Origin of the sequence: Flavobacterium sp. NG2 (assembly GCF_034119845.1) — a bacterium.
In the GTDB taxonomy this organism is placed as follows: domain Bacteria; phylum Bacteroidota; class Bacteroidia; order Flavobacteriales; family Flavobacteriaceae; genus Flavobacterium.
Genome location: NZ_CP139420.1, coordinates 3191372 through 3249042, shown reverse-complemented (window position 1 = coordinate 3249042; position 57671 = coordinate 3191372). Strand labels below are relative to the sequence as shown.

Annotated in this window: 55 protein-coding genes and 1 pseudogene (2 of these 56 running past the window's edge); 30 read left to right on the top strand and 26 right to left on the bottom strand. The window is 34.4% G+C overall.

Going from position 1 to position 57671, the window contains the following annotated elements:
- The 3 genes from SLW70_RS13210 to fsa form a co-directional block, all read left to right on the top strand.
- Window positions 1-159, top strand: the 3' end of a protein-coding gene (locus tag SLW70_RS13210; protein ID WP_320888993.1) for an SDR family oxidoreductase. Its footprint begins 645 nt before the window's first position; the window shows 159 of its 804 coding nt (coding positions 646-804); its start codon lies off the left edge, out of view; its stop codon occupies window positions 157-159.
- 17 nt (window positions 160-176) lie between these two features.
- A complete protein-coding gene (locus tag SLW70_RS13205) occupies window positions 177-1286 on the top strand; it encodes a hypothetical protein (protein ID WP_320888991.1) in 1110 nt (369 codons plus the stop codon).
- Between the two features lie 191 nt (window positions 1287-1477).
- Window positions 1478-2134, top strand: coding sequence for a fructose-6-phosphate aldolase (gene fsa / locus SLW70_RS13200; protein WP_320888989.1), 657 nt, complete (start codon window positions 1478-1480; stop codon window positions 2132-2134).
- Window positions 2135-2202: 68 nt separating this feature from the next.
- On the opposite strand, the gene SLW70_RS13195 is transcribed toward fsa, so the two are convergent.
- The 6 genes from SLW70_RS13195 to SLW70_RS13170 all read right to left on the bottom strand — a co-directional run bounded on the left by SLW70_RS13195 (window position 2203) and on the right by SLW70_RS13170 (window position 8147).
- Entirely contained in the window at window positions 2203-3135 is a 933-nt protein-coding gene (locus tag SLW70_RS13195) for a transglutaminase (RefSeq protein ID WP_320888988.1), read from the bottom strand.
- A gap of 21 nt (window positions 3136-3156) precedes the next feature.
- On the bottom strand, window positions 3157-4008 hold the full coding sequence (locus tag SLW70_RS13190) for a substrate-binding domain-containing protein (RefSeq protein ID WP_320888987.1): 852 nt from the start codon (window positions 4006-4008) through the stop codon (window positions 3157-3159).
- Window positions 4009-4164: 156 nt separating this feature from the next.
- Window positions 4165-5034, bottom strand: coding sequence for a nucleoside phosphorylase (locus SLW70_RS13185; RefSeq protein WP_320888985.1), 870 nt, complete (start codon window positions 5032-5034; stop codon window positions 4165-4167).
- A 14-nt stretch (window positions 5035-5048) separates the two neighbouring features.
- Window positions 5049-5381 (bottom strand): translation initiation factor, encoded by a 333-nt coding sequence (locus SLW70_RS13180; RefSeq protein ID WP_320888983.1) that lies wholly within the window; start codon window positions 5379-5381, stop codon window positions 5049-5051.
- A 123-nt stretch (window positions 5382-5504) separates the two neighbouring features.
- Window positions 5505-6455, bottom strand: coding sequence for an isopenicillin N synthase family dioxygenase (locus tag SLW70_RS13175; RefSeq protein ID WP_320888981.1), 951 nt, complete (start codon window positions 6453-6455; stop codon window positions 5505-5507).
- Window positions 6456-6602: 147 nt separating this feature from the next.
- On the bottom strand, window positions 6603-8147 hold the full coding sequence (locus tag SLW70_RS13170) for a hypothetical protein (RefSeq protein WP_320888979.1): 1545 nt from the start codon (window positions 8145-8147) through the stop codon (window positions 6603-6605).
- A 154-nt stretch (window positions 8148-8301) separates the two neighbouring features.
- Between SLW70_RS13170 and SLW70_RS13165 the strand changes: the two genes are divergently transcribed.
- The 6 genes from SLW70_RS13165 to ilvC all read left to right on the top strand — a co-directional run bounded on the left by SLW70_RS13165 (window position 8302) and on the right by ilvC (window position 16175).
- Window positions 8302-9477 carry a 2-isopropylmalate synthase gene (locus SLW70_RS13165; RefSeq protein ID WP_320888977.1) on the top strand — a complete coding sequence of 392 codons (1176 nt, stop codon included), beginning with the start codon at window positions 8302-8304 and terminating at the stop codon, window positions 9475-9477.
- Between the two features lie 8 nt (window positions 9478-9485).
- Window positions 9486-10604 carry a 3-isopropylmalate dehydrogenase gene (gene leuB, locus SLW70_RS13160; protein ID WP_320888975.1) on the top strand — a complete coding sequence of 373 codons (1119 nt, stop codon included), beginning with the start codon at window positions 9486-9488 and terminating at the stop codon, window positions 10602-10604.
- A 34-nt stretch (window positions 10605-10638) separates the two neighbouring features.
- Window positions 10639-12315: a dihydroxy-acid dehydratase gene (gene ilvD / locus SLW70_RS13155; protein WP_320888973.1), complete on the top strand. Its 1677-nt coding sequence runs from the start codon at window positions 10639-10641 to the stop codon at window positions 12313-12315.
- Window positions 12316-12398: 83 nt separating this feature from the next.
- Window positions 12399-14087, top strand: a complete 1689-nt coding sequence (gene ilvB / locus SLW70_RS13150) for a biosynthetic-type acetolactate synthase large subunit (RefSeq protein ID WP_320888971.1) — start codon at window positions 12399-12401, stop codon at window positions 14085-14087.
- 78 nt (window positions 14088-14165) lie between these two features.
- Window positions 14166-14699, top strand: a complete 534-nt coding sequence (gene ilvN / locus SLW70_RS13145) for an acetolactate synthase small subunit (protein ID WP_320888969.1) — start codon at window positions 14166-14168, stop codon at window positions 14697-14699.
- Between the two features lie 3 nt (window positions 14700-14702).
- Entirely contained in the window at window positions 14703-16175 is a 1473-nt protein-coding gene (ilvC, locus tag SLW70_RS13140) for a ketol-acid reductoisomerase (RefSeq protein WP_320888967.1), read from the top strand.
- 174 nt (window positions 16176-16349) lie between these two features.
- Here ilvC and SLW70_RS13135 read toward each other — a convergent pair whose 3' ends face one another.
- Window positions 16350-16535, bottom strand: a complete 186-nt coding sequence (locus SLW70_RS13135) for a hypothetical protein (RefSeq protein ID WP_320888965.1) — start codon at window positions 16533-16535, stop codon at window positions 16350-16352.
- Between the two features lie 179 nt (window positions 16536-16714).
- Here SLW70_RS13135 and SLW70_RS13130 point away from each other — a divergent pair, with 179 nt between their 5' ends.
- The 10 genes and pseudogenes from SLW70_RS13130 to SLW70_RS13080 all read left to right on the top strand — a co-directional run bounded on the left by SLW70_RS13130 (window position 16715) and on the right by SLW70_RS13080 (window position 25386).
- The gene (locus tag SLW70_RS13130; protein ID WP_320888963.1) at window positions 16715-17119 is read left to right on the top strand and encodes a hypothetical protein; all 405 of its coding nucleotides are present in this window, start codon (window positions 16715-16717) and stop codon (window positions 17117-17119) included.
- 123 nt (window positions 17120-17242) lie between these two features.
- The gene (locus tag SLW70_RS13125) at window positions 17243-17698 is read left to right on the top strand and encodes a DinB family protein (protein WP_320888961.1); all 456 of its coding nucleotides are present in this window, start codon (window positions 17243-17245) and stop codon (window positions 17696-17698) included.
- Window positions 17699-18148: 450 nt separating this feature from the next.
- Window positions 18149-18595 carry a VOC family protein gene (locus tag SLW70_RS13120; RefSeq protein WP_320888960.1) on the top strand — a complete coding sequence of 149 codons (447 nt, stop codon included), beginning with the start codon at window positions 18149-18151 and terminating at the stop codon, window positions 18593-18595.
- 247 nt (window positions 18596-18842) lie between these two features.
- The gene (locus SLW70_RS13115) at window positions 18843-19184 is read left to right on the top strand and encodes a DUF5763 domain-containing protein (RefSeq protein ID WP_320888958.1); all 342 of its coding nucleotides are present in this window, start codon (window positions 18843-18845) and stop codon (window positions 19182-19184) included.
- Window positions 19185-19215: 31 nt separating this feature from the next.
- Window positions 19216-19575 (top strand): DUF2200 domain-containing protein, encoded by a 360-nt coding sequence (locus tag SLW70_RS13110; RefSeq protein WP_320888956.1) that lies wholly within the window; start codon window positions 19216-19218, stop codon window positions 19573-19575.
- 333 nt (window positions 19576-19908) lie between these two features.
- The gene (gene acs / locus SLW70_RS13105) at window positions 19909-21819 is read left to right on the top strand and encodes an acetate--CoA ligase (RefSeq protein WP_320888954.1); all 1911 of its coding nucleotides are present in this window, start codon (window positions 19909-19911) and stop codon (window positions 21817-21819) included.
- A gap of 86 nt (window positions 21820-21905) precedes the next feature.
- A pseudogene (locus SLW70_RS13095) lies at window positions 21906-23254 on the top strand (IS3 family transposase).
- Window positions 23255-23343: 89 nt separating this feature from the next.
- Window positions 23344-24525: an aldose epimerase family protein gene (locus SLW70_RS13090; protein WP_320888952.1), complete on the top strand. Its 1182-nt coding sequence runs from the start codon at window positions 23344-23346 to the stop codon at window positions 24523-24525.
- Between the two features lie 198 nt (window positions 24526-24723).
- Window positions 24724-25161 (top strand): CBS domain-containing protein, encoded by a 438-nt coding sequence (locus SLW70_RS13085; protein ID WP_320888950.1) that lies wholly within the window; start codon window positions 24724-24726, stop codon window positions 25159-25161.
- 39 nt (window positions 25162-25200) lie between these two features.
- Window positions 25201-25386 carry a membrane or secreted protein gene (locus SLW70_RS13080; protein WP_320888948.1) on the top strand — a complete coding sequence of 62 codons (186 nt, stop codon included), beginning with the start codon at window positions 25201-25203 and terminating at the stop codon, window positions 25384-25386.
- Here SLW70_RS13080 and SLW70_RS13075 read toward each other — a convergent pair.
- From SLW70_RS13075 to SLW70_RS13045, 7 genes are all read right to left on the bottom strand, one after another.
- The gene (locus SLW70_RS13075) at window positions 25383-26390 is read right to left on the bottom strand and encodes an FAD:protein FMN transferase (RefSeq protein ID WP_320888946.1); all 1008 of its coding nucleotides are present in this window, start codon (window positions 26388-26390) and stop codon (window positions 25383-25385) included. The two genes, SLW70_RS13080 and SLW70_RS13075, sit on opposite strands and share 4 nt — an antisense overlap.
- A 145-nt stretch (window positions 26391-26535) precedes the next feature.
- Window positions 26536-27801, bottom strand: coding sequence for an NADH:ubiquinone reductase (Na(+)-transporting) subunit F (gene nqrF, locus SLW70_RS13070; protein ID WP_320888944.1), 1266 nt, complete (start codon window positions 27799-27801; stop codon window positions 26536-26538).
- A 19-nt stretch (window positions 27802-27820) separates the two neighbouring features.
- Window positions 27821-28435 carry an NADH:ubiquinone reductase (Na(+)-transporting) subunit E gene (nqrE, locus tag SLW70_RS13065; RefSeq protein WP_320888942.1) on the bottom strand — a complete coding sequence of 205 codons (615 nt, stop codon included), beginning with the start codon at window positions 28433-28435 and terminating at the stop codon, window positions 27821-27823.
- Window positions 28436-28652: 217 nt separating this feature from the next.
- Window positions 28653-29333 (bottom strand): NADH:ubiquinone reductase (Na(+)-transporting) subunit D, encoded by a 681-nt coding sequence (locus SLW70_RS13060; RefSeq protein WP_320888940.1) that lies wholly within the window; start codon window positions 29331-29333, stop codon window positions 28653-28655.
- A gap of 11 nt (window positions 29334-29344) precedes the next feature.
- Window positions 29345-30076: an NADH:ubiquinone reductase (Na(+)-transporting) subunit C gene (gene nqrC / locus SLW70_RS13055; protein ID WP_320888938.1), complete on the bottom strand. Its 732-nt coding sequence runs from the start codon at window positions 30074-30076 to the stop codon at window positions 29345-29347.
- On the bottom strand, window positions 30069-31250 hold the full coding sequence (locus SLW70_RS13050; protein WP_320888937.1) for an NADH:ubiquinone reductase (Na(+)-transporting) subunit B: 1182 nt from the start codon (window positions 31248-31250) through the stop codon (window positions 30069-30071). Before SLW70_RS13050 ends, nqrC begins: the two co-directional genes overlap by 8 nt.
- 267 nt (window positions 31251-31517) lie before the next feature.
- Window positions 31518-32873 carry a Na(+)-translocating NADH-quinone reductase subunit A gene (locus tag SLW70_RS13045; RefSeq protein WP_320888935.1) on the bottom strand — a complete coding sequence of 452 codons (1356 nt, stop codon included), beginning with the start codon at window positions 32871-32873 and terminating at the stop codon, window positions 31518-31520.
- Window positions 32874-33259: 386 nt separating this feature from the next.
- Between SLW70_RS13045 and nagB the strand changes: the two genes are divergently transcribed.
- Window positions 33260-35194, top strand: coding sequence for a glucosamine-6-phosphate deaminase (gene nagB, locus SLW70_RS13040; protein ID WP_320888934.1), 1935 nt, complete (start codon window positions 33260-33262; stop codon window positions 35192-35194).
- A gap of 41 nt (window positions 35195-35235) precedes the next feature.
- Here nagB and SLW70_RS13035 read toward each other — a convergent pair whose 3' ends face one another.
- Window positions 35236-35622: a VOC family protein gene (locus tag SLW70_RS13035; RefSeq protein ID WP_320888932.1), complete on the bottom strand. Its 387-nt coding sequence runs from the start codon at window positions 35620-35622 to the stop codon at window positions 35236-35238.
- 307 nt (window positions 35623-35929) lie between these two features.
- Here SLW70_RS13035 and SLW70_RS13030 point away from each other — a divergent pair, with 307 nt between their 5' ends.
- Window positions 35930-36571 (top strand): protein-L-isoaspartate(D-aspartate) O-methyltransferase, encoded by a 642-nt coding sequence (locus tag SLW70_RS13030; RefSeq protein WP_320888930.1) that lies wholly within the window; start codon window positions 35930-35932, stop codon window positions 36569-36571.
- A gap of 132 nt (window positions 36572-36703) precedes the next feature.
- Here the strand turns inward: SLW70_RS13030 and SLW70_RS13025 are convergent, their stop codons facing one another.
- Together SLW70_RS13025 and smpB are read right to left on the bottom strand one after the other, a co-directional pair.
- Window positions 36704-37756, bottom strand: a complete 1053-nt coding sequence (locus SLW70_RS13025) for a Fic family protein (protein ID WP_320888928.1) — start codon at window positions 37754-37756, stop codon at window positions 36704-36706.
- A 209-nt stretch (window positions 37757-37965) separates the two neighbouring features.
- On the bottom strand, window positions 37966-38418 hold the full coding sequence (gene smpB / locus SLW70_RS13020) for an SsrA-binding protein SmpB (RefSeq protein ID WP_320888926.1): 453 nt from the start codon (window positions 38416-38418) through the stop codon (window positions 37966-37968).
- Between the two features lie 70 nt (window positions 38419-38488).
- On the opposite strand from smpB, the gene SLW70_RS13015 reads away from it, so the two are divergent.
- On the top strand, window positions 38489-38713 hold the full coding sequence (locus SLW70_RS13015) for a VF530 family protein (RefSeq protein ID WP_320888924.1): 225 nt from the start codon (window positions 38489-38491) through the stop codon (window positions 38711-38713).
- Here the strand turns inward: SLW70_RS13015 and SLW70_RS13010 are convergent, their stop codons facing one another.
- A complete protein-coding gene (locus SLW70_RS13010) occupies window positions 38714-39565 on the bottom strand; it encodes an aldose 1-epimerase family protein (protein WP_320888922.1) in 852 nt (283 codons plus the stop codon). It lies immediately after the preceding gene.
- Window positions 39566-39685: 120 nt separating this feature from the next.
- Between SLW70_RS13010 and SLW70_RS13005 the strand changes: the two genes are divergently transcribed.
- Entirely contained in the window at window positions 39686-41944 is a 2259-nt protein-coding gene (locus tag SLW70_RS13005; RefSeq protein ID WP_320888920.1) for a M1 family metallopeptidase, read from the top strand.
- 464 nt (window positions 41945-42408) lie between these two features.
- On the opposite strand, the gene SLW70_RS13000 is transcribed toward SLW70_RS13005, so the two are convergent.
- A complete protein-coding gene (locus SLW70_RS13000; protein ID WP_320888919.1) occupies window positions 42409-43449 on the bottom strand; it encodes an agmatine deiminase family protein in 1041 nt (346 codons plus the stop codon).
- Window positions 43450-43866: 417 nt separating this feature from the next.
- On the opposite strand from SLW70_RS13000, the gene SLW70_RS12995 reads away from it, so the two are divergent.
- A complete protein-coding gene (locus SLW70_RS12995; RefSeq protein WP_320888917.1) occupies window positions 43867-44328 on the top strand; it encodes an energy transducer TonB in 462 nt (153 codons plus the stop codon).
- 370 nt (window positions 44329-44698) lie between these two features.
- Here the strand turns inward: SLW70_RS12995 and SLW70_RS12990 are convergent, their stop codons facing one another.
- Window positions 44699-45550 (bottom strand): DUF5602 domain-containing protein, encoded by an 852-nt coding sequence (locus SLW70_RS12990; RefSeq protein ID WP_320888915.1) that lies wholly within the window; start codon window positions 45548-45550, stop codon window positions 44699-44701.
- A 570-nt stretch (window positions 45551-46120) separates the two neighbouring features.
- Here SLW70_RS12990 and SLW70_RS12985 point away from each other — a divergent pair.
- Window positions 46121-47644 carry a choice-of-anchor I family protein gene (locus SLW70_RS12985; protein WP_320888913.1) on the top strand — a complete coding sequence of 508 codons (1524 nt, stop codon included), beginning with the start codon at window positions 46121-46123 and terminating at the stop codon, window positions 47642-47644.
- Between the two features lie 475 nt (window positions 47645-48119).
- Here SLW70_RS12985 and SLW70_RS12980 read toward each other — a convergent pair whose 3' ends face one another.
- Window positions 48120-49007 (bottom strand): carbon-nitrogen hydrolase, encoded by an 888-nt coding sequence (locus SLW70_RS12980; RefSeq protein WP_320891798.1) that lies wholly within the window; start codon window positions 49005-49007, stop codon window positions 48120-48122.
- Between the two features lie 166 nt (window positions 49008-49173).
- On the opposite strand from SLW70_RS12980, the gene SLW70_RS12975 reads away from it, so the two are divergent.
- On the top strand, window positions 49174-49899 hold the full coding sequence (locus tag SLW70_RS12975) for a hypothetical protein (RefSeq protein ID WP_320888911.1): 726 nt from the start codon (window positions 49174-49176) through the stop codon (window positions 49897-49899).
- Between the two features lie 146 nt (window positions 49900-50045).
- On the top strand, window positions 50046-51212 hold the full coding sequence (locus SLW70_RS12970) for an alginate lyase family protein (protein WP_320888909.1): 1167 nt from the start codon (window positions 50046-50048) through the stop codon (window positions 51210-51212).
- 236 nt (window positions 51213-51448) lie between these two features.
- Here the strand turns inward: SLW70_RS12970 and SLW70_RS12965 are convergent, their stop codons facing one another.
- Window positions 51449-53617, bottom strand: a complete 2169-nt coding sequence (locus SLW70_RS12965) for an endonuclease MutS2 (RefSeq protein ID WP_320888907.1) — start codon at window positions 53615-53617, stop codon at window positions 51449-51451.
- 84 nt (window positions 53618-53701) lie between these two features.
- Between SLW70_RS12965 and SLW70_RS12960 the strand changes: the two genes are divergently transcribed.
- The 3 genes from SLW70_RS12960 to ung are packed head-to-tail and all read left to right on the top strand — an operon-like array spanning window position 53702 to window position 55026.
- Window positions 53702-53992 (top strand): nucleotidyltransferase family protein, encoded by a 291-nt coding sequence (locus tag SLW70_RS12960; RefSeq protein ID WP_320888905.1) that lies wholly within the window; start codon window positions 53702-53704, stop codon window positions 53990-53992.
- Entirely contained in the window at window positions 53985-54350 is a 366-nt protein-coding gene (locus tag SLW70_RS12955; protein WP_320888903.1) for a DUF86 domain-containing protein, read from the top strand. Before SLW70_RS12960 ends, SLW70_RS12955 begins: the two co-directional genes overlap by 8 nt.
- A 1-nt stretch (window position 54351) precedes the next feature.
- The gene (gene ung, locus SLW70_RS12950; RefSeq protein WP_320888901.1) at window positions 54352-55026 is read left to right on the top strand and encodes a uracil-DNA glycosylase; all 675 of its coding nucleotides are present in this window, start codon (window positions 54352-54354) and stop codon (window positions 55024-55026) included.
- A 250-nt stretch (window positions 55027-55276) separates the two neighbouring features.
- On the opposite strand, the gene SLW70_RS12945 is transcribed toward ung, so the two are convergent.
- The 4 genes from SLW70_RS12945 to SLW70_RS12930 all read right to left on the bottom strand — a co-directional run.
- Window positions 55277-55654 (bottom strand): DUF4258 domain-containing protein, encoded by a 378-nt coding sequence (locus SLW70_RS12945; RefSeq protein WP_320888899.1) that lies wholly within the window; start codon window positions 55652-55654, stop codon window positions 55277-55279.
- Between the two features lie 38 nt (window positions 55655-55692).
- Window positions 55693-56892, bottom strand: coding sequence for an alanine dehydrogenase (locus tag SLW70_RS12940; protein ID WP_320891797.1), 1200 nt, complete (start codon window positions 56890-56892; stop codon window positions 55693-55695).
- Window positions 56893-57027: 135 nt separating this feature from the next.
- The gene (gene tsaE, locus SLW70_RS12935) at window positions 57028-57435 is read right to left on the bottom strand and encodes a tRNA (adenosine(37)-N6)-threonylcarbamoyltransferase complex ATPase subunit type 1 TsaE (RefSeq protein WP_320888897.1); all 408 of its coding nucleotides are present in this window, start codon (window positions 57433-57435) and stop codon (window positions 57028-57030) included.
- A 216-nt stretch (window positions 57436-57651) separates the two neighbouring features.
- A protein-coding gene (locus SLW70_RS12930) for a response regulator (RefSeq protein ID WP_320888895.1) crosses the window boundary here: on the bottom strand, window positions 57652-57671 show its final stretch. 1534 nt of this gene lie beyond the right edge of the window; only the last 20 of its 1554 coding nucleotides appear in the window; the start codon falls outside the window, past its right edge; the stop codon is at window positions 57652-57654.

The following is a 57671-nucleotide window of genomic DNA, read 5'->3' as shown; positions in this document are numbered from 1 at the left end:
CTAGACATGGCAGTTGCTGTTTATAAAATTATTCAAGCGCCTAAAGCTAGAGTTCATTATAAGGTTGGGGCGTTTATGCAAAAGTTTTCGATTGTGTTGAAACGCATTTTACCAGACACTTTGTATGAAAAAATGCTAATGAACCATTATAAGTTGTAACCTCTTATTTTAATTTTATGAATAAGTTTTATTTCATTTTTATTTCTTGCTTTCTACTTTCTTGTTCTCCAAAAATAAAAACCTCTATTGTTGAAAAACAAGAAAAAGCAAGCTTTATCAAAGAAGTTGTTGTTATTCCTGAAAATACGACTATAAATACAAAATATAAAAAGATAGGGGAGACTCAAGCGGGTGACTCTGGTTTTACTGTAAATTGTGGGTACAACCTAATGATCAATTTACTTAAAAATGAAGCTTTAAAAAATGGTGCCAATGCTTTACGTATAACAAAGCATATTTATCCAAGTCTTTATGGAAGCTCTTGTCATAGATTTAAAGCTGATTTGTTGTTTGTAGAGGATATTGATAGTTTGAAGAACAGTTTAAATATTTCAAGACCAATACAAACAGAAACAAACGATTTTGTAGCAAATAAGCGTATTGAAAATGGTGAACCTAGTACTGTAACAGAAACAACAACAAACGGAACTCTTAAAAAAGATAAAGCTTCAAAATTTGTTGTGATTGCTAATGTGGGGCCTAGTTTTAGGGTAGCAAAAACGCCAGATAATACCTCTGCCGAACAAAAAGCATATATCAAAAAATTGAAATCAGGTTTAGGTTACGAATTGACGGCTTATTATATGAAAGACGAAAATACTGGATTTGGATTCAAGTATAATGTTCATAAATCTAGTGGCTCTTTATCAAATCAAACGATGGAATTTGGTGATGGCTCTGTTTGGACGGGGACTATTTCTGATGCTATTGCAATTCAATTTATAGGGGCTTCATTTCTTTTTACTGAAGGTCAAAATGCTCGAGTAGGTGAAGGAACTATGGAATTGGCTTTGGGGTATATGAGCTATAAAGATATAGCCTCTTTCTCAGGAAATAGAATGACTATAAAAGGAGGTAATTTGGGAATTGTTGGTGGTTTTGGCTATCATTTTAGAATAAGTCCGAGTTTTTTGGTTGGTCCTCAAGTTAATTTTGTGGGAGCTGTTTTGAATAAAGTTACTGTGAATTATGCTGATGGTAGTTCTGAAAAAATAACATTTAAAGAGGATGAAAAGGAGAATTTATGGAGAATTGATTTGGCTCTTGGTGCTAAATTTAGATTTTAAACTGTAAATTTGCATTGTTTTTTGGAAACAAAAACTGGATTAAGAGAATGAGTGAGGGATAGTAGTGGAAAGCCCACAGTATTATGTAGCGATAGCGGAATAATACGAGGACTTGTAACGAATAGCCCGACCCGTAGTTTTTACGAAGGGGCACGCCCAAAGTAGGAGACAATTAATATAAATAGATAAGTATGAAATTTTTTATTGACACGGCTAATTTAGCTCAGATTAAAGAAGCGCAAGAATTAGGTGTTTTGGATGGTGTAACTACAAATCCATCATTGATGGCCAAAGAAGGTATCACAGGGAAAAACAATATTTTAAAGCATTATGTGGATATCTGTAATCTTGTGGAAGGTGATGTAAGTGCTGAAGTGAATGCTTTGGACTTTGAAGGAATGGTGAAAGAAGGAGAAGAATTGGCTGAATTACATGATCAAATCGTTGTGAAATTACCAATGACTAAAGAAGGTGTAAAAGCTGCAAAATATTTCTCTGATAGAGGTATTAAAACGAATGTAACTTTAGTATTCTCTGCAGGTCAAGCGTTATTGGCTGCTAAGGCTGGAGCGACTTATGTATCTCCATTTATTGGTCGTTTGGATGATGTTTCGACTGATGGATTGAACTTGATTCAAGAAATTAGAGAGATTTACGATAACTACGGTTACGAAACTGAGATTTTGGCAGCTTCTGTACGCCACACGATGCACATTGTAAACTGTGCAAAAATTGGTGCTGATGTGATGACTGGACCATTATCTGCAATTTACGGATTGTTGAAACACCCTTTAACGGATATTGGATTAGCGCAGTTTGTTGCTGATTTCGAAAAAGGAAATAAATAATTCTAGATACTAGAAATTATATTTTTATAGATTTATTAAAGTCTCACATCTTTTGATGTGGGACTTTTTTAGTTTAAGGTCAAAGCACCAAGTACTTCTTCAGATAAAAATGGACCACCGGGATAATCAGCGGTATAGTCTAAGTTTAGCCAAATTTGGTTGCGCTCGTCGATATGGTAATGCAGTTGTTTTTGGTAACTTTCTTTTGAGAATAATATATTTTTAATCAAGAAATTTACCGTTTCTAAATCATTCATTTTGCCAATGAGGATTTCGGGATATATATGGCCTTTGGTATGAATCAATCGTGGCGTACCTCCTATAGCTCTTACACAAGCCGCCATAAGAATCGAGTGATCATCACAATCTCCAGAAAAATAATTGAGGGATTCGCTTGCTGTCGCAATGTAATCTCCGTCTTTAGGGTCACTAACGTAGTTCCAGCGTTTGTTGATTTCTTTAAAAACGGCGAAACATTGGATGATAGTTCTGTAATCCGAGTAGCCACGAATATTTTTGAAATTTTTGGTAGTGGCCATAATAGCAAAATTTCGGACTTTTGGGTTTTTGTATTCTATTGCGTTTAATATCAGTGTTTTGTTAGGGAAGGGTAAGAGCTTAGATACAATGATATCTTGCGGAAAAGGATTGTCAGACATGGTGTATATCATCGAATTGTAATCTTCGTATATGCTATTGAAGCCGTAATTACCAATGAGGGTACCATAGAATAAAAACAAGATATAGACAAAAACACAAATAATGATAATAGTGCGTAATAATCGTAAAACCAACTGAATGACGAGTATTATCCCAATGAAAATCAATATTCTATCTAGATTTAAAACCCAGTTGAGCTCAATTAAATTTTCGTGAGCAATAAGAAATAAAGGAATAGTTATAAAAACATTTAAAACAAAAATAATCACATCGTCCCAAGGTTTTTTTACCTGAAGACGCTGTCTTATTTGAGTAATCGAAATGTTTTTAAAATTTATCATAGTAACCTAAAAAGGTAATTTCTAGAGCGTTTTTACAATTTGCTCAAAAGTACCTATTTTATCAATGATTTTAAGTTGAAATAGCTGTTTTTGAATATTGTTTAACAAATTTTCTTCAATATTTTTTTGAGACCATTCGGTTAGGTCTAACCATTCTTGAATGTCTTCCAATTTTTGGTGGTAGTTTTTAGCCAGTAGTTCATCAATTCCAGGGATGTCTTTAAAGTTAGCCGTTGTTAGGTTAATGGTATTTAATATTGCTTGAATGATTTCGGGTTGGCTGTTTAAAACTTCCTCACGAACCGCAATCACAAAACACGGCCAAGGAGTAGGGCAGTCTGCTACTTTTCTAAAAACACCTTTGTCAACTAAAGGTTTAGTCATAAAACGTTCCCACATGAAATAATCTGCTGTTCCGCTAGTTAATGCTTCAACAGCACCATCTATGGTATTTACAATTTTAAATTGGAGATTATCGGTTTCCCAACCTTGATTATTCGCGTTAACATAGGCCATCAATTGAGAGCCAGAACCTAACCTTGAAATAGCAGCTTTGGTGTTTTTTAAATCATCAATGGTTTTAAAATTAGAATTGGCTCCTACGTGAACCCCCCAAATTAAAGGCGAATCAACATAAATTTGGACAATTTTACTCGGGTTTCCAGCGTTAATATCTTTGACAATTCCCTCGGTTAGGATTACGGCAATATCCGTTTCTCCTGAACGTAACATTTGGCACATTTTGCCAGTTCCTTCGGGAACATCAGTCCATTGTAAATCAATATTTTGTTTTTCGAATGCTTTGTCGTCGATGGCTAAGTGCCAAGGAAGATTGAAATGTTCGGGTACGCCTGCTATTTTTATCGTTGTCATTTTTTTTTTTTTTGGAATACAGATCTAAGAAATTGGAGAAATCTTAAAAATCGGTATTATCCTTTACTTGTTATCTTTTGTACTAGTAACCTATTTAAGAATCTTATAAGATTATTCAAATTTCTATAAGTTCTCAAATCCGTGTTCCTCCTTAGTTTATTGAATATGTATTCTATCCAAAACGTAATCAATCAATTTTTCAATTGTATCATCAGGATTGCTACTAAAAGTCCCGTTTGCACGATTAGCGATAATGGCATTCAATGAAACAGCATGATGACCAAGCAATGCGGATAACCCATAAATAGCAGCAGTTTCCATTTCGAGGTTCGTGATTTTTGTTCCATTATAATTGAAAGAATCCATTTTGGTATTCAGTTTTTCGTCTTGAATGGCTAACCGTAATACCCTTCCCTGTGGACCAAAGAAACCACCTGCGGTAGCTGTAACTCCTTTGTGAACGCTGTCGCTTTCAAACTGTTTTTCTAGTTTTTCAGAACAATGTACTGCATAAGGTCTTCCTTTTCGGACATCCCAATTGGTATGCTTGATAAACGCCTCTTCGAGTTCTGGAATGGTAACCGAATCGTTTTGATAGGAGCGAAGCATAGTGTCTAGTCCTAATCCTATCTTAGACATTACAAACGAATCAACAGGAATATCTGTTTGCAAAGAACCCGAAGTTCCAATTCGGATGATGTTTAAAGAAGTTAGATTCTCTTTAATTGTTCTGGTTTCCAAATTAATATTAACCAAAGCATCCAGCTCATTCAAAACAATATCAATATTGTCTGCACCAATACCGGTTGAGATGACGGAGAGTCGTTTGCCTTTATAGGTTCCTGTTTGGGTTTTGAACTCTCTTTTTTGAGTCGAAAATTCAATAGAATCAAATAAAGACGTAATTTTTTCCACTCGATCAGGATCGCCTACAAAAATAATATCACGAGCGATGTTTTCAGGTTTTAGATTTAAGTGGTATATACTTCCATCAGGATTGAGTATTAATTCAGATGCTGCTATCATTTTTAATAAATAAATTACCCGCCTACACGTTTTACTTTGAAACCTTTTTCTTTAAGAATGGTCATGATTTTATCACGATAATCCCCTTGAATGATAAGTGCTCCATCTTTAAAACTACCACCTACACTAAGCTTTGTTTTTAGTTCTTTGGCTAGGATTTTAAAATCTTCGTCTTCGCCTTCGTAGCCTTCGATGATGGTGGTTGCTTTCCCTTTTCGTTTTTCATATTTACAAATCATAGGTTCTTTTTGAACGTATAATTCATGTGGGGAATCGTCAATTTCCTCAGGCTCGTTACTAGGAACGTGGTCTGGGAATAAGTTTTTTAATTGGTCTTCTAGGTTCATAACTATTTTTTTTAACCGCTAAGACGCTAGGGTTTTTATTAAAATGTGTTGAATTATATCTCTTTGTTTCTTTTCGTCTTTGCGGTAAATTTTGAAGTAAAGATTTGAATAATAATGTAGATTTTATGTCTTTATTAATCCCAATTCCACCAAACGTTCATATAAAAACTCCCCTGCAGTAATGTCTTCGAACTGTTTAGGGTTTTCATCATCAATGCAGTTTTCTAGGCAATTCAATGGCATATCGCTCACAGGATGCATAAAAAACGGAATAGAGTAACGAGATGTTCCCCATAATTCTCTCGGAGGATTAACCACTTGGTGGATGGTTGATTTTAATTTGTTGTTTGTATGTCTTGAAAGCATATCACCAACATTGATCACTAATTCGTCCGGTTGTGCGATGGCGTCAATCCAGTCGCCGTTGTGGTTTTGTACTTGCAATCCTTTTCCTTGAGCACCCATCAATAAAGTAATCAGGTTGATGTCTCCATGTGCTGCGGCACGAATGGCATTTTCAGGTTCACTGGTAATAGGAGGATAGTGTATTGGGCGAAGAATGGAATTCCCTTCTTTTCCATAATTGTCGAAATAGAATTCATCCAATCCCAATCGTAGCGCTAAAGCTCTCAAAATATAAATTCCTGTTTTTTCCAATTTTTGATACGCTTCTTTTCCTACGATATTAAAACGTGGTAGTTCATCGACGTTCAGGTTTTTTGGATATTCAGAAGCATATTTTGAGCTGTCATCAACATATTGTCCAAAATGCCAAAACTCTTTTAGGTCACCTTCTTTACGACCTTTGGCATGTTCTTTACCAAAAGAAACATAACCACGTTGACCGCCTATTTTAGGATCTTCGTATTTGCGTTTGGTTTCGACAGGAAGGCTAAAGAAATTTCTAATTTCGCTATACAATTCATCGACCAAATTTTGTTCTAAAAAATGTCCTTTAAGCGCTACAAAGCCAATATCTTCAAAGGCGGCACCTATTTCGTTTACAAATTTTTCTTTACGCTTCGGATCTTCGGATAGAAAATCAGCTAAATCAACACTAGGGATATTTTGCATTTTTTAATACGTTAATGGGTTAATTGGTTAATTGTTTAGGAGTTTAAGGGTTTAAGGGTTTGAAGGGGGGTAATAGCGTACATTATTAAAATTGGTCATAACTTCTAACTTCTAACCTCTAAACCTTTAACCTCGTATATCTGATTCTCATCGATTCCCCAACTTTGCTTTTTCTTTAATAATGTCTCCAATTTTTCGATTCTCAATTTTACTTTCTAGCCAAGAAATAATATCAAGGTATAGGAAAGCTCTTTTTTCATAAGGAATCTTTTCCAACTCGATAAAACGTTCTCTCATTTTGATGAATTCCTTTTTGATATCTGATGGATAAATGGAATTCAGGTTTTTCATAAAACGAATAATTTCCTTTTGCACTTCATGCAAATCATTCATTTTAAGTAAGAACTTGTAGGTATTTTTGATTTGGGTTTCTAAATGAAAATCTTTTCCTAATTCGTAATGTACAATTAGGTATAATAGTCTGGCAAAACACATCAAATCCTCACGCATGGTCAGGTTTTTGTTGTTGATGATTTTTTCTAAATAGTAAATCGACTCATTGAATTTATCCGAACCAAAATAAATACACGCAATTTTGTAATAGAACAACATCTCGTGGTGCTCGTCTAAGTGGTCACTGTGTAGTTTTATTTTGTCTAAAACTATTGGGATTAAATATTCACTTTCTTCAAAAGTTCCTTCAAGAATGTGATAATTTAATTTGTTATTGTACAGATACAAAAAAGACAAGGAAGCAATATTATCATTCGATGGAAAACGGGAGTCTTCAATCGTTTCTTCTAATAATTTTAAATATTTTTTGAATTTCGATTGGTATTTAAGCATAAAAACCGACTCTAAAAAATAATTATTCCCTTTTAAGAAAAATACAGGATTTAAGTAAATCATGTTTGGATTGTCATAAAACAGGGTTACCCATTTGTAGGCATATTTATAACTGGCTAAGAAATCTTGAACCAAAAAACTACGCCATAAGTTGGCATTATAAAACCAATATTTTTCTCTAAAACCAAATTTATTTTCGTCTAGTTTTGAAGTATGTTTAACGAAATAATCATCAATATATTTGTATTCTTCATCGTTTTTTACATAGCCCGTTTTAAGCATAATTCCATACAACTGAAGCGATAAATTGGATAATTTACTGGATATGGTATTTTGATAATTTAATTCCTTGGCTTGTACTACAAGTTCGTCAGCTCGACCTTGAATACTGCGTGTGATGTATTGTGACTCGATGAGTTTTTCAAATTCAACAATTTCAAAAGCGATGTATTTTTCGTCGTTTTCTAGTGCTTGTATCTTAGTTTTATCTAAAATTTTTAAGCTTTGTTTATATAATCCTTTGTTATACAAAATAGTAGCAAAATCAATTTGTTCACGCAATTGATAACGTACATTTTGACTAGGAATATTCAAGCGAATACTCACTAATATTTGTTTGTATAAATATGATTTTAGATTTGATAATTGCACCTTTTTGATGATGCCACTTTTTAAAATTATTTTTTCATCATATACCTCAGATTTGTCTAAAATGTTGAATAATTCAATAAATTTTGTATTTGAACTCGTCTCCAAACGACTTGCAAAAATCTTGAATTGCCTTTTTTCAGATTTTGAAAGTGATTTTATTAATACAAATAAGAAATCTTTTTGATGGTTAGCCATTGTAAAATACAGGTACTTAAGTGTTTGTTAATCAGTTTGTTATAAAGTTTAAATAGGCTTTATAAGCAGTATATTTCATTATTTTGTGTTTTCTGTTAAAGTAATGAAATCTATATTTGTTATGAAGTTGTGAAATTACATTAAATAAATTAAAATGAATAGAGAGAAAGTTCAAATTTTTGATACCACTTTAAGAGACGGAGAACAAGTTCCAGGATGTAAATTAGATACCCAGCAGAAACTCGTTATAGCTGAACGATTAGATGGCATGGGGGTTGATATCATCGAAGCTGGATTTCCTGTTTCTAGTCCTGGTGATTTTTTATCTGTTTCTGAGATTAGTAAAATTGTAAAAAATGCAACCGTATGTGGCTTAACACGTGCAGTGAAAAATGATATTGATGTAGCTGGTGCTGCACTTAAATATGCCAAAAAACCTCGTATTCATACAGGGATTGGTACTTCTGATTCACATATTATCTATAAATTAAACACAACTAAAGAAGATATCATTGCAAGAGCAAAAGCTGCTGTAGCACATGCTAAAACTTATGTTGAAGATGTAGAGTTTTATGCAGAAGATGCTGGTAGAACGGATAATGCTTTCTTGGCACAAGTCTGTGAGGAGGTCATTAAGTCGGGTGCTACTGTGCTTAATATACCTGACACCACTGGATATTGTTTGCCGCATGAATACGGTGAAAAAATAAAATACCTAAAAGAAAACGTAAAAGGAATTGAAAACGTGACGATTTCTTGTCACTGTCACAATGATTTAGGTATGGCTACTGCTAATTCTATTGCGGGTGCGATGAATGGAGCAAGACAAATTGAATGTACTATTAATGGTATTGGAGAACGTGCAGGAAATACAGCACTTGAAGAAGTAGTGATGATTTTCAAACAACATCCTTACCTAAATTTATATACGGATATCGATACAAAACAATTGAACGAAATGAGTCGTTTAGTATCTGATAGTATGGGAATGATGGTACAGCCTAATAAAGCGATTGTAGGTTCGAATGCTTTTGCGCACAGTTCTGGAATTCACCAAGACGGTGTGATTAAAAACAGAGAAACATACGAAATTATGGATCCTCTAGAAGTTGGTGTGACTGAGTCATCTATCATCTTAACAGCAAGAAGTGGTAGAGCAGCATTAGCTTATAGAGCTAAAAAAGTAGGTTACGAATTAACAAAAGTACAGTTAGATGTTGTCTATCTTGAATTTTTGAAATTTGCAGATATTAAAAAAGAAGTAATGGATGATGATATTCATCAAATCATTGCTGCTTCCAACTTGAAAGGCGATTTAATTAGAAATTAACCAAAGTCATGAATTTAAAAATAGCGGTACTTTCAGGAGACGGAATAGGACCCGAAGTGGTAATGCAGGCCAAAAAAGCTTTGTACGCTATTAGTACGGCTTTTGATCACGAATTCATTTTCGAAGATGCTTTTATTGGTGCTGTTGCTATTGAAAAATCTGGAAAAGCGCTTCCTACTCAAACATTGAATTTATGTTTGAATACGGATGCGATTTTGTTTGGAGCCATTGGAGATCCTAAATACGACAATGATCCTGAAGCTAAAATTCGTCCAGAACAAGGGCTTTTGCAATTAAGACAAGAATTAGGGCTCTACGCCAATATTCGTCCCATAAAACCTTATAAAGAATTACTAGATGCTTCTCCATTAAAAAGAGAACTTTTAGAAGGAACCGATTTGGTTTTTTATAGAGAATTGACTGGCGGTTTATATTTTGGTGAAAAAACTTTAAATGAAGAAGGAACTTTGGCAACTGACTTATGTTCTTATTCTGAAGAAGAAATAGTAAGGATTTCTCATTTGGCTTTTGCGGCAGCGCAAAAAAGGAGAAAGAAAGTAACCTTAGTTGATAAAGCTAATGTTCTTGAAACTTCAAGGTTGTGGCGAAAAGTAGTAAAAGAAGTTAGTAAAGAGTATCCAGAAGTAACATTGGATTTTTTATTAGTGGATCATGCTGCTCGATATTTAGTCATGCAACCTAATAGATTTGATGTCATCTTAACCGCTAATTTATTTGGTGATATTTTATCAGATGAGGCTAGTGTTTTAACAGGCTCAATAGGTGTTTTAGCCTCTGCTTCGATAGGTGAAAAGCATGCGATTTTCGCACCAATTCATGGTACTTATTCTAAGGTAAAAGGACAAAATATAGCCAATCCATTTGGGGCTATTTTATCTGCTGCCATGATGTTAGAACATTTTGGATTGGATAAAGAAGCTAAAAAAATCTATGATGGAATTGAAAAAGCGGTACAACTAAAAGTCGTCACGCAAGATTTGAATCCCGATTCAATATTTGGAACAAATGAAATTGGTGAGTTTATCATCAATTATATTTTGGACAGAGAGGATTTATTATACTTCAACAACGATAATGTAAGTATTGGTAGATCAACAATAGTATAAAAAAAAAATAAAAACATACACTAATTATATCATAATGGAATTAAATAAATACAGCAAAACAATCACACAAGACGAAACACAACCAGCTTCTCAAGCGATGTTGTATGCACTTGGATTAACTGAAGAAGATTTAAAAAAGGCGCAAGTGGGTATTGTAAGTATGGGTTACGATGGAAATCCATGTAATATGCACTTAAATGATTTAGCCAAAGATATTAAAACAGGTGTCTGGAAAGAAGATTTGGTAGGTTTAATCTTTAACACGGTTGGTGTAAGTGATGGTATGTCTAACGGTAACCCTGGAATGCGTTTTTCATTGGTTTCTCGTGATGTAATTGCTGATTCTATTGAAACAGTTATGGGAGCACAATGGTACGATGGAATGATTGCCGTACCAGGATGTGATAAAAATATGCCAGGTGCTTTAATGGCTATGGGTAGAGTAAACCGTCCATCGATTATGGTTTATGGTGGGTCTATTCACCCAGGAAAATGGAAAGGGGAAGATTTGAATATCGTTTCTGCTTTTGAAGCCTTAGGTAAAAAAATCAAAAACACTATTACAGCTGAGGATTTCAAAGGAGTAATTCAAAATGCTTGTCCTGGTGCAGGTGCTTGTGGTGGAATGTACACGGCTAACACCATGTCATCAGCAATTGAAGCTTTAGGGATGAGTTTACCATATAGCTCTTCTAACCCAGCTTTGAGTCCAGAGAAAAAACAAGAATGTGTTGATGCTGGTAAAGCCATTAGAATTTTATTAGAAAAAGATATCAAGCCTAGAGACATCATGACTCGTAAAGCATTCGAAAATGCAATTACAATGGTGGCTGTTTTAGGTGGTTCTACTAATGCGGTGATGCACTTAATTGCAATGGCGCACTCTGTAGGAATTGTGTTGACATTAAAAGATTTTCAAGATATCAGTGATAGAACTCCATTGTTAGCCGACTTGAAACCAAGTGGTAAATATTTGATGGAAGACTTACACAATGTAGGTGGTGTTCCGGGTGTAATGAAATATTTATTGAAAGTAGGTTTGCTACACGGAGATTGTTTGACCGTAACTGGAAAAACAATTGCTGAAAACTTAGCTTCAGTTCCAGATTTACAAGATGGTCAAGAAGTAATTTTTGAAATCCAAAAAGCATTAAAAGCAACTGGAAATATTCAAATTTTGTACGGAAACATTGCTACAGAAGGTTGTGTGGCTAAAATTAGTGGAAAAGAAGGAGAGTTCTTTGAAGGTACAGCAGTAGTTTTTGAAGGTGAAAAAGATGTTATCAGAGGAATCCAAGCAGGTGAAGTTAAGTCTGGAAACGTAGTTATTATTCGTTATTGTGGTCCAAAAGGTGGTCCAGGTATGTCGGAAATGTTGAAACCAACATCGGCGATCATGGGAGCTGGATTAGGAAACACTGTGGCTTTGATTACTGACGGACGTTTCTCTGGAGGTTCACACGGTTTTGTGGTAGGACATGTTACTCCTGAAGCGTATGAAGGTGGAGGAATTGCCTTAATCGAAAATGGAGATGTGATTACCATTGATGCAGTAAACAATACTATCAATATGAAAATCTCTGACGAAGAGTTTGCAAAACGTAAAGCAAACTGGAAACGTCCAGAATCAGATATCAAACAAGGGGTTTTGCTTAAATACATGCGTTCTGTATCTAGTGCATCTGAAGGATGTGTTACGGATAAATTTTAAGACAAAAAAAATAAAAGTATAATATATCCAACTCGTCTCTCCCTCCTTCGGAGGGGGCTGGGGGGAGGAAAAAAAGATAGACAATGAAAATATCAGGAGCAGAAGCAGTTATCAGATGCTTATTAGCCGAAGGAGTAGATTTGGTTTATGGTTACCCAGGTGGTGCCATTATGCCTGTTTACGATGAGTTGTATAAATTTAGAGATCAATTGCATCATGTGTTAGTACGCCACGAACAAGGGGCTGCTCATGCTGCACAAGGATTTGCTAGAGCTACTGGTAAAGTTGGGGTCGCTATTGCTACTTCAGGACCAGGTGCTACCAATTTAGTAACTGGTATCGCAGATGCGCAAATCGATTCTACGCCTTTAGTATGTATTACAGGACAAGTAGGAAAGCATTTATTAGGTTCTGATGCTTTTCAAGAAACAGATATTATCGGAATTTCGACACCAGTAACGAAGTGGAATTACCAAGTTACCGAAGCAGATGAAATTCCAGAAATTTTGGCTAAAGCTTTTTATATCGCAAAATCAGGCCGTCCAGGCCCGGTGTTGATTGATATTACTAAAAATGCTCAATTTGATACTTTAGATTTTAGCTATGAAAAATGTAACTCAATAAGAAGTTATAATCCTGTGCCTAAATTGAAACTAAGTCAAGTAGAAGCAGCTGCAGCGATTATCAATCAAGCCAAAAAACCAATGATTGTTTTTGGGCAAGGAATTATTTTGAGCGAAGCAGAAGCTGAATTGAAAGCTTTTATCGAAAAATCAGGAATTCCTGCAGCTTGGACTATTTTAGGACTTTCTGCTTTACCTACTGAGCATCCTTTGAATGTAGGAATGGTGGGTATGCACGGAAATTATGGACCTAATGTATTGACAAATGAATGTGATGTTTTAATTGCATTAGGAATGCGTTTTGATGACCGTGTAACTGGAAATTTAGCTACATATGCAAAACAAGCTAAGGTAATCCATTTCGAAATTGACCCAGCTGAAGTAGATAAAAACGTAAAAACAGAGGTTGCCGTTTTAGCTAATGTGAAAGATGCTTTATCAGCGATATTGCCTTTGATTAATGAAAATTCACATGACGCTTGGCATAATGAGTTCAAGAAACATTACCAAACAGAATTAGATATGGTTATCAACGAAGAGTTGAAACCTACTAAGAAAGTGGGTATTTCAATGGGTGAGGCTATCGAAATGATTAACAAACACTCAAATGGAGATGCTATCATCGTTCCAGATGTTGGACAACACCAAATGTTTGCGTGTCGTTATGCGAAGTTCAATTCTACTAAAAGTATGATTAACTCAGGCGGATTGGGAACTATGGGATTTGCTTTGCCAGCAGCTATTGGAGCTAAAATGGGAATGCCAAATCGTGAAGTAGTTGCCGTAATTGGTGATGGTGGATTCCAAATGAACATTCAAGAACTTGGTACCATTTACCAATCAAAAGTTCCTGTGAAAATTGTGGTTTTGAACAATGAGTTTTTAGGAATGGTACGTCAGTGGCAAGAGTTGTTCTTTGACAACCGTTATGCTTCTACTGAAATGATTAATCCAAACTTTATTGCTATTGCCGAAGGCTATTATATCAAAGCAAGAAAAGTTACGAAAAGAGAAGACCTTGACGAAGCAGTAGCAGAGATGATGGCTTCAAAAGACTCTTATTTCTTAGAGGTGATGATAGAAAAAGAAAATAATGTGTTTCCTATGATTCCTACTGGAGCATCGGTTTCAGATATGAGATTAAGCTAAAAAGTTTAAAGTTTCATGTTTCAGGTTTCAAGTTCTAACAGCAACTTTAAACCTGAAACTTTAAACAAAAAATAAATTATGGAAAATAAAACATTCACGATTTCTGTGTATTCAGAAAATAACGTAGGTTTGCTGAATAGAATTTCGGGTATATTCCTGAAACGACATATTAATATATTGAGTTTAAATGTTTCTGAATCAGAGATTGAAAACGTTTCTAGATTTATCATTGTAGTGGACACTACGGAGAAATGGGTTCAGAATATTGTAGGCCAAATCGAAAAGCAAATCGAAGTCATCAAAGCATTTTATCATGTAGACGAGGAAACGATTTATTTAGAAAATGCTTTGTTTAAAATCGAATCAAGTTTGTTATTTGACGAAAGACAGATTCAAAACATTATTAAAGAAAGCAATTCAGAGATTGTTACAGTTTCTAGAAAATTCTTTGTGATTTCAAAATCAGGAAGACGTTCAGAAATAGAAGAATTACACGAAAAATTAAAACCTTTTGGAATCATGCAGTTTGTTCGTTCAGGACGAATCTCAGTTTCAAAAGAACCAATGGAAATATCAACGTTATTACAAGAATTAAATATAAATAAATATTAAAAAATGGCAAATTACTTCAATTCATTACCACTTAGATTACAGTTAGAACAATTAGGCGTATGCGAATTCATGGATAAATCTGAATTCACAGACGGAATCACTGCTTTAAAAGGGAAAAAAGTAGTTATCGTAGGTTGTGGAGCTCAAGGTTTGAACCAAGGTTTAAACATGAGAGATTCAGGTTTAGATATTTCTTATGCTTTGCGTGCTGAAGCTATCGCTGAAAAGAGAGCTTCTTACAAAAACGCTGCTGATAACGGTTTCAAAGTGGGTACTTATGAAGAATTAATCCCAACTGCTGATTTAGTATGTAACTTAACTCCAGACAAACAACATACAGCTGTAGTTAACGCTATCATGCCTTTGATGAAACAAGGAGCTACTTTAGCTTATTCTCACGGTTTCAACATCGTTGAGGAAGGAATGCAAATCCGTAAAGACTTAACAGTTATTATGTGTGCTCCTAAATGTCCAGGTTCTGAAGTACGTGAAGAGTACAAAAGAGGATTTGGAGTACCAACATTAATCGCAGTTCACCCAGAGAACGACCCTAATGGTGTAGGTTTAGCTCAAGCTAAAGCGTATGCTGTTGCAACAGGAGGAGATAGAGCAGGAGTATTGCGTTCTTCTTTCGTAGCAGAAGTAAAATCTGATTTAATGGGAGAGCAAACTATCCTTTGTGGATTGTTACAAACAGGTTCTATCTTGTGTTTCGACAAAATGGTAGCTGAAGGTGTTGATGCTGGATATGCTTCTAAATTAATCCAATACGGATGGGAAACAATCACTGAAGGTTTGAAATACGGTGGAATCACTAACATGATGGACAGATTGTCTAACCCAGCTAAAATCGAAGCATTCAAAGTTTCTGAAGAATTAAAAGACATTATGCGTCCGTTGTTTCAAAAACACATGGATGATATCATCTCTGGACACTTCTCTAAAACAATGATGGAAGACTGGGCTAATGATGACAAAAACTTATTAGCTTGGAGAGCAGCTACAGGTGAAACTAACTTCGAGAAAACACCAGCTGGTGATGTTCAAATCTCTGAGCAAGAATACTATGACAACGGTACTTTAATGGTTGCTATGGTTAAAGCGGGAGTAGAGTTGGCTTTTGAAGCAATGACTGATTCAGGAATCATTGAAGAGTCGGCTTACTACGAGTCATTACACGAAACGCCACTTATTGCTAACACTATTGCAAGAAAGAAATTGTTCGAAATGAACCGTGTAATCTCTGATACAGCTGAGTACGGATGTTATTTGTTTGACCACGCTTGTAAGCCATTAATCGCTGACTACGTGAAAAACGCACCATCTAACTTAGTAGGTCGTCCATTCAACGATGGCGCTAACGGTGTTGACAACAAAGAATTAATCGAAGTAAACGCAATCATCCGTAACCACCCAGTTGAAGAAGTAGGAGCTTGGTTAAGAGAGTCAATGACTGCAATGAAAAAAATCGTTTAATTCACGATTCATATCGTTGTCAGGCTGTCCCGAAGCATCGGGAGTCGAAGTAATGTCAGACTGTCCCGAAGCGTCGGGTGTCGAAGTAATGTCAGACTGAGCTTGTCGAAGTCCTAATAACGATAATAAAACTAAAAAGCGGAGTAATTCATTTTACTTCGCTTTTTTTTGTGCCTATTTTTTTTTAGGAGCAGAACATTTGGTGTCTTTTAAGAAAGTTAGGTTCCCGCTTTCGGCTATATCTTGTGGCGGCGTAAACGCCAGCCGCCACAAGGATGCCACCTCAATCGGGGCTAGGGAGGAAGTTTGTGTTTTCAAAATAGCATTTGAAAAATCATCTTTAAAAGTATTTCCCTTCATTTATTTGTAAGAAAAAATGAATATATTTGAAAACAAATAAAGTTTAGCTGTAACCAAATCTATATAGAAGTTGGCAGTAATTTAATCAAAATTGAAGTGAAATGATTGATGCTATTTTTTTTTTTATTGTATTTGAGTTCTTTTTCTTGATACCATCTTATTTTTTGTATAAAAATTTTTTGAAAAGAAAATATGGAGTTAAGAACTTAAAGCTTAATTCTTTTTTAACGACAATATTAATGCCTGTAATTTGGACAGCATTGTTTATTGGAATCGGTTACGGAATAGTAAATCCAATATTGAGAGCGAAAAAATTTAATTCAAAAGACTGGGTTGAAAATGTAAATTCACGATACAGAATGATTAATGATTTAAAAGAGAACGTACTGATTGGGAAAAACAAAACAGAAGTGCTTAAAATTTTAGGGAAAAGTGACGGCGAATGTGGATATAGAAGCACTGAAGATACAATTTGTTATCTTGTGCCCGACCCTGATGACCCAGGATTTTTGGATCATTATGAGCTGGTTATTCTATTTGACGAGTTTGGTAAAGTCGTAGAAGTAACATCTGAATTGATGTAAAGCCAATCTGGTGCTCGATTGCATCAAGTACCTACTTAAATTAAAAAACAATTCATAGCATTTGCAATACGAATAACGATAGAAATTATTTATGCTATTGCAATTATACATAATGTAACATCAATGAAATCAACATTTAAAATTTGGAAAACTAATAGAAATCTAATCTTAGATTATTTTGAAAGTTATACGCTAGAGCAATTAAATACTATTCCTGACGGATTGAGTAATAATTTGATTTGGAATATTGGTCATATAATGGTCTGCCAGCAAGTATTGATTTATAAATCTTCGAATTTACATGGCTATCTTTCAGCTGAATTAATGGAACGATATAAACCCGGTACAAAACCAACAGGAAAATCCTCAGAAAAGGAAGTAAAGGAATTGAAAAAGCTCTTGATTTCATTAATTGAAAAAACGGAATCTGATTTTTATAATAATCAATTTAAGGTTTACAATGAACGAACTACAAGTATGGGATTTCATTTAGGAACATTGAAAGAAACATTGGAGTATAATAATTATCATGAAGCATTGCATTTAGGGATTATGATGAATATCCGAAAGTTTCTTTGAAATTGAGGTTTTGTTTTGGTCTCATAGTAGTTACTAAGGCTATGTTATTAAGATAAGAGAAATCCAGAGGATTTCAATATTTATAGAAACGATTGTATTAGTGCTGTTTATGCGACCCCGCTGGGGTCGAATACATAGCTTTCACCTTTTTCTATAAATATTTGACCTTTCCAAGGTCATTTCAATCCGCTTCCCCGCTTCGCAAAGTATCATGACTTTGCGAAATTTTAAAAATCACCCCACCAAATAAATTCGCCCCAAAGTCACGTTGGAGTCGATTATACAAACCTTCATTTTTTCTATAAATATTAGATCTTTCCAAGTTCATTTTAGGCCTTAACTTCTAATATTAGTTATTACTTTATTTAGTACTCTGTTATCCAATAAATTCTTTTTATGTGGTATCTGTCGTAATTTTAATAAATTTGTTAAAACCTAAAATTTCAATCAATGTCAGGAACCAATTTACTTAGAATGGACAATGTAGGCATTGTGGTAGAATCGCTAGACGATACCATTGCTTTTTTTGTTGAATTGGGCTTAACGTTAGAAGGACGAGCCATTATTGAAGGTGACTGGGCAGGTCGTGTTACGGGACTTGGGAATCAATCCGTAGAAATAGCCATGATGGTAACACCTGACGGCCACAGCCGACTAGAGTTATCAAGATTCATCAATCCAAAAGTAATTGAAGATCATCGTACCGCTCCAGTAAATGCCTTAGGTTATTTGCGGGTGATGTTTGCCGTTGCGGATATTGACGACACCCTCGAAAGATTGTATAAGCATGGTGCACAACTGGTAGACGAAGTGGTTCGATACCAAGACGCTTATAGACTTTGCTACATCCGAGGTCCAGAAGGAATTTTAATCGGGATTGCCGAACAACTTAAATAGTTTTATTAAGTTAATAAAATAATCGTCACTTCGAGTGATTTTTACGAGTAAAGCTATTGCATTACTCGTAAAAATTGTATCGAGAAGTTTTGTTTAAACGAGTGTTCTCGATACTGAGAAAAAATTTTCTATCGCAAATTTTTTCTCAACTCGAACTGACGATAGGTTGGTTTATTGAAAATTTGTTCGGTTTGATAAAAGTTTTAAATTGAATGAAGAAGTTTATCATCATATACAAAAACAACCCATGAAATACTTTAAAATACTTTGTTTTTTACTTTTTACATATGGTGTTAAAAGTCAAAATGTGTATAAGACTCCTTCAGGTGCAAAGTATCACTTGGCTAGTTGTAGAATGGTGAATAATGTGTCTCAAGTAATACCGATTGCATCAGCTGTTGAAATAGGTTTAGAACCCTGTAAAATTTGCAAACCACCTATAAGTATTCGTTCAAATTTAGCATCACAAAATAGGGCAAAGGGAGAATCTTCTACCGTTCAATGTAGAGGAACAACCAAAGCTGGCACTAGATGTAAACACCGAACTAGTATTGCTAATGGATATTGTTTTCAACACAATCCTGACTAATTAATGATTGATTTTTTTTAAAGAAATACAAATGAAACCAACAGCAGAACATAATGAGCGAATGGAAAAGTTGACCTTTTCATCGGTTTATCCACATTATATTACGAAAGTCTTGAAGAAAGGAAGAACAATCGAAGAATTGCATCAAGTAATCGAATGGCTGACGGGATTTGATGATATTAAAATACAAGAACTCATTGATGAGGAAGCAACTTTTAAAACCTTTTTTCAAAAAGCAAAATTAAATCCAAATGCGAACCTCATTACAGGAGTTATATGTGGGTATCGAATAGAAGAAATTGAAAATCCATTAACGCAACAAGTACGCTATTTAGATAAACTAGTGGATGAATTAGCAAAGGGAAGAAAGATGGATAAAATATTACGATAAACATTGTAAGGAGTAATAGAATACTTTTCTGAAAGTGTTGTAAAGAATGCAGTTATCCATTTTTAAAAATAAGAATCACTTAAAACTCCAAAACTCACCTAATTACCCCCGACAGAAGTGGCATCCTTGTGGCGGCGGGCATTTATGCCGCCACAAGATAGAACGGATGGCGGGAGCGATGTTGTTATAAATGCCTGTTGTTGTGGTCCAAAATAAAAAAAGTTGCGGATGTTTTAATAAACTTTTTTTGGAGACTGATTTTTTTTACTTTTACATTTAATATTTTCAAGAATCGATATAGTTTTAATATATTTATAAAAAATTAATAAAAGGATGAGTTATTATAAAATAGACAACTTAGAACAATACTTTAAACATTATAATAAATCGGTTCGTGAACCAAGAAAATTTTGGGGAAAAATTGCAGAAGAAAACTTTACCTGGTACCAACAATGGGATAAGGTTGTTGAGTTTAATATGGCTGAGGCTGAAGTAGAATGGTTCTCAGGCGCTAAAGTAAATATTGTAAAAAACTGTATTGACAGACATCTTAATAAAAGAGGAGATAAAACCGCTATTATCTTTGAACCAAATAATCCAGACGAAGAAGCTTTACATATTACATATAACGAATTGCACCAAAGAGTCTGTAAAATGGCTAATGTGTTGCGTGATCAAGGGATCAAAAAAGGCGATAGAGTTTGTATTTATTTGCCAATGATTCCTGAATTAGCTGTGGCTACTTTGGCTTGTGCTAGAATTGGAGCGATACATTCGGTTGTTTTTGCTGGTTTTTCGGCTTCGGCAGTGGCGAGTAGAATCAACGATAGTGAGTGTAAAATGGTGATTACTGCTGATGGTGGTTTCCGTGGTAGCAAAACGATTGAGTTAAAAAATATCGTTGATGAAGCATTAGAGAAATGCAAGTCAGTGGAGAAAGTCTTGGTCGTAAAACGAACTAATTCGACTATCAGTATGAAGGAAGATAGAGACATTTACCTTCAGCCTTTATTAGACGAAGCTTCAGACAATAGTGTGGCTGAAATTATGGATGCCGAAGATCCTTTGTTTATCCTTTATACCTCTGGTTCTACAGGGAAACCTAAAGGAATGGTGCATACTACAGCGGGTTATATGGTGTATAGTGCTTATACATTTAAAAACGTTTTTAATTACGAAGAGAATGATATTTTCTGGTGTACTGCCGATATCGGTTGGATAACAGGTCACTCTTATATTTTATACGGTCCATTATTGAATGGAGCGACTACGGTTATCTTTGAAGGCGTGCCATCGTATCCTGATTTTAGCCGTTTTTGGGAAGTTATCGAAAAACATAGAGTGACTCAGTTTTATACAGCTCCAACGGCAATTCGTGCCTTGGCAAAGGAAAAATTAGAGTACGTTTTAAAATTCCCTTTCAAATCATTGAAAGTGGTAGGTTCAGTAGGTGAGCCAATTAACGAGGAAGCTTGGCACTGGTTTAATGACCATGTGGGAGCAAAAAGATGTCCTGTGGTGGATACTTGGTGGCAAACAGAAACAGGTGGAATTATGATTTCGCCAATTGCTTTTGTTACGCCTACAAAACCTACTTATGCGACTTTGCCATTACCAGGTATTCAACCTGTATTAATGGATGAAAAACGCAACGAAATTGAATCAAATCAAGTAGTGGGAAGTTTGTGTATTAAGTTTCCTTGGCCTGGAATCGCAAGAACGATTTGGGGTGATCATGAACGTTATAAACAAACTTATTTCTCACAATTTCCTGGAAAATATTTTTCTGGAGATGGCGCTTTGCGTGATGAAGTAGGGTATTATAGAATTACAGGTCGTGTGGATGACGTAGTGATTGTTTCTGGACACAATCTAGGAACAGCTCCTATTGAAGATGCCATCAACGAACACCCAGCAGTAGCTGAAAGTGCGATAGTAGGTTTCCCTCATGATGTGAAAGGAAATGCTTTGTATGGTTTTGTAATTTTGAAAGAAACAGGAGAACTTAGAAATAAAGAGAATTTATTCCTAGAAATCAACCAACATATTTCAGGACACATTGGGCCAATTGCGAAATTAGATAAAATTCAATATGTTTCAGGATTGCCAAAAACTCGTTCTGGTAAAATCATGAGAAGAATTTTAAGAAAAATTGCTGAAGGTGATTATTCAAATTTTGGAGACACAACCACTTTGTTGAATCCAGAAATTGTTGAAGAAATAAAAGAAGGAAGAGTAGAATAAGGACTCTTTTAGTTATATAAAATAAAAGCTCAAGTATTATTGCTGAACATGCCCCAAAAAGTTAGACACTATTTGGGGCATTTTTTATGGAAAGAAAAGTTAAATATGATTATGCATTTAAATTAGAATGTGTAGAATTAGTTTTAAAGAAACATTACTCAATGTATCATGTTTCAAGATTAAAAGGTATTAACAGATCCAATATTCGTAAGTGGGTCAGTTTTTATAAGGCTTATGGTGAAATTGGTTTATTACCGCGAATAAATCAAAGTTATTCCGCTGAATTTAAGTTAAAAGTACTCAAAACCATAGAAAAAGACTCTCTTTCATTGATGGCAACTGGTATAAGATTTAATATCCCAGATATTGCCATAATTTTAAAATGGAAAAAAGATTATGCTAACTTTGGCCTTAAAGGATTAGAGACAAAACAAAGAGGCAGACCAATTTCTATGAGCAATAATCGTAAAAAAAGCAAATCAAACAAACCCTTAACAAGGGAAGAAGAACTATTAAAAGAAAACGAAAGACTTCGTTGTGAGAATGAATTGCTAAAAAAGTTACAAGCCTTAATTCAAGCCAGGAAAAATTCCAAGCCATAGTAGATTTAAGGCATAAATTTGATTTAGAGTTACTTCTAGATCTAACAAATATGGCGCGCAGTAGTTTTTATTATCATCAAAAACAGAGCAGATTACCTGATAAATATAAAGAAACTAAAGAGTTAATTAAAGTCATTTATAAACGACATAAAGGGCGTTATGGCTACAGACGAATAACTGATGAACTTCAAAGTAAAGGAGTCGTTATCAATCATAAAACCGTTTTAAAATTGATGAAACTATTAGGACTAAAGAGTATTGTTAGAGTAAAAAAATACAAATCTTATAAAGGGGAAAATGGTAAAATAGCTCCAAACTTATTGCAAAGAAATTTTAAATCAGAAGCTCCAAATCAAAAGTGGGCAACCGATATAACAGAATTTAATGTCTCTGGAAATAAGTTGTATTTATCACCTATAATTGACTTGTTTAACCAAGAAATAATCAGCTATGAACTTACTGAACGACCAGTTTTTAACCAAGTAGTTATGATGCTAAAAAAAGCATTTAAGAAAATACCAAATAATACAAATTTACTACTCCATTCTGACCAAGGTTGGCAATATCAAATGAGGCAGTATCAATATTTATTAAAGAAAAAAGGTATTGTGCAAAGTATGTCACGAAAAGGAAATTGTTTAGATAATGCTATTATTGAAAATTTCTTTGGAACACTAAAGTCTGAAATGTTTTATACGCAAAAATTCAAATCAATAGAACAATTAAAAAAGGAAATCGATAAATATATAATCTATTACAACAACGAGAGAATTAAATCAAATTTAAACAAAATGAGTCCGATAAAATATCGAACTCATTATTATCAAAATTAAATATAAATTTGTCTAAACTTTTGGGTGCAGTCTATTGCTTGGGCTTTTTTTTGAGTTCATTTTAAGTAGAATAATTTTATAAGGTTATTATGAATGTAATATATCAATTCACATTTATACTGGTGATTTTTTGTTTGACATCTTTTACTACAAAAGATGAAGAGACTAAGCTGGTAGCTAAAAAGATAGTAACTCATTCAAAATATCAAGAAGTAACAATCAAAAAATCAACTTTTGGGATTACTCCCGAAGGTGAAAAAATTGATAGCTATAAGTTGAAAAATCAAAACGGAATGGAAGTGGACATCATAACTTATGGCGGGATTATTACGGATTTAAAAGTTCCTAATAAAAAAGGGATTTCTGAAAATGTGGTTATTGGTTTTAAGACATTAGAAGAATATTTACAACCTAATCCATATGTTGGAGCCATTATTGGACGATATGCTAATAGGATTGCCAATGGAAAATTTTCATTAGATGGGAAAGAATATCAATTAACACTCAATAGACCACCTCATTCTTTACATGGAGGCGAAAAAGGCTTTAATCGAGTGGTGTGGAAAGCTGTCGAGGTCAAATCAGGAAAAAAAGCCTCATTAAGATTGTCTTATTTAAGTAAAGATTTAGAAGAAGGTTATCCAGGGAATTTACAAGTTTGTGTAACTTATACATTGACAAATGAGAATCAATTAGAAGTCCTTTATGAGGCAACTACAGATAAGGAAACAATTGTAAACCTAACACAACATTCGTACTTCAATTTATCTGGAGATTTTTCGAACACAATTTTAGAACATGAAGTAGTATTGCAATCGGATAAAATTGTTTCGATTAATGAAAATGGAATTCCAACAGGGGAATTTGAATGGGTTGCCAATACTCCTTTTGATTTTAGAACAGCAAAAAAAATAGGAAAAGAAATTGGGGTAAAAAACGAACAATTAGAAAGGGGAAATGGTTATGATCACTGTTGGGTTTTAAATAATTCTGAAAGAGGAAAAACGATCGTCGCTAAGGCTTATGATAAAGTGAGTGGACGATTGTTAGAAGTGACCACAGATGAGCCTGGAATTCAGTTGTACACGGGTAATTTTCTTAAAGGAAATTTACCGATGCGAACTAGTGGGTTTTATGAACATCGTACGGGATTTTGTTTCGAAACACAACATTTTCCAGATTCACCAAATCAGAGTAATTTTCCAACCACAGTTTTAATTCCCGGAAAAAAATACAAGACCAAGACTACCTTTACATTTTCTGTAAACTAGTTTTTTAAATAGTATTACTAAATGATGCCTGAATAATTTTTTCGGGCATTTTTTTTAAATGTAGTGAATGTGTCTTTTAGTATAATTTAAGGTTGCTTTATAGTTAAAAATGTTCTAAAGCCCAAAAGTAATTCATGCTTTGATTTCTTTTTATCTGTTTTTTTTATTAAATTTATGGATAACATAAAACTATCTATTATGACTGTAAATCAAATATTAGCGGAAAAAGGGAATGAAGTTCATTCTATTGTTTCAACCATCACCGTTTATGAAGCTTTGAGAATAATGGGTGAAAGAAATGTTGGTGCAGTATTAGTGATTGAGGATAATGTTTTGAAAGGAATTTTATCTGAAAGAGATTATGCCCGAAAGATTGCCTTGAAAAATAAAGCTTCGAGAGAAACTTTAGTTCATGAAATCATGGATACCGATATGATAACTGTAAAACCTACAGATGATATATATTACTGTATGGATTTGATTACTAATAAGAGAATTAGACATCTACCTGTATTGTCAGAGGAAAAAGTCATTGGGATTATTTCAATTGGTGATGTGGTCAAAGCTATTATTGAATTGCAAAAAAATACAATTGATCATTTAGATTCTTATATCAGTGGCACTAAGGCTATGTAATCGTTATTTTATCCCAATTAATAGATTTAATTCTTAATTATGGCAACTATACTACTTTCGATTCTGCTTTTGGGCCTAGGGATTGGTGGGATTGCCATCAAACTCTTAGTGAAAAAAAACGGACGCTTTTCAGGTACCTGTAGTAGTAATAATCCATTAGTACAAGGTGAAGGAGGGGCTTGTGGTATATGTGGAGCGAAACCCGAGGAAAAATGTAAATCTTAATGTAATTCTGTTAGTTGTCTTTTTAATTTTTCTGAAGCATATGTTTTCCATTGACCTTTATCGTCATATATAAAGTAAACTTCAAGATTTAAATCTTTATTTTTTTCTAAAAAGGCAATGGAATTATTTAATCCCATTATCATAAAAGCCGTAGCATAAGCATCGGCAGTGATTCCATCGTTGGCAATTACAGTAGCACTTAATAGATTTTGTTTAGCTGGATAGCCTGTTTTAGGGTTGATAATGTGCGAGAATTTTTGATTTCCCTCAATATAGAATTTTCGGTAGTTTCCAGAGGTCGCCAGTGCTTTATTGTTTAATTTAATAATCGCTTCTAATTTTCTTTCAGACGTTTCTTTATCATTAGGCTGATCAATACCTACTTTCCAGTCTTCTCCTTCTTTTTCCCCTTTAGCTCTTAATTCTCCACCTAACTCTACGAGGTAATTGTTGATTCCTTTGCTTTCAAGAAAGTTCGCCAAAACATCTACAGAATAGCCTTGGGCTATAGCATTAAAATCAATTTTAATCTGAGGATTTTCTTTTATGATTTTGTTGCCTTTTAATGTTACTTTTTTATAATCAACCAATTGTAGTAAACTATCAATTTTGGCTTGGTTTAAAGAGTTTTTCTTTTGAGCACCAAATCCCATAGCATTTACCAAAGGACCTACGGTGATATCAAAAAGGCCTCCTGTTTTTTCAGATACTTCAACAGATTTATTAAAAACGGTTCTGAAATAGTCATCAACCTCAACATTTTTCTCATTATTATTTATTTTGGAAATAATCGAATTAGGAACCCATGTTGACATTGATGCATCAATATCAGTTAGTAGGGAGTCAATAGCGGTTTTGTAAAGAATACCTTCATTAGAGAGATAGGTGATGTGATAAGTGGTTCCCTGTGCGTTTCCTTCGAATTTAATAATTTTATTTTGATTGCTAGTACAGCCCGTTAAAAGTATAAAAACAATAAAGAGAGAGACTATTTTTCTTTTCATAAATTATTATTAACCTAGATTACGCATTGGAACACGGATGACACAGATGAAGCGAATTTACACAGATTTTTAATTGTTTTATAAATTAAAAACTGCGGAAATCAGCGTGAAAAAAAATTATAAAATCCTAATGCGGATTTTGGGATTAACCTCCAAAATCATCAAATGCAATGTTTTCTTGAGGAACTCCTAGTTCATCCAGCATTTTGAAAACTGCAGCATTCATCAATGGAGGACCGCAAATATAATATTCAACATCTTCAGGAGCTTCATGATTTTTTAAATAGTTTTCAAAAAGCACATTATGGATAAAACCAGTATAACCTGTCCAATTATCTTCTGGCGATGGTTCAGACAGTGCTATATTGTATTGAAAATTTGGGAATTCATTTTCAATTTCTCTAAAATCTTCCGTGTAAAACAGTTCTTTAGAAGATCTTCCTCCGTACCAAAAGCTTATTTTTCGGTTTTTCTCATTCAATGTATGGAAAAGATGGAATAAATGAGAACGCAAAGGAGCCATTCCCGCACCTCCACCAATGTAAATCATTTCTCTTTGTGTAGGTTTAATATGGAAATCACCAAAAGGTCCTGCAATAGTTACTTTGTCGCCAGGTTTTCGAGAAAACACATAAGAAGATGCAATACCAGGATTAACGTTCATGAATCCACCCACTTTACGGTCAAAAGGAGGAGTAGCGAGTCGAATGTTAAGCATAATAATATTCCCTTCCGCTGGATGATTTGCCATGGAGTAGGCTCTAAAAATAGGTTCGGAGTTTTTCATTGTTAAATCCCAAATCCCATATTTATCATAATCTTCTTTGAAACGGTCGTCAATTTTGTACAATTCATTTTTAAAATCAATTTCACACTCAGGTACATCTAGCTGAATGTAACAACCTGATTGAAAGTCTAAAAATTCGCCCTCAGGTAATTTGACTACAAATTCTTTGATATAAGTCGCCACGTTATGGTTAGAAACGACTTCGCATTCCCACTTTTTGATGCCAAGTACACTTGCAGGGATTACTATTTCCATATTCTGCTTTACTTTTACTTGACAACCCAGTCTCCAATTTAATTGTTGCTCTTTTCTTGAAAAATACGGGGTTTCGGTTGGTAGAATTTCACCACCGCCAGATAGTACTTGGCATTTACACATCCCACAAGTGCCACCACCACCACAAGCTGAGGGTAAGAATATTTTTTTATTTGAAAGAGTAGAAAGTAGGGTTGAACCCGCTTCTGTTTCTAGTTCGTCATCCTCGTTAATGACTATCTTGACTAATCCTGAAGGAGTAAGTTTGGATTTGGCATATAGAATTATATATACCAATAGCGTATTGAATAGTAAAAATACAATCACGCTGCAGATTATCGTTGTGCTATCAATACTTAATATTATCATTTTTAATATGATTATAAATTTATAATGAAATCCCCATAAAACTCATAAATGCAATTGCCATGAGTCCAGTTAAAATAAATGTAATCCCTAAACCCCGCAATGGACCAGGAACATTAGAATATCGTAATTTTTCACGTATGGCAGACAAAGCTACTATGGCTAGAAACCATCCTACACCAGAACCGAAGCCAAAAACAGTTGCTTCGCCTAAGCTAGCATACTCTCTTTCTTGCATGAATAAAGCACCGCCTAGTATAGAGCAATTCACGGCTATAAGAGGGAGGAATATCCCTAATGATGTATATAACGCAGGTGCAAATTTTTCAACAATCATTTCGACTAATTGTACAATAGAAGCAATGGTTGCGATAAACATAATAAAACTTAAAAAGCTAAGATCTACATTCACAAAGTCGGATGATAACCACTGTAAGGCTCCGGCTTTTAATATGAATTTCTCTAAAAGATAACATACAGGTACTGATATTAATAAAACAAAGGTTACCGCAAGTCCTAATCCTACTGCACTTTTTACTGTTTTGGAAATAGCCAAATACGAACACATACCTAGAAAATAGGCAAATATCATGTTCTCAATAAAAATTGCTTTTATAAAAATATTGATGTGCTCCATGATGAAATTTTTAAATCTCGTTAATGTTGAATTATATGTATTTTAAACACGAATTAGACTAATTTACACAAAAACTAACTTTTTTAAAATTTCACGAATCTGCCTTAGGCAAATAGTATTAGTTAATTTTTAGCATTAGTGTAAATTTTTATAACTCATCTCATTTGTTATAATTAGTGAAATTCGTGTCCATATTTTTTTAATTTATTGTGTTCAATTACTTCGACTCAATTAGTTTTTGGTTTCGGCTTCTTTGCACCCAGATTAAAATCCCCACAACGATTAACGCCATAGGAGGCATGATAACAAGGCTATTGTTGAAATATCCCATAGCATAAACTGATTCAGGTATCACCCGAAAGCCCATTAATTCGCCTGAACCAAATAATTCTCGTATCATCGAGACGATTACCAAAATCAAACCGTAGCCAAATCCGTTACCGATTCCATCTAAGAAAGCAGGCCAAGGTTTGTTTGACATGGCAAAAGCTTCTAAGCGTCCCATGATAATACAGTTAGTGATGATTAATCCAACAAAAACAGACAGTTGCTTACTGACATCGAATACAAAAGCCTTTAAAAATTGATCTACTAAAATTACCATGGCAGCAACAACAGTAAGTTGGACAATAATTCGGATACGGTTTGGAATTATGTTTCTGATAATAGAAATTATAACATTTGAAAAAGCACAAACTACTATTACTGCTAGTGCCATTACAATCGACGGCTTCATTTTTACTGTAACTGCCAATGCAGAGCAAATCCCCAATACTTGGACCGTTATGGGATTATTGTCATTCAATGGGTCGTATAAAAGTCTTTTGTTTTTTTGCGAAAACAAAGGTTCTTTTACTTTTTTAGTTTTTGCAGGAACTGCGATGGTTTCTTTGCTCATATCCTGTTATTTTAGTTTGTAAATGCTATTGTTTTTTGTTTCTTGAAATAGGGTATGTAGTTGTTAAGTGTTCTTTTAAACATTTCCGTAACTCCTTTGCTGGTAATGGTAGCTCCCGAAATGGCATCTACACCATGCATATTATTCGGTTGTGCTCCACCTTTAATAGCAGTTACTGAAACAAAATTTCCTGTTTCATCAAATATTTTTTTACCAACAAACTGATGCTGAAATTTTTCAGTTTCAATCTCGGCACCTAGTCCTGGTGTTTCACTTTTGTGACCAAAACTAGCACCGTAAACCGTATTCATATCGCTTTCTAGTGAAATAAACCCCCATATAGGCCCCCATAGTCCTTTTCCTCTAACCGGAATGATATAAAAAGATTTACCGTCTTTATTGCAAATAAAAAGGGGAAATAATTGTTCATTTGTTTTTCCTGTTTTGGCTTTATCCAATTCCTTTTTAAGATCTATATCGAATGCTGTCACGCTACCAGTAACTTCTTCACCTTTATTGTTTAAAACAATTTGTTTGGTAATGTATTGATTAAATGCAGATTCTGTCTTTGCAGTTTCAGTAGCGATTGAAACACTGGTGAGAATGTTTTTCATCTTTTCAATCCGAATGTTTTTCTCTTGATAGGGTGCAAGACTAATCGCTGTTACCGAAAGTAGTATAGCAATTACTACCACCATAACAGAGGAGAAAAGAAACGTGGCTTTGTTACTGTCTTTATCCATTTTGCTTTTGTGTTGAGGTAACTCTTTTTAATCTTCGTTTAATATTGGCTGCAACTACATAATGATCAATTAAGGGTGCCATTACATTCATAAATAAAATTGCTAACATCATTCCTTCAGGATATGCTGGATTGAACACCCTAAACAGAATCGCTAGCAGACCTATTAAAAAACCATAAATATATTTTCCTGAATTTGTTTGCGCTGCACTAACAGGGTCGGTGGCCATAAATACGGCACCAAAAGCAAAACCTCCTAACGCTAAATGGTGTAAGGGACTAATTTGCATTAGTGTATTTAGTCCAAACAAATTGAAAACCAAAGCCATCAAAAATCCGCCTACAAAAACGGAGGTCATGATGCGCCAACTGCCAATTCCAGTGTACAATAAAATGGCCGCTCCCAATAAGCAAGCTATAGTAGATGTTTCTCCAACAGAACCCGGAATAGTTCCTATGAAAGATTCCATTATACTTGGGATTTTATCGGCATGGCCAGCAGCTGCTTCGCCCAAAGCAGTTGCACCACTATAGGCATCAACAACCGTTTGTCCTTTTTCTGTACTTATGTTTATCCAGACTTCATTCCCAGACATTTTGGTAGGATAAGCAAAGAATAAAAACGCTCTGGCGGTAAGTGCTGGATTTAAAATGTTCATTCCTGTGCCACCAAAAACCTCTTTTCCAATAATTACAGCAAAAATGGTAGCTATAGCCAACATCCATAAAGGTACATCAATAGGCATAATTAGTGGAATCAACATTCCTGAAACTAAGAAACCTTCATTTATTGTATGTTTTCGAATAATAGCAAAAATAAACTCGGTGGTCAATCCTGCTCCATAAGAGACGAGTATTAATGGAAGTACCTTAATAGCTCCAAAAATAAAAGTATCTATTAGAGTGACATTCATAATCCCTAAAGCTAAATAATGTTGGTAACCAATATTCCACATTCCAAATAGCAAACAAGGAATTAGAGAAAGCACAACTAATATCATCGTACGTTTCAAATCAATTGCATCACGTACGTGGGTTCCCTTACTTTGTGTCGTGTGATTAGGTACAAATAGGAAGGTTTCGAACGCATCAAATGCTGGAAAGAATTTTTCCAGTTTTCCTCCTTTTTCAAAATTAGGTTTGAGGTTATTCAGTAATTTTCTTAGTGGCTTCAAATTCAAATATTTTTTTAATGATTAAATTTAAATAGCTGTTTGTTAAAACACGTTTCTCTGTTGTATTATCAAAAAGCAAGCTGAAAACAATATGTTTTAGCTCATCTCAGTTTTCTTCTAAAATTAAAGGCTACAGATTAATCTGTGCTAATCTTTTAACCTAGCTGTTGGCCAGAAGCTAAGTGTTAAATTAAAAAAAAATGAACTTAAAAAGGTTTAAGTAAGGCTTTCTAATATACGGATTTTCAGACCGTAGTGCTAAAATGATTAACTAAATTCTTTTCGAACTATATCCAATCCTTGACGGATGATTTCTTGTGATTTAATCTTTGATGTGCATACGAGTTCGCAGAGTGCAAAATCTTCTTCAACCACTTCATAAATACCCAGTTTTTCCATCATATCAATATCTTCTATTAGTATAGATTTTAAGAGTTGAACAGGGTAAATATCCATTGGAAAAACCTTTTCATATTGTCCCGTCATTACAAAAGGACGTTCTTCACCATGCAAATTGGTATTCAAATCGTGTTTTTTATTGGGTGTCAACCAAGAGAAAAAAGTGCGAGACAAACTAAATTTATTAAAACCGGGTCTTAACCAGCCCATAAATTCATATTCGTTACCTTCGGGGATTACGGTAATTTGGGAATCATAAAAACCTAAATAACCATCAGCAGGTATTTGCCTTCCTGATAAAATTGAACCACTTATAATTCGGTTTTCTCCTTTTTTTAGGCCAGCATCTTCAATCATGTTTTTAATAGAAGAACCTACAATGGTTTTATAATATTTAGGATTAGTAAGCTGAGAACCTGTTAAAGCTATAGTTCGCGAAGCATCAAAAATTCCTTCGTTAAATAATTTTCCTATGATAATTACATCTTGTGGTTGAATATACCAAACTACTTCTCCTTTGTTAATAGGGTCAATATGGTGTATTTGAACACCTACATTTCCTGCTGGATGTGGACCGTCAATGGTGTTGATTTGTACCTTTTGTGCTTGACTAAAAAGGGGAGCGGGGGAACTACTAGCGTTCACATTTAGGTGTACTATACCAGTCGTTAATTTTTTTAAAGCGTCTAATCCGGTTTGAAAATTAGAATTTTTACCAGACATAATAAAATCGATATCTGGAGCCAGTGGGTTCGTATCAAAAGCTGAAATAAAAATAGCTTTGGGGTTATCATTTTGATTAGCAATGGTCCCATAAGGTCGCTGACGAATAAATGGCCAAACACCGCTATTTAATAATTGGTCAGTAATGTCCGTTTTTGAAAGTTCGTTGGGGTTTGATTGGGAGAATCTTAGGTGTTTAACTTCCCTGTCAGCCAGTATTTTTATTTCTAAGATAACTCTTTTGTGACCCCTTAGAATTTCTACAACTTCCCCACTAATAGGAGAACAAAATTTTATAGCTTCATTATTTTTATCGTAAAAAAGAGGACTTCCTGCTAGCACATTTGTTCCTACTTTGACTAACAATTTTGGAGTAAGTCCCACAAAATCTATTGGTTTTATAGCAAATATATCAGCAATAGGCATGTCTGATACTGACTTAACAGCTTCACCTATTAATTTTAGATTCAATCCCCTTTTAATTTTAATATATTTACTCATACATTAATTTATTTTTTTAGTAGGTATTAATTTTAATTTTCTGATATATGGACGTGTCTTTAGTATGCTATAAGATAATGTTTATTAGTTATTTGTTAAAAAATGCGGGAATTTTGTACTAATTTAATGATTTTATGTGTTTAAAGCAACAATAAAAGAATTTTTATTAATGATTTCTCTGCAATCCTGTTTAAAAAACATTTTCTACTAAAGACAATAAACATTTTAATTAATTCGGCTTTTTTTCTTAAAGTCTAAAAAATAAATATTTAAACAATTTGTGTTTATTGTTTTTAATGCTGTAATTTTAATAAAAATCTTGATAATAAATTATTTTCAAACTAAAGATAAGATTCAACTTTAGTAAACATCAAAATTTAATAACTATGTTATACAGTACTATAGACAAGGCGACGGGTTTTGAAAAAAGGTTCGAAAAGATAGGTACTATTGTTTACGAAAATTCTATTATCGCCTCTAAAGCAATTGCACAAGAAATAGCTGAACTAATAAAAGAAAAACAAGAGCAAGATCTTCCTTGTGTGTTGGGTTTGGCAACTGGTTCCTCACCAAAGGGTTTGTATGCTGAATTAGTGCGTTTACATAAAGAAGAAGGGCTGAGTTTTAAGAATGTGATTTCGTTTAATTTGGATGAGTACTATCCGATGGAACCAGATTCCGTTAACAGTTATGTTCGATTTATGAAGGAATTACTATTCAATCATATTGATATTTTACCTGAAAACTATCATATTCCAGATGGGTTATTGACTAAACAAGCTATTTCGGATTATTGCAGTAAGTATGAAGAAAAAATTGAAGCCCTAGGTGGGATAGATCTTCAAATCTTAGGAATTGGAGGAAATGGACATATTGGATTCAATGAGTCGGGTTCTCTTCAGAATTCAAAAACCAGATTAGTTGCCTTAGATCATATAACACGTGTTGCTGCCAGTAAAGATTTTTTAGGACTTGATAAAACGCCAAGAACCGCAATTACGTTGGGAATTAAAAAGATAATGGAGGCGAAAAGAGTGATATTAATGGCTTGGGGAGAAGGAAAGTCGAATATTGTCAAAGCTTCTGTTGAAGAATCTGTGACAACTCAAGTGCCTGCGTCCTTTTTGCAAGAACACGATAATGCTATTTTTGTTTTGGATAAAGCAGCTGCTTCAAAACTTACAAGATTAAATACACCTTGGTTAGTTGAAAAAATCGATTGGACAGACCGATTGATTAGAAAGGCAGTTTTGGGGTTAGCACTTAGCTTAAATAAGCCTATTTTAATGCTTAGAGATGCAGATTACATAGAAAACGGAATGAGTGATTTGTTGGCTGATTTTGGATATGGTCATGCCTATGATATAAACATCAAAATATTTAATGAATTACAAAGCACCATTACAGGTTGGCCAGGAGGAAAACCCAATGAAGATGACAAAAATCGTCCTGAACGTGCTGCGCCTGCTCGTAAAAGAGTACTTATTTTTAGTCCACATCCAGATGATGATATCATTAGTATGGGAGGAACTTTCAAGCGACTTTATGAACAAGGCCATGAAGTTCATGTAGGGTATCAGACTTCGGGTAATATTGCGGTTGCTGACGATGAAGCTTTGCGTTTTGCAAGTTTTGTTTGTGATTATAATGAGAAATTTGGAATTGATAATACAAATGCTTCTGCCATTTTCAAAAAAGCATTGGCTTTTCTAAAAAACAAAAGAACAAGTGAAGTAGACAGTCCAGAGGTAAGACAAATTAAAGGGCTTATTAGGAAAGGTGAGGCTCGATCTACTTGCCATTATATAGGGATTCCAGACGAGCAAATTCATTTTATGGAATTACCATTTTATGAAACAGGAACTATCGAAAAGAAACCATTAGGAGAACATGATTTTCAAATAACTATGGATCTTATCGAAAAAATAAAGCCGCATCAAATTTATGCTGCAGGAGATTTAGCGGATCCTCATGGAACACATAAACATTGTTTGGACGCAATATTTGAGGCAGTAAGAAGATTGAAATCTAAGCCTTTTATGGAGGATTGTTGGGTTTGGTTGTATAGAGGTGCTTGGCAAGAATGGAATATCGATGAAATAGAAATGGCAATACCTATGGGACCTGATCAGGTTTTAGAAAAAAGGAAGGGAATCTTTAAACATCAATCGCAAAAAGATGGTGTTGTATTTCAAGGAGCTGATAGCAGGGAGTTTTGGCAGAGAGCCGAGGACAGAAACAAAGAAACAGCAGATTTATATGACCAATTAGGTTTGTCACATTATGCTGCAATGGAAGCTTTTGTTCGGTGGAGGTTCTAGTTTTTTGTTTTGAACTGCTCACTGAAAATTTAGAACCTATTTTATTTCATAGAATGTATTCCAATGATATTGCCTTCGGTGTCTTTGGCGAGAACGATAAATCCATACTCTCCAATGGACATTTTGGGTTTAAATATACTACCTCCAGCGTTTTCAACTCTGGCTTCTTCTATGCTGCAATCTTCACTCATAAAATATACAATGGTACTGTTATTACCTGCTTTAAATCCTTCCATTTTTACTAATGCTCCCGATGCTCTGTTTTTGGACTCCATATCACTTGGAAAAGCTAGCATTTGAAAATCATTTGATGTAGGGTCTGTTAGTGGTGTAAATTGAACATCAAATACAGTTTCGTAAAATTTTTGGGCTCTTGTCATATCGTCAATATAAATTTCGAACCATACTACTGGGTTTTCATTTTTCATGATTTCAATTGTTTAATGATTTTGGAGTTGAAGTTTAGGCTTTACAAATGTTTGTAATTAAGGTAGTTGAGTCTTTTGTAAAGATAATAAAAATATTTTACAGGTTTTTTTAAATTTTTGGTTTTGCAAAATAGGTGTATTTGAGTGTTTTTAGCAAATGATGAGTAGAGATTGCATAAAGACTTTATAGTTAGATGTTAAAAAAAAAAGAATAATTTGATCTAAAACAGCAACAAATATCTTTATTTAAATCAAAGTTGTAATTCAAAAATCTTTAGTTAATTTTACAAATTATAAATACTACATTTTGAAAGATACGGCCAAGCATCAAGGACTTCGAAACCAATTAGTAAGCGTTTTGCAAGAAAAAGGAATTACAGATAAAAATGTTTTAGAAGCAATAAAAAAGATTCCGAGACACTTATTTTTAGACTCTAGTTTCGAGGAACACGCGTATCAAGATAAGGCGTTTCCTATTGGAGCAGGACAAACTATTTCACAACCCTACACTGTGGCTTTTCAATCACAATTGCTAGAAGTAAAAAAAGATCATAAAGTTTTAGAAATTGGTACAGGATCAGGATATCAAACAGCTGTACTGTATACGATGGGAGCTAAAGTTTTTAGCGTAGAACGTCAAAGTGAGTTATATAGACAGACTTCGGCATTGTTACCTAAACTAGGTATTAGACCTAAACATTTAACTTTTGGTGATGGTTATAAAGGATTGCCAGGATTTGCTCCATTTGATAGTATTATAGTTACAGCGGGAGCTCCGGTGATACCACAACCTTTGATGGCGCAACTTAAGATAGGAGGAAGACTGGTTATTCCCCTTGGTGAGGATGTACAAATAATGACATTGTTAATTCGAAAAAACGAAACTCAGTTTGAAAAACACGAGTTGGGTGAATTTAGATTTGTGCCTTTATTGGAGGATAAAAATTAATTTTGTTTAAACACGAATTATACTAAGAAGGCACAAAGTTTACTGAGAAATATAACGGTTTAATATTGATAAAAATCTATCTGTAATCCGTACTCTCTTAATGTAACCTTTGTGCCTTTGTGATAAAAGTCTTTATTGCGCAATTATCCCAATATAGCGCTCTAAGCTTTCTTTCTCAATTTGAGCAATAAACAACAAAAAATCTTCTTTGTTGTTTTGAGTTTGCGCTGTTTCTAGCGATTGGTAGTATTGCATTCGATTCTCATAATCTCCTTTGATATTTGCAATTACATAACCATGTTGTAACAAAATCAAGTTCATTACCAAACGTGACGTTCTCCCGTTTCCATCAATAAAAGGATGAATGGTCACCAGGCGTTCGTGCATTTCAGCAGCAAGAACAATAGGGTGAAGATTGTTTTTGTGGGTTTCATACCAGATAAAGAAATCTTCCATGTCCTTAGCGACCATATAAGGTTGTGGAGGCATATAAGTACTTCCTTTAATCATCACTTGTACTTTACGGTAGCGACCCGCATCTTCTGGCTGAATCCCTCTTAAAATTAAGTTGTGTATAGATAACAATTCACGTTCATTGAGATTGCTGTTTTTCTCCATCAAATGCTTGATGTAAGCAATAGCCTCTTGATGATTAATGGCTTCCAGATGTTCACGCATACTTTTACCAGAAATAGTCAAACCTTCGTTGATGACTAAATCAGTCTCACGCAAAGTAAGAGTGTTTCCTTCGATACGATTACTCTCAAAAGTATATTCCAACTCAAGTGCTTGTGCAATCCTAAAACTATCAAACTGACGAAATTTATCTAGTTTAACCTTCAATGCATCAATTTCATCCAATAATTTTTCAAGTGCCTTAGAAATTTTTTGATTAGGAACTGTGGTTCTGATGTATTTTAATTCGTCTTCGGCTTCTTTTAGGGCTTTTAAGGCAAAAACTTCTTCTCCTATTTCATAAAGAATTTTTTCTTTTAACCAAGCAATCATTAAGGTTTCATAATCTATTTCTAGAATAGAAGCTAGTTTGATAATTTGTTCTTTGGTAGGTTTTCGTGTGCCACTTTCAAACTTACTTACTAAAGCCTGGTCAATACCCATTAATTGAGCTAACTCTCTTGTTTTAAGAGATTTTGCTTCTCTAGCGTTTTTCAGTAAGGTTTTCATGATTTAAAATGTTTAAAATTGTCTTGACAAATTTAGTCATTTTTTGGAATAAATCAAAGTTTTTTACAAAGATTAATCAGTAATAAACCTCTTTTCTAAGGACAATAAACTACGAGTCTATATCTTGAAAAAATAAGAATTCAATAAAATCTGTGTTTATTTGTGTAATCTGTAAAATCTGTGGGCTAAAAAAAATCTAAGTATTTTAATTAAAAAGCCTTCTTGATACGATCTAAATCACGTTTGGTATCTTGTTCTTTCAATGACTCACGTTTGTCATAGGTTTTTTTACCACGACAAAGACCAATTTCAAGTTTAGCAATTCCTTTTTCATTGGTAAATAATTTCAAAGGGACGATAGTCAAACCTTTGGCTTGGACAGAACGCGCTAAATTTTTTAATTCTCGTTTGTTTAAAAGTAGTTTTCTTTCGCTTCGGGCTTTGTGGTTAAATTGATTCCCAAATGAATATTCTTCAATATAGGTATTGATTGCAAAAAGCTCATGACCACTAAATTCGCAAAAGCTTTCAGTGATATTGGCTTTCCCTAAACGAATGGATTTGATTTCTGTTCCTGCTAAAACAATTCCAGCAGTAAATTTTTCGATTATTTCATAATCAAAACGCGCTCTCTTATTAAGTATGTTGACAGTTTTTAGCATAGGATTGCAAATGTAGGAACAATTACGAAAACTCCACAATTTTTTGAGGAATTTGGCATAAATTTGTAATATGGAAAATAATGCTTCAAAAGACCCGCTTCACGGAATAACCTTAAAAACGATTGTAGAACAATTGGTGAACTTCTATGGTTTTGACACTTTGGGTGAATTAATTAAAATTAAATGTTTTAAAGAGAATCCAAGTATAAAATCAAGTCTTACTTTTTTACGAAAAACAGATTGGGCCCGAAAAAAAGTAGAAGACTTGTATATCAAAACACTACCAAAATTTTAGTTATAGAATTTCAATCGTGAATTTGGAGTTAAATGTTTCTTTTGAATTCAAAACTTGAATACCTTCTTTTTCAAACAGATTGCCGTTACTTTCGGTTGTGTCTGAATAACCAAACCAAGGCTCTATACATAAGAAAGGAGCGTTAATCATTGTCCAAATTCCGAGATGTGGAAAATCTTCAAAAACTACTTTTAGCAATGGTTTGTTGTTTGTAAGTATAGTTATGTTTTTGGATTGTAATGATTTGAAAATTAGCGCATCATCTTTGAATAGTTGATGATTTAGTTGAATGGAGTTGTTGGCGGTTTTTAGTACTGCTTTTTTATTCGATATTAAATTATTTTCTAATAAATGATATTCTAAAGGTTCTTCTTTTTCGAATTGAAGACTATAGTTTTCGAAGTCACCAGGCAAAGCAAAGGCAGGATGTGCACCAACAGAGAAAGGCAATTTTGTCAAACTTTTATTAATGACTTTATAGGCAATGTCGAGTTGGTTTTCTTTTAGTGTATAAATGATTTGAAATTCAAAATCAAGCGGATATTTTGTTAAGGTTTCAGCGTTTGATTGAATTGAAAAGGTCGCACTATTATCAGTTTTGGTTACCAATTCAAATTCCATTTCTCGGGCAAAACCATGTCTCGATAAAGAATATGTATTTCCTTCGTATTTGAAAGTATTGTTGTTTAAAGTTCCTACAATTGGGAATAAAACAGGGGAGTGCTTGCCCCAAAAATCGGGATTTCCTTCCCAGATGTACTCTTTACCACTGTTGTTTTTCAATGAATTCAATTCAGCACCTAAATGATTTATTTGTGCTGTTAGTTGGCTATTTCTTAGAGTTGTTTTCAAAAGGAATGAATTTAATGTTTAAAAAAGGTATAAAAATAACCTAAAATATGGTTATCTAGATAAGATTAGGTTATCTGTACGTTTTTTTTTCATTAATTTGTTTTTATAAAGTAAAAATATATGATAAACATTAGATGTAAAGGAATTATTCAATTGTCATTATTGTTGGTAATATCTTCAATTTGGTCACAAGTAACTTCAGTTACTGGTTCGTTTTCTAAATACAATTATAATGAAACTTTTAATTCACAATTTTACAATGACCATGGTTCGGCTACTCGTTCAGCTAGTGGACAACCAGGAGCAGAATATTGGCAAAATAGAGCTGATTATCAACTAACAGCTTATTTGAATCCACAGAAAAACGAAATCACAGGTACCGCTGTTATCAGTTATACCAATAACAGTCCTGATAAACTTTCGTTTTTATGGCTTACTATTGATCAGAATTTATTTAAAGATGACTCAAGAGGAAATGCAGTTATTCCATTAACAGGAAGCCGCAATGGGGCTAGAGGACAAATTTTTGATGGAGGTCATAAGATAAAATCGGTTAAAGTGGTTTCAGGTTCAAAAGCCAAACCATCAGAAACCGAAGTGAAATTTTTAATTACCGATACCCGAATGCAAGTTTTTTTACCTGCGGAATTAAAACCAAAGGGTGATTCAGTAAAATTGAAAATTGATTTCTCTTATATTTCACCTAACGAAGGTTCAGATAGAACAGGTGTTTTAGAGACTAAAAATGGCAAGATATTTACCATTGCGCAATGGTATCCGCGTCTGTGTGTGTATGATGATATTCGAGGGTGGAATGTGAAACCTTATCTAGGAGCAGGAGAGTTTTATTTGGAATACGGAGATTTTGACGTAAGTATTACTGCCCCAGCGAATCATTTTGTGGTTTGTTCGGGTGAATTAACAAATCCTAATTCAGTTTATTCGGTTGCTGAGCAAGGCAGAATGGCAAAAGCCAAACAAAGCGATTCAACTGTTTTAATTCGGACTGCCGAAGAAGTAGAGGCGGGGGCTAAATTGCCTACTACTGCCACTAAAACTTGGAATTTCTCTATGAAGAATGCTCGTGATGTATCTTGGGCGTCGTCTGCGGCTTTTATTGTGGATGCTGCTCAAATCAATTTACCAAGTGGTAAAAAATCATTGGCGATTTCGACCTATCCTATTGAGAGTGCTGGAATGTTAGCATGGGGAAGGGCAACAGAATTTACCAAAGGAGCCATTGAAAATTATTCCAAGAGATGGTTAGAATATCCTTATCCTACAGCAATCAATGTGGCAGGAAACGAGGGAGGAATGGAATATCCAGGTATCGTTTTTTGTAATTGGGAGTCCAAAGGACAGCGTTTATGGGGGGTAACAGATCATGAATTTGGACACACTTGGTTTCCTATGATTGTAGGTTCAAACGAGCGTCTATTTGGATGGATGGATGAAGGTTTGAATACCTTTATCAATTCCCTAAGTAATGTCGATTTTAATCATGGTGAATATAAAGAAGCACCAGAAGATTTGCATAGAAAAGCAAATGAATACAGTAAAGATGTTCTTGAGCCTGTCATGACTGCACCTGATAATATGAAAGAAGTACATATTGCCACCTTATGTTATTCTAAACCTGGTGCCGCCTTAGTCATTTTAAGAGAACATATTTTAGGAATAGAACGTTTTGATTTGGCTTTCAGAACTTATATCGAGCGTTGGGCATACAAACACCCAACACCAGATGATTTTTTTAGGACTATGGAAAATGTTTCTGGCGAAGATTTAGGTTGGTTTTGGAGAGCTTGGTTTACTAATAATTGGAAATTTGACCAAGGGATTACGGCTATTAAATATATTAAAAATGATCCTAAAAATGGCGTTGTGATTACAGTCGAAAATTTCGATAAAATGGCATTGCCTATTATTTTAGATATCAAAACCAAATCAGGAAAACTAACACGTGTAAGACTTCCTGTTGAAGTGTGGCAAAAAAATACAACTTGGTCTTTTAAGCACAACACCACTGAAGAAATTGAAAGTATTAGTTTAGACCCTGATCATGTGTTCCCAGATGTGAATGTGAGTAATAACATTTGGTCTTCTTTAAACGGAGCAATTGAAAAAGATCTTGTTTTGGATGGGTATTTGGGAACTTATTCTAGTACTAAAATGCCAATCAAAATAGTTCTTACTGAAAAATTTAATGTATTGAATGTCGTAATTACAGGATATCCAGGATTTGCTGTAGAAAATATCGGTAAAGACTTATTTGAATCTCAAAGCGCAGGAGTGAAATTTCAATTTAATGAAAAGCTAACAGGGTTTGATTTGCTTTTAAATGATGGTCAAAAAATACCGTTTTCTAAAATTAAATAATGGATTAAGCACAAAGAGCACGACGAGGCATAAAGTTTACCAATATTTTTAATTGAAAAAAACTGATTTACTACGCCAGTTCGCTAACGCTCATGTCACAAATTAGCACAAATTAAATTGTGCTAATTTTTTTTTGATTTTTTTAAAAGTAAACACAAAATTTCTCTGTGCTGATTTCTATAATTTCTAAAATCTGTGTTCCAAAAAGTTATTTCACGAAGTCACACAACGATTTATAAAAGTAAACACAGATTTCACAGATTCCTTTATTCTTATTTCTATATTTCTCAAACCTGCCTGTCGGCAGACAGGTCTGTGTTAAAAAAAACTATAAAAAAATCTGCTAAATCTGCGTGAACAAATTTCGCACGCAGATTCAGCAGATTATATTAATTAAATGGTTTTAAAAAAGAAAAACTTAGTGAACTTAGTGCTTCCTTAGTGGCCTTCGTGTTTAAATAAGTCTAAGCAGGAATCTGCTGGCTCAAGCAATGCAACGTCCCGAATCCCCAAATCAAATCAATTGCACTAATTCCAATGACTTCTCTATTAGGGAAACATTCCGCTAAGATATTCAAAGCCTTACGGTCATTGGCATCGTTAAATGTCGGCACCAACACACAGTTATTCATAATCAAGAAATTAGCATAACTCGCAGGCAAACGCAAGTCCTCAAAATCCAAACGTTTTGGCATTGGTAAACTAACGATGATAGGTGATTGACCATTTTCAAGTTTGGCGTTTTGTAAACGTTTCAGGTTGTCTTGTAGCGGTTTAAAGTTGGCATCATTAGGGTCGGTTTCTACGATTGTTACAATCGTGTCTTCGTTTATGAATCGAGCCAAATCATCAATATGTCCGTGGGTGTCGTCACCTTCGATGCCATCGCCGAGCCAAATCACATTGGTCACGCCCAAATATTCTTTGAAAACCGCTTCGTAATCTTCCTTTGTAAACCCAGCATTTCGCACCTGAATATCAGGATGCATCAAGCATTCTTCCGAAGTCAAAAGCGTACCACGACCATTTACATCAATCGCACCACCTTCTACTATCACAGGTTTTCCTTTGTACGTCACTTGTGTCAATGGCATTTGTAATGCCTCAGTTACAATCGCAGGAACATGCTTGTCTAACTGAAAGTTTTTATACTTCGCCCAACCGTTAAAGTTAAAGTTCAAGCCTTCTCTTTTCCCGTTGTTATACACCACAATAGGTCCCGAATCACGCATCCAGCTCCTATTGGTTTTATGAATAATATACTGAATTTGTTCCAAGTTTACACGGGCTCTTTCGAGCATATCAGTTACTTTGGCTTTTAATTTTTCGTCAGCGACAACCAAAAAGACTTTTTCGTAGGTCGCTACTTTTTTAATGAACTCCACAAAAGCCCACTGAATCGCCTCGTATTTCCCTGGCCAATCATTTCCATTATGCGGAAAACAAAGTAAAATTCCCTCTTGTTTTTCCCATTCAGCAGGAAAACGTCTGTTTGTAGTAGTCATATAAACGAAGCTAAAATTTAATGACCGCAAATATAAGCATTCGCAAGGATTATAAAAACCAAAGCCCATAAAACAACCGCATTTCAGGATTTATCTTCCATTTATTTCAGGAGCTAATTCTCGCTATCCGTTTCAAGCTTATTGCCGTAAACCCTTTTTTCTTGGGGCATGCAGGAGCTTCCTCCGGTCGCTCTGCCTATCCCCAGAAAAAAATGGATTTACAACAACAAGGCTTTCCACTTCTATCAAGGCTAGGGGAGTTGGGTTTGTAGGAAAAATGTTTTTATTGATGGGGGATTTGTAGTTAAATGTTTATTATATTTGAAAATACTTTTTAGTACGAAACTAAAAAAAAAGTGTGGGCATGATGCTAGAACCAACCGAAAAAATCCGATATTAAATAATAAAAACAAATTTATGAAGAATTTAGTAGTGGTAGTTTGTCTGTTCTTTTTTCAAATAGGTATGAGTCAAGCCAGTTCAGAAACACAAACTGTAAATGACACGATATACACTGAAAAGCAAGTCGATATTAAACCTCAACCTCCAGGGGGTAAAGCTAAGTATTGTGGTGAATTTGCAAAACGTTTTAGGACTCCAGAAAATTATAAAGGTAAAATATATGTGAATTTTGTAGTAGAAAAAGATGGAAGTTTGTCTGATATTAAAGTAAAAAACGGTGATAAAAATTTAACGGCACAAGTTCAGAAGATTTTAGAACGTTTCCCAAAATGGACACCTGGTCAATATAAAGAAAAAATTGTTCGAGTAAGTTCGTCAATCCCAATAGTTATTCATCAACTAAATTCTAAAGGTGAAGTTAAATCAGCATTTGATGATCCTTTTTTCAAAAATGAAAACAAGAGAAATGGGTATTGATTCAGTTGGATAGTAAAAAATAAAATTTCATAGTTATGTGCACTGAGATGAGTTAAAATGTTTGTTTTTGTTGTTCGTCTGTTGGAGTGTTTTAATAAAAAATGTGATAGAATTTTTTAATAAATTGTATTTAGAACGCTCAAATACTCAAAAACTTCTCGATACAATTTTGATTAGTAAAGCTGTCGCATTACTAATCAAAATCACTCGAAGTGACGAGAAGGAAAGATACAAAGAGTTTATATTAGATAAACGTTATGTTCACGTCAGTTCGAGTGTTTTAATAAAAAATGCGATAGAATTTTTTTATTTAAATGTATCGGAACCTTTGTGTGTATTAAAGCTTCTCGATACATTTTAGTATTATTTTTTAATTTCTAGCCACAAAATGACTTAAAGTAATATAGATTTTACCTGTTGCCATATCATGGTAGATATTGTATTTTGTTGGATAATTACCTGCTTTTTCAAAATGGTCTGGTTGTGAAAATGACATACTAAAATCTTCACCAGTCATTAGGTATTCTGTGGTAATCATGGGTTCAATAAACGTTAAATGGCCATCATAAGTACCTAGAATCATGATTTTAGAAAAAGGTAATAAATCGAGGAAGTTTCCTGGTAACCAGTGTTTACCCATTTTTTCTTCGGCGGTGTCAGCTCCTGGGGGGGTAAAATAATCGGCTGGCATATATCCTTCAGGGGGATAGTTGTTAAAATAGGCATCGGTACTTTCTGACCAAGCAGGTATATTCATTCGGTCTTGGTAAGAAATCAAATAAAAATGAATATCAAAATGCGGTACATCAAACATGCCTGGTGGTTCGTGACCTTCAGGGTTCCAGTCAAAGCCTATGTGGTCAAAAGGTGTGGCTTGTTTAGCTTTTAAGTGTAAAGGAATAGTATTCATTGAAGCTCCTAATGGTGATTTCTTTTTATCTCTTTCAGGGTTCATTAAAGCTTCTTTGGTCATTTCGATTCCAATTTCCATAGGGAAACCTTCTTTATTTAAACTTACCCAAGAGCGTACTTTGCCAAAACCTATAGTCACTTCTGGGCCTTTAAAAACATTTAATTTTTCAGCTTTCATCTTTTCAAATATTGATGAAGTTGAATTTACAGGATAATCAGAATCGATTTTCTCTTCCTGACTGCAAGAGAGGAGTGCTAAAATAGATGCTAAGAGCATCAGTCTTTTTGATAAAAAATACAAATTTTCCATAATCTAAATATTTAAAGGGTTGATTTTTAATATTGTAGATAAGTTAAATTTGGGGTAATAGAGTGTTCTTACTACCAAATTTACAAAATTGAAATGCAACTAGTAGGCTAATAGTATTTGTTATGATTTTTTTATCATTTTTTGAAGGATATCGATAGTATTGTTATTTTTTAATCATAAAAGGTGATTATATTTCATGGATACCAATTAGTTATAAATAATAATGCAATGTTTTTTTATGAAACATTCTTATGGAAAAATAATCGTGCTGAATAGCCCCGGTAGTAGCGGCATCCTTTATGTTCTTTCTTTAAGAACATAAAGATATAGCGAATAACGGGAGCAATGTTGATTGAATTAACTATTCATTCTGCTCTTACTAATTAGTAGTATCTTATTTGTGAAATATTTTTATTTGGTTTTCTCATTTTTCAATGGCTTAACGCCAAAGTGTTTTTGGAAACAATTTACTAACACGATAACTTCCTTAAATAAAGATTTTATAATACTGTGTTAATCCAAAAGGAAAGACGTAAATCTATTTTTGTCCGAAACAAAAAAATAAGAAACATGAAAAATTTTGGTATTTCAGTATTGACTGCGCTTTTTATTTTAACGAGTTGTGAAAAAGACAAGGTTGATGGTAGTACAGAACAAGAAATCGAAGTAAATGAAGATGCGGCTACGTTTGCAGAAATAGGAAGCATCACGATAGGCGGCGAGGGTGCTGCCGAAATTAGTGCGTATGACGAAACGACTAAAAAACTGTTTACAGTAAACAACAGCGGGACGAACCAAATTGATGTGGTAGATTTATCTGACCCTGCTAATCCTAAAAAATTATCGGCGATTAGTTTGGCTACCTTTAACGGTGCTTCGAACAGTGTGGCGACTTATGGCGGGAAACTGGCTGTGGCGCTAGAATCGAGTACTAATAAACAAGGAAACGGTAAAGTGGTGGTTTTTAACACGGCGGATAATAGCTTGGTTAAAGAAATTACAGTGGGAGTTTTGCCAGATATGGTGACTTTTTCGCCTGATGGAAAATTTATTATGTCGGCTAATGAAGGTGAACCCAATGCAGATTATACAGTTGACCCTGATGGCTCGATTTCGATTATTGATGTTGCCAATAATTATACGGCTACGACCTTGACTTTTGCGAGTTTTGAAAATCAGTTGGCTACTTTAAGAACTAAAGGTTTCAGAATTTCGAAAACGGCTAAAAGTTTTGCTGCAGATATCGAACCAGAATACATTACAATTTCAGCCGATTCCAAAACGGCTTGGGTAAGTTTGCAAGAAAACAATGGTGTGGCCAAAGTAGATTTGAGCTCGAAAACAATAACAGCAATTTTTGGATTAGGCTATAAAGATTTTAATTCAGTTGCGAACGGAATTGATATTAGCGATAAAGACGGAAGTATTGTTTTCAATCCTTGGAAAGTAAAGGGAATGTTTATGCCAGATGCTATTGCAAGTTATACGGTAAGCGGAACACCTTATTTTATTACAGCTAACGAAGGTGACGCTAGAGAATACGGAACTTATGCCGATGTGAAAAGATTGGCTAAAATGACGTTTGACCCAACGGTTTTTCCTGATGCTGCCACTTTTAAGGCAGATGAGAAAATGGGACGATTAAACCTGATTTCGACTGAAGGAGATACAGACGGTGATGGTGATTTGGATGAGTTAATCAGTTTTGGAGCGCGTTCTTTTACGATTTGGAATGGTAATACAGGAAGTTTGGTTTTTGATAGTAAAAACGATTTAGATAAGCGTTCGAATGATTTTGGAACCTATGATGATGGTCGTAGTGATGATAAAGGTTCAGAACCAGAGTCGGTTGTAGTGGCAAAAATGGGGAACAAAAATATCTTGTTTGTAGGTCTTGAAAGAACCGATACAGTGGTAGTTTATGATATTACGAATCCATCAGCTCCAGTTTATTTGCAAAGCATCAAAACAGGTGACGCTCCTGAAGGTTTGTTGTTTATTCCTGCTTCGAAGTCGCCAACCAAAAGAAGTTTGTTAGTAGTGAGTAGTGAAGGGGATGGAACGGTGAAAATTTTCCAGCCTAACTTGAAGTAAAAATTATTTAAACATTATGCGCACAAAGTAGGCACGGAGGACACAAAGGATTTAAAAAAATCGGTGTTAATCTTTTTAATTCTATCTAACTCTTTGTCTAAATGTGTGTTTATCAAATATTTCTATTAAAAAAAATCTGTGTAAATCTGCGTGCAAAAAATAAGCACGCAGATTTGGCAGATTTTTGCAGATAATAATTTTGATATTAATTAGAAATTTGTGTAATTCAATTTAATACATTTTTGAATTTGTGCTAATTTGTGTAATTTGTGGTCTTTTTCCAAGTTAGCAACTCTTTGTCAAAGTCCGACCACTTTCTTTAAATCTGTGGCTAGAAAAAACGTATGAAAAATAAATGGACTAAAGCATATTTGCCTTAGTCCATTTTATGTTTTAAACCTTTGTGCTCTTCGTGGTTCCTTTGTGTTAAACCAAACTTTTCGAAACCTTAGCGCAGTTTGCGGTTAATTTTTTACTAGTCGATTGCTCTTTTCGTAATATCTCCAAAGGCATCAATGCGTCGGTCTCTAAAGAACGGCCAGTTTTGACGTACGTTTTCTTGTAAATCTAAATCTACTTCGGCAATCAAAATCTCTTCTTTATCGTGTGAGGCTTGTGCTAAAATTTCTCCTTGTGGTCCACAAATAAACGAAGCACCCCAGAATTCAATTCCTGCCGTTCCTTCGATGTATTGCTCTAAACCGATACGGTTTGCAGCTGCTACATATACACCATTGGCTACAGCATGTCCTTTCATCACATTCATCCAAGCGCCATATTGGTTTTCGCCATACTGCTCTTTTTCTTGTGGATGCCATCCAATAGCAGTTGGGTAAAACAAGGCTTCAGCACCTTGTAAAGCCGTCAAACGAGCTGCTTCTGGATACCATTGGTCCCAACAAATTAGTGTTCCAATTTTTCCTTTTTTGGTTGGAATAGTTTTAAATCCTAAGTCACCTGGAGTAAAGTAGAATTTTTCATAAAAATGAGGGTCGTCTGGAATGTGCATTTTACGGTACAATCCTGCTTCACTACCATCTGTGTCAATAATGTAAGCACTGTTGTGGTAGATTCCAGCCATTCTTTTTTCGAAGAAAGGAACAATAATAACCACTCCTAGTTCTTTGGCTAATTCGCTAAAAGCAATAAAAGAAGTACTATACAAAGGTTCAGCTATCGAGAAATTTTCGACATCTTCACTTTGACAAAAATAATGACTGCTGTACAATTCTGGTAGCGAAATCACTTCGGCTCCTTGACTGGCAGCATCGCGTACCCAACTGATACATTTTTTTAAGTTGTTTTCGGCAACATCATTTAAGTTCAATTGGATGACCGCTATTTTATATTTTTTGTTTGGCATGGCATAAAATTTAGACTGCAAAAATAAGGATTTTATAAAGAGTCTTACTAGTGTAAAAAGGAATTTTTTGTAGAGAATAATTCAATTGCTATTTGTTTTAATTTTAATCAAATGAAATAAAATACTCTATTTTTGTATTTCATTTGAACTAATACCCTTAAAAACTATGAAATCCAATTTCAATTTTAAAACAGTTATTTTACTGTTTTTGATGCTTTCTACGAGTCAACTTACAGTAGCACAATCAGACTCTGAAAAAGTCAATATTATTGTCAACCAAATGCTAAAGGCTATGGGAGGCATTAAAAATTATAACAACACGCATTTCATTCAATGGGAATTTGGAAAAAGAAAATTGTATTGGGACAAATGGTCGGGTGATGTACGTGTGGAAAGTCCGGAAAACAATCAATGTATTTTGGTTAATGTAAATACCTTAAAAGGAAAAGTATTCGAAAATGGAATTCTAGTTGAAGACGAAGCCAAAACAAATAAATTGCTAAACCAAGCTAAGAACTGGTGGATTAATGATTCGTATTGGCTAGTTATGCCTTGGAAACTACAAGATCCAGGAGTGACTTTGACGTACATTAAAACTGATATATTACCCAACGGAAAAACAGCAGATGTTTTGCAAATGACTTTTAATGCTGTAGGAGTAACTCCTGATAATAAATATTGGGTATATGTGGATCAAGAAGATCATTTAATCAAACAATGGTCTTTTTATAAAAACTTCAATGATGCCGAGCCACAGTTTACAAGGGCTTGGGACAATTATCAAAAAACTGGAGAAATTTTATTATCTTTTGATAGGAGTAAGGGGGCTGGTGGACCTCGCAATGTGATTGTGAGTTCCAATTTGGATTCGGCAATATTTACAAAATTGTAATAGAATTTAGAAGGAGAGGTTTTGCACCTCTCTTTTTTATGTTTAGTATTTCTAACTTTAACATAATAGTATTTTTTTCATGTAATAAGAACAACTACTTTTGGTTAACCAATTAATAATAACCAAAATAATTTTTATCTTAAGTAATGAAAAAACTAATTCTACTGTTTGTCCTCTTTTTTGTTTCGCATACACAAGCTCAACTCGTGCTTTGGAATTTTAAAAGTTTACAAGAAGCTAAACAAGGTAATGCCCCTAGCTTAAAAACCATTATTCGAGATGCTGATAAAGTTTTGAATAAAAAACTAATCACAGTTACCGATAAGGAAATGACACCTCCAAGTGGCGATAAGAACGATTATATGAGTATGGGAAGGTATTGGTGGCCTGATCCTAGCAAGGCGGATGGTTTGCCATATATTCGTAATGATGGGGTTTCAAATCCTGAAATCGAAAAGTTAGACCGTTATCCATTAGGGAGTTTTGCTAAAAGTATCGAAAATTTAGCCTTAGCTTATTATATCACTGATGATGAAAAATACGCTAAAAAAGCAGTCGAAAATCTTCAAATTTGGTTGATAAATAAAGAAACCAAAATGAATCCGAATATGAATTTTGGTCAAACTATTCCTGGTAAACACGGTGGGAAAGGACGCGGAGAAGGTATTTTGGATACCTATTCTTTTGTTGAAATGCTTGATGGAGTGGAGTTGTTGCGAAAATCAAACCATTTCACTAAAGCAGATCAACAAGCCGTAAAAGAATGGTTTACAACCTATTTAGATTGGATGCTCACTGCTGAAGTAGCTGCAGAAGAGCAAAATGCAAAAAATAATCACGGAACCGCTTTTGATGTGCAAATAGTACGTTTTGCAATGTTTGTAGGTAAAAACGACATTGCTAAAAAAATGATTGAATCTTTTCCTAAAAATCGCTTGTTTGCTCAAATCGAACCTAATGGTGCACAGCCTTTAGAATTAGAAAGAACAACTGCTTTTGGTTATTCCGTGTTCAATTTGACCCATTTTTTAGATATGGCAAAATTGGCTACAGTATTCAAAATAAATCTATTAAAAGCTACATCAGATGATGGTCGTGGCATTTTGAAAGCTATTGATTTTCTGGTTCCATACATCGGAAAACCGATTACTGATTTCCCGTATAAGCAAATAAAAGAGTGGGAGGAAGTACAACAAAAATTATGTTGGCAACTGTATCGAGTAGATAAAATGCTAGGAAAACCAGTTTATAAAAAATACTATAAAGATCATTTGGATACCAAAAAAGTAAATACCGATGCTGTTTTGTATTAGTAGTTTTAGGAGCATAACCGTTAGTTTTTCATAGGAACGACTTCACCTGCTGTACGCTGTATCTTGTGGCGGCTTAACGCCTGCCGCCACAAGGATGCCGCTCCCATCAGGGCTAACGAAGAAAAATAATTTCCAAAATTTAAATAGCCAAATTCCAATGTCCGAATTGAAAAAAGGGCAATTTTCCTTTTTACTTCAAACTCCCAACTTCAAACTCCCAACTTCCAACCAAAAATCTACTTCGTTTTAACCTCTTCCACCAATTCTAATTCTTCTAAATTCACTTTGGAAGTGAAAATCCCGTAATTGACCGTTGCTTTCTTTTTTTCAATGCTGTCAATGCTTCCCACGGCTTTTCCGTCAATCATACGCACACGATCACCTACTTTTAAAATGTGTTTTGGCTTTTCAATAACTGGTTTCAGTTTCTTTTCTTTTTTCTCTTTTCGGATTTCTTCAACGATAACTTCGGCCTCTTTGATAATTTCTTTTTTCTTAGCAACTATAGCTTTGACTTCTTTAGGAGTAGCTTTTTTACGTTTAGAATTTTCGATTTCAACGATTTTCAAAAACTCACCAATTAACTCTTTTTTATTCTTACTATTGAAATATTTGGCAGCCAAATCATCCACTTTTTGACCTAGATATATCGTCTTTTGGTTGCTATCATAGAGTTCTTGATAACTTTCCAGTTTGCTCTTGATTTTCTCGTTGATAGATTCCATTTTCTTCCCTTCTTCACGGGCTTTGGTTTCTTCTTCTTTTAGAGTTTGCGAGGTTTTTTCTAATTTAGAACGTTCTTTTTGTAAGGTAGCTATGGTTTTGTCAAATCGAACTTTACCCACCTCAATTTTCTTTTTCGCACGATTAATCAAGCTAAACGGAATTCCGTTTTTTTGAGCAACTTCAAAAGTAAAAGAACTTCCTGCTTGTCCAAGGACTAATTTGTACATCGGCTCCAGTGATTTTTCGTCAAAAAGCATGTTGGCGTTTGTGGCAAACGGCAATTCGTTTGCTAGTATTTTCAAATTAGAGTAGTGGGTTGTTATGATTCCAAAAGCTTCCCGATGGTAAAACTCTTCCAAGAAAATTTCCGCCAAAGCACCTCCCAATTCAGGGTCAGATCCTGTACCAAATTCGTCAATCAAAAACATGGTTTTGGAGTTACATTTCTTCAAGAAGTAGTTCATGTTTTTCAATCGGTAACTATAGGTACTTAAGTGATTTTCAATAGATTGATTATCGCCGATATCAGTTAATATTCTGTCGAATAAAAAGGTTTCAGAACGTTCATGTACTGGAATCAACATTCCTGATTGCAGCATTAATTGTAGTAAGCCCACGGTTTTAAGAGAGATGGTTTTACCACCTGCGTTAGGACCTGAGATGACAATAATGCGGTTTTCTTGTTGTAACTCGATGGTTTGTGGATAGGTAATTTCCTTTTTTTGCTTGTTGGTTAGATACAAAATAGGATGGTAGGCATCCCTAAAATACAAACGTCGATTATTAGTGATTTCAGGTAAGATTCCGTTGATTCTATCCGCATATTTTGCTTTGGCTGCAATTACATCAATATCACTCAGGAAATCTTGGTATTGTTTCAATAAAGGCAAAAAGGGTCTTATATTGTTTGATAGTTGTTTTAATATTCGTTTGATTTCTTCCTTTTCTTCGTATTCTAATACGCTTAATTCACGTGAATAACGAAGCGTTGTTTCAGGCTCGATATAAGCAATGCTTCCCGTCTTTGAACTTCCTAAGATGGTTCCGCGAACTTTACGACGGTACATAGCTAAAACAGCTAAAACACGTCGGTTTTGAACGAAACTCTCTTTGATATCATCCAAATATCCTAAACCGTTGTATTGCGATAATGCAATACCAAAACTTTGATTGACTTTTCCACGAACCAAATTCATGTTTCTACGAATGTCCACTAAATCTGGTGAGGCGTTGTCTTTAATTTCCCCGTATTTGTCAACGACTACGTCAATGAGCGAGATAATGTCTTTGGTTAGTTCGACTTCATTCGCTCTTTTGTTGATGTGTGGGTAGTAATCGTCAAATTTTCGTAGAAAGTTCAACAAGAAATTTACGGTAGTAGAAAGGTTGGCAATTTTTCTAAAACTTCCTACTTCAAGTATGCTGTCTTCAATGGCTAGGAACTTGATTTCGTGCGTTATCGCATCAAAACCGTGATTAGGAATAGCATTGTTGTTTTGAAAAGACGAAACATACTCTGAGGTTTGCATCAAGGCTTCCATCAAAGTTTCTTTGTCTCTAAAAGGAGTTATATCTAAAGCTTTTTGTTTTCCAAGGTCAGTGTTGCAGATATCTGAGATTGTTGCTAGAACAGTTGGAAATTGTAAATCTTGAAGTGTTTTTTCGGTAATGGATATCATTCTATGAAATAAGTTGTAAAGTAGCAAAGTTACAAACTTGTTAAGTTGTAATAATCCAAAACAATTAATTTTTATATTTGTTATATGAAAAAAGATGAAATCATACACACTTTGCAAAAAGAAAAACAATACCTGAAAGATAATTTCGGTGTCATTTCTATTGCGTTGTTTGGTTCTTATGCCAAAGGAATAGAAAATTCTGAGAGTGATGTTGATTTTTTTGTAGAATTTAAAGAACCTTCTTATAGTTTTTTGATGGGATTGTACTCTTTTTTAGAAAACAAATTAAAATCTAAAGTAGATATTGTCCGTAAAGGTCCTCATGTATCCGAACGTTTTTTGAGTACTATTAAAAGCGAGTTGATTTATGTATGATGCTGTTTATAAATATTCACTAGAAATTATTTTAGAACACATCTCAATATGTAATAAAAGATTCTCTGCTATTAATACTCCAGAAGACTTTGTTAGTACGGATTACGGCAAAACTTTGTTGGATGCCATTGTAACTCGGTTACAGGCTATTGGTGAGAATATTAAAAATATTAATCGGAAGCATCAGTTATTAAAACAGCATTATCCTGCTATTGAATGGAATAAAATCATTCGCTTTAGAGATTTCATATCGCATCATTATGAAATGCTTGATTATGAGATTATCTTTCAAATTTGTGAAGATTACTTACCGCAATTAGAGTTAGTTATTAAACAAGAATTAGCTAAATTTAATTAAAATGCAAAACACCCTTACACCAGATTGGGAGGCTCTTTTAGCTGATGAATTTCAACAAGCTTATTTTAAGGAATTAATAGATGCCGTTGATGAAGAATACCAAACAAACAGCTGTTTTCCACCAAAGGAGTTGATTTTCTCGGCTTTTAATCATTGTAGCTTGGCTGAATTGAAAGTAGTTATTATTGGTCAAGATCCGTATCATGGAGTGGGTGAGGCGAATGGCTTGAGTTTCTCAGTGAATGATGGAGTGAAGATTCCGCCGTCGTTGCGTAATATTTATCGCGAAATCTGTGAGGATTTGGATTATATTTTTATGCCAACTTCTGGAAATTTAGAATCTTGGGCAAAACAAGGAGTTTTATTATTAAATGCATCTTTAACCGTTAGAAAAGACAGTCCGAATAGCCACAAGCATCTAAAATGGAATAAGTTCACTGATGCTGTTATCCAAAAAATATCAGAGGAGAAAGAGGGAATTGTTTTCTTGCTTTGGGGAGGATTTGCCCAAAAGAAAGGTGCTAAGATTGATAGAACCAAACATTTGGTTTTGGAATCGGGACATCCATCGCCGATGAGTGCGAATCAAGGGAAATGGTTTGGGAATAAGCATTTTAGTCAAACGAATGCGTATTTGAGGGAGAAAGGAGTGAGGGAGATTGAATGGTTTTTTTGAGGTGAAAAGGTTCTGAGTTACTAAGATGCTAAGATGTAAAAGAGAAAGGAATAAGAGATAAGAGGTTGGCTTAAAGTTTTAAAATAAGAACATTGTCACCATTGGAATTTGGAATTTGATTTTGCGTGAGGGATAGTAGCTAGCTACCGAAGTAGCGCGTATAGCCCGACAGCAATAAAAAAGGGACTTAATCACCGTACTGATGATTAAGTCCCTTTTTTATTGCTGGCACGCCCAGATAAAGAGTGTGCTATTTTTTTATGATTTCTTCAAGTGTAGCGCTTTCGGCCTTGTTGCTTACTTTTAAGATAATAGCTTGATTGTTCATTGTTTTTCCTTCAATGATATATAATTTAGTGCTTTGTCCAAACTCGGTGTTGCTTTGATCAAAATCTACATCTCCAAATTGTAAAGTATTTTTGATGTCGATGGTATCAATCCAAGATTCAGCTAAAACGGCTGAGGCTTTTTCGGAATAGTTGAAAGGTTTACTGCGTAGGTCATTTAAAACTCTTGAATTAGGAAAATAGTTGCAACGGGTGTCTTTTCCGCTAAAAACCAAACCAACAAAAAATAGACCTATTACTAATCCTACCAAGTAGTAGGCAAAACGTTGAAAAAACTTCATGGATTTTTAATTTGCTGCAAAGGTAAAATAAAGATTCCTTAAAATACAATTAAATTGATGTCGTTATTGGGTAAATTGAACCAATCGCCTATAGCTTTGTTAGTCAGGATGCCGTGGTAAAGATAAACACCATTTTTAAGTCCTACATCACAACGAATGGCGCTTTCGATACCACCATCTTCGGCAATTTGCATCAAATAAGGAGTAATGATGTTGCTGATAGAAAGGGAAGCCGTTTTAGAGTAGCGAGAAGCAATATTAGGCACACAATAATGCAATACATTGCTTTTGATAAATGTTGGCTTTTCGTGTGTCGTTACTTCGGAGGTTTCAAAACAACCTCCAGTGTCGATACTCACATCGACGATAACTGCCCCTTTTTTCATGTGTTCAACCATGGTTTCAGTAACGACCACAGGGCAACGATCTACACCACGTAAAGCACCGATGGCAACATCACAACGACGCAAAGCTTTGGTTAATGCTTTGGTTTGAATAGTTGAAGTGAATATCCTCTGGTCTAGTGTATTCTGTAACCTTCTTAATTTGGTAATGGAGTTGTCAAATACTTTAATATTCGCTCCTAATCCGATGGCTGTTTTAGCGGCAAATTCGGCTACGGTTCCTGCTCCGATGATGACAACATCTGTGGGAGGAACTCCGGTAATATTTCCAAATAACAACCCTTTACCAAAATCATTTGTAATCATCAATTCGGCTGCTATAAGTATGGAAGCAGTTCCAGCAATTTCACTCGAAGAGCGTACTGCTGGATAGGAACCATCTTCGTCTTTGATATATTCAAATGCTAAAGCAGTAATTTTTTTCTTGCTCAAGGCTTCGAAATAAGCTTTGTTTTTGGTTTTTAGTTGGATAGACGAAATGAGGATGGTTTTACTGTTCATCATTTCAATTTCATCAATGGTAGGTGCACCTACTTTGAGAATCATGGGACAACCAAATACTTTTCGGGTGTCGTGCGTGATTTCGGCACCTGCATCACTATATTCTTTGTCTGTATAACTAGAACTTTCTCCCGCTCCTGATTCAATCATCACGCGATGACCGTGGTGCGTTAATGAGTTTACGGCATCAGGAGTTAGGCAAATACGACGTTCTTGATAACTGGTTTCACTGGGGATGCCAATAAAAAGTTCGCTTTTTCGTTTGCTTACTTCCAGTTTTTCTTCTTGAGGTAGTAACTGTTCTTTAGTAAAAGGAGTAATTGCTATCGATATTGACATTGTAAATGTGATAATTTAAAAGTAAAATTACGCAAAAAGATTAAAAAAATCATCTTCTGTTAGTATAAATCGTCAAAAGCAAACATTTTAGTAACAGTTAGTTGATTCAGGAATTAAGATTGTGATTTTTTACTTTAATTCTAAAATTCGTTTCCCATCGGGTAAGGCTTTGATAGTGATAGTTGTGTGTAATTCAGGAATAAGATTGGGGATTTTTTCTGCCCATTCAATAAAGCACCAGTTACCCGAATACAGATATTCGTCAACTCCCATATCTAAAGCTTCCATTTCGTTTTTTAAACGGTAAAAGTCAAAATGATAAACTAATTGGTCGTTAGCAGCTTCGTATTCATTAACTAAAGAAAAGGTGGGACTGCTGGTAGCACCAGTAACTCCAAGTTTTTTCGATAATTCTTTGATAAATGTTGTTTTTCCAGCACCCATTTCGCCATGAAATAAAATGACCTCATTAGGTTTTGCTTCAAGCACTTTTTTAGCTACTGTGTCAATCTCGTTTAAAGAAAAAATAAATTCCATTTTAGTTTTTTATAAGTTTTTGCCACGAAATAAGTGGTTTTTTTTTTGACACAAATTGCACAAATTATCACAAATTCAGAAACCTTAAATAATTACACAAATATCTATTTTACTGATCGATTTTAAATAAACTAATTAGTGTAATTACATTTTAATTTAAAATAATTTGTGCCAATTCGTGTAATTTGTGGCTACTTTTTTTAAAAGTCAAAATGATTATTTAGGATTAAAAACCA

Excerpts from the sequence above, each read along its gene's own strand:
- SLW70_RS12985 (WP_320888913.1), top strand. The coding sequence starts at position 46,121 with ATGAAAAATTTTGGTATTTCAGTATTGACTGCGCTTTTTATTTTAACG.
- ilvC (WP_320888967.1), top strand. The coding sequence starts at position 14,703 with ATGGCAAATTACTTCAATTCATTACCACTTAGATTACAGTTAGAACAA.
- fsa (WP_320888989.1), top strand. The coding sequence starts at position 1,478 with ATGAAATTTTTTATTGACACGGCTAATTTAGCTCAGATTAAAGAAGCG.
- acs (WP_320888954.1), top strand. The coding sequence starts at position 19,909 with ATGAGTTATTATAAAATAGACAACTTAGAACAATACTTTAAACATTAT.
- SLW70_RS13135 (WP_320888965.1), bottom strand. The coding sequence starts at position 16,535 with ATGAAGGGAAATACTTTTAAAGATGATTTTTCAAATGCTATTTTGAAA.
- SLW70_RS13090 (WP_320888952.1), top strand. The coding sequence starts at position 23,344 with ATGAATGTAATATATCAATTCACATTTATACTGGTGATTTTTTGTTTG.
- ung (WP_320888901.1), top strand. The coding sequence starts at position 54,352 with ATGCAAAACACCCTTACACCAGATTGGGAGGCTCTTTTAGCTGATGAA.
- SLW70_RS12965 (WP_320888907.1), bottom strand. The coding sequence starts at position 53,617 with ATGATATCCATTACCGAAAAAACACTTCAAGATTTACAATTTCCAACT.
- SLW70_RS12990 (WP_320888915.1), bottom strand. The coding sequence starts at position 45,550 with ATGGAAAATTTGTATTTTTTATCAAAAAGACTGATGCTCTTAGCATCT.
- SLW70_RS12955 (WP_320888903.1), top strand. The coding sequence starts at position 53,985 with ATGTATGATGCTGTTTATAAATATTCACTAGAAATTATTTTAGAACAC.
- nqrF (WP_320888944.1), bottom strand. The coding sequence starts at position 27,801 with ATGATAATATTAAGTATTGATAGCACAACGATAATCTGCAGCGTGATT.
- SLW70_RS13085 (WP_320888950.1), top strand. The coding sequence starts at position 24,724 with ATGACTGTAAATCAAATATTAGCGGAAAAAGGGAATGAAGTTCATTCT.
- SLW70_RS13060 (WP_320888940.1), bottom strand. The coding sequence starts at position 29,333 with ATGAGCAAAGAAACCATCGCAGTTCCTGCAAAAACTAAAAAAGTAAAA.
- SLW70_RS12995 (WP_320888917.1), top strand. The coding sequence starts at position 43,867 with ATGAAGAATTTAGTAGTGGTAGTTTGTCTGTTCTTTTTTCAAATAGGT.
- SLW70_RS12970 (WP_320888909.1), top strand. The coding sequence starts at position 50,046 with ATGAAAAAACTAATTCTACTGTTTGTCCTCTTTTTTGTTTCGCATACA.
- SLW70_RS13005 (WP_320888920.1), top strand. The coding sequence starts at position 39,686 with ATGATAAACATTAGATGTAAAGGAATTATTCAATTGTCATTATTGTTG.
- nagB (WP_320888934.1), top strand. The coding sequence starts at position 33,260 with ATGTTATACAGTACTATAGACAAGGCGACGGGTTTTGAAAAAAGGTTC.
- SLW70_RS13195 (WP_320888988.1), bottom strand. The coding sequence starts at position 3,135 with ATGATAAATTTTAAAAACATTTCGATTACTCAAATAAGACAGCGTCTT.
- SLW70_RS13115 (WP_320888958.1), top strand. The coding sequence starts at position 18,843 with ATGAAATACTTTAAAATACTTTGTTTTTTACTTTTTACATATGGTGTT.
- SLW70_RS13180 (WP_320888983.1), bottom strand. The coding sequence starts at position 5,381 with ATGAACCTAGAAGACCAATTAAAAAACTTATTCCCAGACCACGTTCCT.
- SLW70_RS13120 (WP_320888960.1), top strand. The coding sequence starts at position 18,149 with ATGTCAGGAACCAATTTACTTAGAATGGACAATGTAGGCATTGTGGTA.
- SLW70_RS12960 (WP_320888905.1), top strand. The coding sequence starts at position 53,702 with ATGAAAAAAGATGAAATCATACACACTTTGCAAAAAGAAAAACAATAC.
- SLW70_RS13110 (WP_320888956.1), top strand. The coding sequence starts at position 19,216 with ATGAAACCAACAGCAGAACATAATGAGCGAATGGAAAAGTTGACCTTT.
- SLW70_RS13035 (WP_320888932.1), bottom strand. The coding sequence starts at position 35,622 with ATGAAAAATGAAAACCCAGTAGTATGGTTCGAAATTTATATTGACGAT.
- SLW70_RS13045 (WP_320888935.1), bottom strand. The coding sequence starts at position 32,873 with ATGAGTAAATATATTAAAATTAAAAGGGGATTGAATCTAAAATTAATA.
- SLW70_RS13000 (WP_320888919.1), bottom strand. The coding sequence starts at position 43,449 with ATGACTACTACAAACAGACGTTTTCCTGCTGAATGGGAAAAACAAGAG.
- SLW70_RS13205 (WP_320888991.1), top strand. The coding sequence starts at position 177 with ATGAATAAGTTTTATTTCATTTTTATTTCTTGCTTTCTACTTTCTTGT.
- SLW70_RS13080 (WP_320888948.1), top strand. The coding sequence starts at position 25,201 with ATGGCAACTATACTACTTTCGATTCTGCTTTTGGGCCTAGGGATTGGT.
- tsaE (WP_320888897.1), bottom strand. The coding sequence starts at position 57,435 with ATGGAATTTATTTTTTCTTTAAACGAGATTGACACAGTAGCTAAAAAA.
- SLW70_RS12980 (WP_320891798.1), bottom strand. The coding sequence starts at position 49,007 with ATGCCAAACAAAAAATATAAAATAGCGGTCATCCAATTGAACTTAAAT.
- SLW70_RS13015 (WP_320888924.1), top strand. The coding sequence starts at position 38,489 with ATGGAAAATAATGCTTCAAAAGACCCGCTTCACGGAATAACCTTAAAA.
- SLW70_RS13165 (WP_320888977.1), top strand. The coding sequence starts at position 8,302 with ATGAATAGAGAGAAAGTTCAAATTTTTGATACCACTTTAAGAGACGGA.
- ilvD (WP_320888973.1), top strand. The coding sequence starts at position 10,639 with ATGGAATTAAATAAATACAGCAAAACAATCACACAAGACGAAACACAA.
- SLW70_RS12945 (WP_320888899.1), bottom strand. The coding sequence starts at position 55,654 with ATGAAGTTTTTTCAACGTTTTGCCTACTACTTGGTAGGATTAGTAATA.
- ilvB (WP_320888971.1), top strand. The coding sequence starts at position 12,399 with ATGAAAATATCAGGAGCAGAAGCAGTTATCAGATGCTTATTAGCCGAA.
- SLW70_RS13190 (WP_320888987.1), bottom strand. The coding sequence starts at position 4,008 with ATGACAACGATAAAAATAGCAGGCGTACCCGAACATTTCAATCTTCCT.
- nqrC (WP_320888938.1), bottom strand. The coding sequence starts at position 30,076 with ATGGATAAAGACAGTAACAAAGCCACGTTTCTTTTCTCCTCTGTTATG.
- smpB (WP_320888926.1), bottom strand. The coding sequence starts at position 38,418 with ATGCTAAAAACTGTCAACATACTTAATAAGAGAGCGCGTTTTGATTAT.
- SLW70_RS12975 (WP_320888911.1), top strand. The coding sequence starts at position 49,174 with ATGAAATCCAATTTCAATTTTAAAACAGTTATTTTACTGTTTTTGATG.
- ilvN (WP_320888969.1), top strand. The coding sequence starts at position 14,166 with ATGGAAAATAAAACATTCACGATTTCTGTGTATTCAGAAAATAACGTA.
- SLW70_RS13185 (WP_320888985.1), bottom strand. The coding sequence starts at position 5,034 with ATGATAGCAGCATCTGAATTAATACTCAATCCTGATGGAAGTATATAC.
- SLW70_RS13175 (WP_320888981.1), bottom strand. The coding sequence starts at position 6,455 with ATGCAAAATATCCCTAGTGTTGATTTAGCTGATTTTCTATCCGAAGAT.
- leuB (WP_320888975.1), top strand. The coding sequence starts at position 9,486 with ATGAATTTAAAAATAGCGGTACTTTCAGGAGACGGAATAGGACCCGAA.
- SLW70_RS13075 (WP_320888946.1), bottom strand. The coding sequence starts at position 26,390 with ATGAAAAGAAAAATAGTCTCTCTCTTTATTGTTTTTATACTTTTAACG.
- SLW70_RS13170 (WP_320888979.1), bottom strand. The coding sequence starts at position 8,147 with ATGGCTAACCATCAAAAAGATTTCTTATTTGTATTAATAAAATCACTT.
- SLW70_RS13025 (WP_320888928.1), bottom strand. The coding sequence starts at position 37,756 with ATGAAAACCTTACTGAAAAACGCTAGAGAAGCAAAATCTCTTAAAACA.
- SLW70_RS13125 (WP_320888961.1), top strand. The coding sequence starts at position 17,243 with ATGAAATCAACATTTAAAATTTGGAAAACTAATAGAAATCTAATCTTA.
- nqrE (WP_320888942.1), bottom strand. The coding sequence starts at position 28,435 with ATGGAGCACATCAATATTTTTATAAAAGCAATTTTTATTGAGAACATG.